Below are 54,620 nucleotides of genomic sequence, written 5' to 3'. Positions count from 1 at the left end.
TCCGGCGTTTCTGGGTGACCCGATTGACGCGCTGCTTGATCTCCACGTAGACGGGGGTCACCCCGGTGGCCTCCGCGGGAGGCCCGTACAGCCGCACCCGCAGTTTGCGGCGAAACTTCAGGCCCTCGATCTTCTCCCAGTAGAAGCGCAGATTCTGGGTGTCGTAGTACAGGCTGGTCACAGGGTATCCGCCCACCGGCGAGAATTCGTCGGACGCCATGTGCCCCGAGAGTGCTTCGTGAAGGCGTGGAACGTCCGACTCGTGGGCGAGGTACTTGATCTCGTATCTGTTGAACGCGTGCAGCGCGCTGGCGGTCTTCAGGTATCCGGACGCTTCCGGTTCGGGCGCGGACGATCCCATACTTTTCAGCCTTTCGTCGGTGGGCTCTCCCACCTCAGCCGCCGCACCTCGAGTAAACCTGCAGTAAAGCTGGCAGTTTTCTGTACGGCGGACCGTCAGATGCCGTTCATCCGCACCGACACCTGTGTTCACCTGCGGCAGTTAGCACTCCCCTGCTCTTGTGTGCCAGGCACTGTCGGGCGCATTCTTCAAGTACCCAACGAGGTGTGCAGAACCAGTCGTGTTCGCAGCGTGTCATCACACCGAGGAGGCAGAGATGAACAGGGACGGCTACATCGGCATCTCGCCCTTCCAGGCCGCGGGTACCTTGCGGGGATTCGTCATTTCCGGGCGCTGGCCCGACACCACCAAGGAATGGGCCCAATTGCTCGCGCTCGCCGTGCGGGTGGCGTGCGTTCCGGGGCTGCTCCACACCACGACCGTCTTCGGCGCGCACGAGGACCTGCCCGAGGAGCCCGAGCCCGAGACCGTCGGCCTCGTGGTGGCCGAGGGCACAGTTCTCGGGGAGTTCGCGCTCGCTCCCGGTCGCTTCGCGGATCATCAGCCGCCGGCGCTGATGATGCTGCACCCGCCGTCCGAGACGACCCCGTCGCTGCCGGAGTGCGTGGGCGCCGCGTCGGGCTGCGTCCTGCTCCCCGGTCTCCCCCACCTGGGGTTGGAACACCGGGCGGCGTGGGTGGAGGCGGAGGCGGACGGAACGGTGACGTCCATGGTCAGCCGGGTGGGCATCGACCCGATCAGCGATCCCGACACTGCCGTTTTGGCCATGCTACTGGCCTCGTGAGGGTACCCGAAGTTTCTGCGGTCGGTGTACCAAACTTATTGCCGCCTTTGCCTTTTCGGATAAGTCACGCTAGCGTTACGGGCATCGAAGGGGAGTAGCCCCCAATCGCCTGTGTCGACATACTGGCTCGTTGCTTCACCGCACCGGACCCGGCCTGGCGAACCGCCGCCGGATCACCCGGCGCCGGTGGGCGAGACCTTCGGCCGGACAGACGTACCCGCGTCTGCCAGGCCGGAGGAATCCACCCGTCATCCTCCGACCGACCACTGGAGGAGGATGCCCGTGCTGACCGCCGCACTGCTGAGCTTCGGCGTGATCTTCGTCGCCGAACTGGGAGACAAATCCCAGCTGATGGCGATGACGTTCGCCCTGCGCTACCGCTGGTGGGTCGTGATCGCCGGCATCACCGTCGCGACCACCGTGGTCCATCTGGTGTCCGTCGCCGTCGGCCACTACCTCGGTGTCGCGCTCCCGACCGCGGCGATCAGCATCGTCGGTGGTGTGGCCTTCCTGATCTTCGGTGCGTGGACGCTGCGCGGCGACGATCTCAGCGACGACGAGCAACTCAAGGCGGGCCGAGCCACCCGCTCGGCGTTCCTGGCCGTCACGTCCGCCTTCTTCCTCGCCGAACTCGGCGACAAGACGATGCTCGCCACCATCACGCTCGCCACCGACCACGACACCATCGGGGTGTGGATCGGCTCGACCGTCGGCATGGTCGCGGCCGACGCCCTGGCCATCGTCGTCGGCGCAGTGCTGGGTAAGCATCTGCCCGAGAGTGTCATCCGCATCGGCGCGGCCGTTCTGTTCTTCGCGTTCGGCATCTGGTTGCTGCTCGAGGGTCTGCTCCCCGGCAACGTGGCGGGCCCGATCGCCGGCGCCGCCGTCGTCGTTCTGGCGCTGGCCGGTGCGGCCGGTCGTGCAGTGTGGTCACGGCGCCGCCGCGGGGCCGCGGCAGAGCCCGAACAGATGCAGCACCAGGACTGAACCCGGTCGACAAAGACGCCCCCTCGGGCAATACTCGAAAGCCTTGGAGTACCTCGCAGTTCTCACGGACGAGAGGGCGTGTGTGAACCATCCCGTAGCGAGCGGCAAGCCTGCGATTCTCACCGTCGACGACGATCCCGGTGTGTCGCGCGCCGTCGCCCGCGATCTGCGGCGCCGATACGGCGAGAAGTACCGGATCATCCGCGCCGAATCCGGCGAATCCGCACTCGACGCGATGAAGCAGATGAAGCTGCGCGGGGATCCCGTCGCGGCGATCCTGGCGGACTACCGGATGCCGGCGATGAGCGGGATCGAGTTCCTCGAGAAGGCGATGGACCTTTATCCGGTCGCGCGGCGGGTGCTGCTCACGGCCTACGCCGACACGGACGCGGCCATCGAGGCGATCAACGTCATCGACCTCGACCACTACCTGCTCAAGCCGTGGGACCCGCCGGAGGAGAAGCTGTACCCGGTGGTCGACGCCCTGCTCGAGGCGTGGGCGTCGTCGGATCATCACCCCGCCGAGGAGACGAAGGTCGTGGGTCATCGCTGGGCGGCGCGGTCCTCGGAGGTGCGCGAGTTCCTGGCCCGCAACCAGCTGTCGTACCGCTGGTACATGTCGGACGAGCCGGAGGGCGGGCGGCTGCTCAACGCCGCCGGCGAGGACGGCCGGCGACTGCCCGTGGTGATCTGCTCCGACGGCGAATGCCTGGTGGAGCCGTCGGATACCGAACTGGGACGGCATCTCGGACTCCGGACCGACCCGTCCGAGAATTTCTACGACCTCGTCGTCGTCGGCGGCGGACCGGCCGGCCTGGGCGCAGCCGTGTACGGCGCCTCGGAGGGTCTGCGCACCGCCCTGATCGAACGGACCGCGACCGGTGGGCAGGCGGGTCAGAGTTCCCGCATCGAGAACTACCTCGGTTTCCCCGACGGCGTGTCCGGCGCGCAGCTCGCCGAGCGGGCCCGCAGGCAGGCCACCCGATTCGGGGCCGAACTGATCACCACCCGCGACGTCGTCGCTCTCGAGATCAACGGATCGGCACGGACCGTCCGTTTCGCGGACGGTGACACCATCGACGCGCACACGGTGATCCTGGCCACCGGTGTCTCCTACCGGCGTCATCCCGCGCCCGGAGTCGACGACCTCACCGGTCGCGGCGTCTACTACGGTTCCGCCGTCACCGAGGCCGCCCGCTGCACCGACCAAGACGTCTACATCGTCGGCGGCGCCAACTCCGCCGGACAGGCGGCGGTGTACCTGTCGCGGGGCGCCCGGTCGGTCACCATCGTCGTGCGGGCGCAGTCGCTCGAGGATTCGATGTCGTACTACCTCGTCCAGCAGATCGAACGGAACCCGCGCATCCGCGTCCGGCCGTGCACCGAGGTGATCGGCGTCGAGGGCGAGGGTCACCTCGAGAAGGTCCGGCTGCGCAACAACGCGACCGGCGACGAGGAGACCGTCGACGCCGGGTTCCTGTTCCTATTCATCGGCGCGGCCCCGCGGACCGAGTGGCTCGACGGCGTCGTCGCGCGGGACGAGAACGGGTTCGTCGTGTCCGGACCCGACCTCGTCGTCGACGGGAAACCACCGAGCGGATGGCCCCTCGACCGTCTCCCCCACCACCTCGAGACGAGCGTCCCGGGGATCTTCGCGGCGGGTGACGTGCGCTCCGAATCGGCGAAGCGGGTGGCGTCGGCGGTCGGGGAAGGCGCCATGGCCGTCATGCTCGTCCACCGCTACATCGGCCAACCGTGACCAGGGGCAGACCATGACGCAACTCCCGTGCAACCCCCCCGAGCTGAGGACGTTGTTCCTCTTCGAGAAGCTCACCGACCACCAGCTCGAGCAGCTGTGCGAGAAGGGGCACGTCGAGCTGATCGAACCCGGCCCGGTATTCGCGGAGGGTGAGATCGCGACGTGCTTCTACGTGCTGATCGAAGGCGAGCTCGTGCTGAGCAAGCTGTCGGGCGGCGAGGAGATCGAGTTCAGCCGGACGTCCCAGCGCGGCGTGTACTCCGGGGCCTGGCAGTCGTACCTCGGTGACCGCGCTCCCCAGACGTACACCGCGTCGATGCGCGTCACCGCCCCGTCGAGGTTCTTCGTCCTCGACGCCGACCGTTTCGGGCAGCTGATGCGCGAGTGGTTCCCGATGGCCGTGCACCTGCTGGAGGGGCTGTTCTTCGGCAACCAGAACGCGAAGCAGGTCGTCGATCAGCGGGAACGCCTCCTCGCGCTGGGGTCGCTGTCGGCGGGGCTCACGCACGAACTCAACAACCCGGCGGCCGCCGCGGTCCGGGCGACGGCGTCGCTGCGCGACCGGGTGTCGCACATGCGGCAGAAGCTGAGCGTGATCGCCTCGGGCGTGTACGACCGGCAGGCGCTGGCCACGTTGATCCGGTTGCAGGAGGAGACCGCCGAACTGGTCGCGAAGGCGCCGACGCTGACCCCGCTCGAAGCGTCCGACCGCGAGGACGAACTCGGCGACTGGTTCGACGACCACGGCGTCTCCGGGGGCTGGGACCTGGCGCCCACGTTCGTGCAGGCGGGTCTCGACGTGCCGTGGCTCGAGCGGATCGTCGCCAGCGTCGACGACGAATCGATGGTCGAGAGTGCGATCCGCTGGCTCAACTACACCATCGAGACCGAATTGCTGATGAACGAGATCGCCGACTCGACCGCCCGGGTCTCCACGCTCGTGAACGCCGCGAAGCAGTACTCGCAGATGGACCGCGCCCCGTACCAGCGCGTCGATCTGCGGGAACTGCTCGACAGCTCGCTGGTGATGCTCGGCCGCAAGATCGGCGACTCCGTCACGGTGGTGAAGGAGTACGACCCGACCTTGCCGCAGATCCCGGCGTACGCCGCGGAACTCAACCAGGTGTGGACGAACCTCATCGACAACGCCGTCGCCGCCATGGACGGCCGCGGCACCCTCACCGTCCGCACCCGGCGCGACGGCGACATGGCCCTCATCGAGATCGGCGACACCGGACCGGGTGTGCCCGAAGAGATCCGGTCGCGCATCTTCGAACCGTTCTTCACCACGAAACCGGTGGGCGAGGGAACCGGGCTCGGCCTCGACATCTCGTGGCGCATCGTCGTGAAGAAACACCGCGGCGACCTGCGTGTGGAGTCCGAGCCGGGCGACACCCGGTTCCAGGTCCGAATTCCGATCGAACCCGAAGTCGCAGCAGCAGAAGGAGCCTCAGATGGGTGAGCTGGAGGGAATCGACCCGAGCGTGCCGCCGAGTGGAGACGGATGCGCCGAGTGCGACAGCGCCGGCGGGTGGTGGGTCCACCTGCGCCGCTGCGCACAGTGCGGTCACATCGGTTGCTGCGACTCCTCCCCCGAACAGCACGCCACCAAGCACGCCGCCGACACCGGCCACCCCGTCGTGCGGAGCTTCGAGCCGGGCGAGAACTGGTTCTGGAACTACGCCACCGAGACGGCCTTCGAAGGCCCCGAACTCGCCCCGCCGCACCATCGTCCGATCGACCAGACCGTCCCCGGCCCCGGCTCCCGGGTTCCGCCGAACTGGCAGGCCTACATTCACTGACTCGAGCAGTCAGAGTCGCCCGAGGCGGTGTGCCGTCGCCGCGTCCTGCTCGTCGTACCGGGCCAGCGCCGCTTCGAACGTCGCCTTCAGATCCAGCGCGTAACGCTCGTGCGCCGCGAACGTCCCGACCGCCGAGTTCTCGACAGCGACGCCCGGGCCGCCGATCGCCGTCGCCCGGAACCGGGCTGCCAGTTCCGCCGCCGACCGCAGATGGGTTTCGCCGAGACCGAAGCTCTCGGGCGCGAGTTCACGATGCGCTCGCTCTCGCAGGTCCTGCATGTCGGCGGCCAAAACCTCGCACGCGGCGATGCACCGCACCAACGCGTCGCGATCCACTTCGAGCCGGTCCTCGCTCATCCGTCCCCCTACGGTCCTGCGCGTCCCCTGATCGCGCGAGAAGACAAACTACCCGGTCCCCCGCCCACCACGTTTCCCTCACCTCTGCCGTCACACCGAGCGGGCGTTATGGTGCAGGTCACCAGGGTCGGCCAACGGAGGCCGCCGGGAAAGTAAGGATGCGGACTGTGGAAATTCAGGGAACCGCCGCACTGGTCACCGGAGCAGCCTCGGGCCTCGGCGCCGCCACCGCCAAGCGTCTCGCCGACGCCGGAGCCACCGTGTTCGGACTCGACCTGCAGCAGTCCATCGAGCGCGCCGGCGACAACGTCCCCGACGGCGTGACCCTCCTCGCCACCGACGTCACCAGCGGTGACGAGGTCCAGGCCGCGATCGAGAAGATCGTCGAGTCGGGTCTGCCGCTGCGCATCGTCGTCAACTGCGCCGGCGTCGGCTGGGCCGGGCGCATCCTGTCGAAGAAGGGCCCCCACGACCTCGAACTGTTCCGCACCGTCATCACGGTCAACCTGCTCGGCACGTTCAACGTCATGCGCCTCGCCGCCGACGCCATCGCCAAGACCGACACCGTCGACGAGTCCGGGCAGCGCGGCGTCATCATCAACACCGCATCCGTCGCCGCGTTCGAGGGCCAGATCGGGCAGATCGCGTACTCCGCGTCCAAGGGTGGTGTGCACGGCATGACGGTCCCGGCCGCCCGCGACCTCGCGCAGTTCGGCATCCGCGTCAACACCATCGCCCCCGGCATCATCGACACCCCGATGCTCGCCGGCGTCACCGACGAATACCGCAAGGGCCTCGAAGCCGGCGTCCCGTTCCCCTCGCGCCTCGGTCAGCCCGCCGAATACGCCCAGCTCGCTCAGATGATCGTCGAACACGACTACCTCAACGGTGAGACCATTCGTATGGACGGCGCTCTGCGCATGGCGCCGCGGTAGGCGGCTCCGCCGCCCGTGCGCCTTTCTGGTTGCTCCAGCTACCACAAAGGCGCACGGGGCGCGAAGCGCCCTTCCCTGGGAGGTGGGCATGGGTTTCTACTCGGACCGGATCGTTCCGCGGCTCGTCGACATCAGTTGCGGGATGAAGTTCACGGAGCCGACGCGGCGACGCGTCTGCGCCGGTCTGCACGGGCGCGTGGTGGAAATCGGATTCGGGTCGGGTCTCAACGTCCCGTTCTACCCGGCCGCCGTCGACTCGGTGAGCGCCGTCGACCCCGCCGACCTCGGCTGGAAGCTGGCGCGCAAGCGGGTGGCGGCGTCGACGACACCGGTCGAGCGGTCCGGTCTGGACGGCCAGTCACTCCCCTTCCCGGACAACAGTTTCGACACCGCACTGTCCACATGGACGATGTGCACCATCCCGGACGTCGACGCCGCACTCCGGGAGGTCCGGCGTGTCCTGAAACCGGGCGGCACACTGCATTTCGTCGAGCACGGTCTCGCCCCGGACGCAAACGTCCAGCGGTGGCAGCGCCGGCTCGAACCGATCCAGAAGGCCGTCGCCGGTGGTTGCCACCTCACCCGCGACATTCCCACCCTGGTGACGAACGCCGGATTCGACGTCCAGGACCTCGACCGGTTCTACGAGACGTCCGCGCCGAAGATCGTCGGCGCCTATTCCCTCGGAGTCGCGGCTTCGCCGCCCGTTCGTGCCTGACGAGTCCAGGGACTCGTCAACCGCTCACAGGCGGCGGCGCCGCCTGTCGTCGATGTAGAACAGCACGAGGGCTCCGCACAGGAGGGCGGCGGGGATCCAGGCGGCGGCTCCGCCGAAGTAGCGAGTGGCGAACGCCCCGACGACGGCGCCACCGGCGAAGCTGCTGACGATGGCGGCGTACACGCGGGTGTGCTGGCGCGATTCGGGGACCTTCTCGATGAATCCGGCGTACGCCGATTCGGTGAAACGCATGAGGTTGCCGGTGGTGGCGACAGCGATGTACGACAGCGACCCGATGGTGCGGAACAGTCCGAACTGCATCGCCGCGACGAACGCGATCGGAACGGTGACCAGTGCGTTGGGCACGTTTGCGGGAACGAACGCGACCGCGACGAGGACGACGATCTGCGCGACCATGGCGATCCGGATCGGGTGGTCGAAGACGCTGTGGGCGAGTTCGCCCTTGAGCAGATGCGCGAACGCGACACCGACGATGAACGCGAGGATCGGCCACAGGTGGGCCCGTGCGGCGTGGAAGTGACGCTCCGACAGGTCGATGGCCATGAGGATGACGTTGCCGGTCTGGGCGTTCGCGAAGACGCCGCCGCGACTGATGTAGGTGTAGGCGTCGAGGAAGCCGCCCGCGGCGGTGAGGAGCAGAGCGAACCGCAGCGTCGTGGATGTCTTCGGCACCTCCACCTGACCACCCCTACCGAATCGGGCCCTGCCTTGCAGCCTAGAGGTCGGACGCGAGCGGGATCTCCTTCTCGGCCCGATCCGACATCCATTCGCGCAGTACTTTCGTCGCGATGACGTCGTCCTCGTTGTATTGCAGCAGTCGTTCGCGCTGGGTGAGGTCGGGTTCGCCGTCGTAGCCGACGGCTTCGCGGTACCAGCTCATCGACGCTTCACCGCTGGCGTCGGCGTCGCGCCACCGGAATCCGGCGACCGGGGCGATCTTCTTGAGTCCCTTGCCGCCCGGGCAGATGAACTGGTCGCTGATCGCCTGGTAGATGTCGACCCATTGTGGGCTGTCGATGAATTCCCGGATCTCGGCCTCGGTGGGGATGCCGGGTGCCCCGGCGAACCGGCGGGCGGAGTCCAGCAACCACTTGTCCTCCGCGGACCGCGAATAGCAGTACGCGGCGAAGGTTCTGCCGCTCAGCGCCGCCGCTTCCCGCTCGGCCATCAGCCACGTCCAGAATTCGGCGAACGACCGCGCCTCGTCCTGCGTCGGCACCGGGTCCCAGCTGACGAACGGCCGGTACGCCGACACCCCGTCCACGTTGAGCAGCGTGCCCCACAGGTAAGCGCCGTGTTCCTGGTAGCTCTCCATGTCGACGTCGACCTCGACGTCCGCGCGCGTCACCCGGATCTCGGGGAACCGTCGCACCAGCGGCGCTCCCGCGAGCCACGCCTTCGCGGTGACGACGGCGTCCTCGAACGCGCCGTGCGGCCAGTCCTCGAGCGGTTCGCGATCCCACGCCGCGAGGTCGTCGATGGTGTGGCAGCCCGCGTCGCGCAGCATGTCGGCGCGCGAACCGGTGGCCACCAGGCTCACGTCGTGTGTCTGGGTCAGCTGCTCCTCGCACCCGGGCCACCACGGGCAGGAACGACATTCGCCGATCCTCGACGGCACGGTCGCCGATTCCCCGCGGGCGACGGCGAGCCGGTCGGCGAAGCGTTCATCGTAGTCGTCGAGGATCGTGGTGAGGTCGTGCACGAAGATGACGTCGGAGCCGTAGCCGATCGCGCCCGCCACCAGCGCCGGACTCGCGAGCCCGTGCCGTTCGAGCATCCGGTACACCTGCGCGACGCGCATCTGGTCGCGGACCTGACCGCGCGGCTTCCGCGTCGCGTCCTCCCGCGGTTGCCACTCGAACATGTCCGACGTCACGGCGCCGCGGCCAGGATCGGTGACCTTGTGATTGACGACGATCACGGGGATGTACCCGCCGTGGTCCTCGTCACGGATGAGGATCTCGCAGCGCGCCCTCCGGCCGGCGTCCCGGTCGAGCGGGAGCACGGCTCCCCAGATGCGGTCCGCGCCTGCCTCGCACGCGGCCACCGTGTCCTCGGCTCGTCGGCGCAGGCTCTGCTCGGTGTCGATCTGCACCCACCGTTGCGGTGCATGCTCGGTGAGGATCCGCCGGACGTCTTCGCGCTTGGCGGCGGCGGCGTCCTGACGCTGGCGGACGCCCGGGTCCTCGGGCGCGGCCGCCAGTTGTTCGGGGAACGCCGCGTCGAGGTGCACCCGGTGGCGGCACCGCGTCAGTGCGCTGGCATCGATCACCGTCCCCGACGCCTTTCCGGGAGAGGCGTCGGGTTCTGATTGCTGACCGATATGGGAACACACGATGACGAAGATTATGTGCTCCCCTAGGCTGATCCCGAAGCACCGGATGCAGTTGGTAGCGTGGGCTGCGCTGAAACACCAGGAAAAGGGGTCTTTTCGATGGGGTTGTTGAAGAAACGTAAGTCCCGAGCCACCCGCAAGGCGGAAGCCAAGGCACTCAAGCACAAGGCTGGAGTGGAGGCGAAGCTGAGCGCGAAGAACGAACGGAAGCGCGACAAGCAGGCCGCCAGTGCCGGCCGCAAGCTCGAGGCTGCCGAACTGAAGTCGCTGAAGAAGGTCGAGAAGGCTCAGATCGCTGCGTTGAAGGCCGAGGAGAAGGCCGCCGCCCAGAAGGGTTTCACGGTCGCCGCCGTCCGTAAGTACCTCGGCGTCGCACGCCTGCTGACGCCGGTGCTGCTGCCGATCGCCTACCGCGCCGCCACGGTCGTGCGCGGGCAGATCGATGCCCGCCGTGCCGACCGCCTGGGCGTCGACATCGATCAGCTCGCGAACTTCACCGGGCACGGCGCCAAGCTCAGCGCCCGCATCGCCGGCGCCGAAAGCTCCACCACGGAGATCCTCGGGCAGAAGCCGGACGACGCGGAGACGCAGCAGTTCGCCGCCGCTATCCGCGACCGCCTCGGCGACCTCAACACCGCGGTCCGCGCGGCCGAGCAGATGCCGCAGGCCCGCCGCAAGGCCGCCCATCACGCCATCTCAGCCGAACTCGACGGAGTCGAAGCCGATCTCCTCGCCCGCCTCGGCGTGCGCTGAACCGCCCGACCCACCGCAATGTCCCCCGCCCGCCCCGCCGCGACCGCCACCCTTCGGGGCTCGGCGGTCGGTGCGCTCGTGGCCGCTCTCGCGGTCGCCGCGCACGGCATCGGCGGGGGCGGCCTTCCCGAATCCGCGGCGCTGACCCTGCTGTTCGTCACGTGCAGCGGGGTCGGCGCGGTCACCGCGCAACTGCCCGCACGCGTCCACGGCCCGCTCACGCTGGTGGGCGCCCTCGGTGTCGGCCAGGTGGCCGGACACTTCGCTCTCACACTCACCTCGCACGTGCACTCGGTGGTCCCTGCCGTGCCGATGCTGGCCGCGCACGCGGCCGCCACCGTGATCTGCGCGCTGCTGATCGCGAACGCCGAGCGTCTGTACGGCCCCCTCGTCCACGTCTGGCGGGTGGTACTCCGCGGCGAACCGCAGCCCGTCTCGGCGGCGCCTACGGCGCACGTCCCCGCGCGTCCCGCGAATCCCGTGGACGCCCTGCTGCGCGCGAGCATTTCGCGTCGCGGACCCCCGGTCCCGGTCTGACTCTCACCTCTTCTCGCTTCAGACCCTCAAAAGGACCTTCGATGAATTCCCTCTTTTCCCGTGCCCTTTTCACGGCCGGTGCGGCCGGCGGCGCCATGCTGCTCGCGGCCGGTGTCGCCGCCGCCCACGTCACCGTCGTCGCCCCCGGCGCCGAACAGGGCGGCTACTCCGTCCTGACCTTCCGAGTTCCCACCGAATCCGAGACGGCGTCCACCACCAAGCTGACCGTCACGCTCCCCGACCTGAAATCGGCTCGCACCACCCCACTGCCGGGGTGGACGTCCGTCGTCGAGAAGGACCCGACGTCCAAGCTCGCGAAGTCCGTGACGTGGACCGCCGACCCTGGTGTCGGTGTCGCGCCCGGCCAGTTCCAGCAGTTCGAGCTGTCCGCCGGACCGCTGCCGGAGCAGGACGAGGTGTCGTTCGCGGCCGCCCAGACGTACAGCGACGGCGAGGTCGTCAACTGGGATCAGGCGGTCGGCGCCGACGGTGCGGAGCCCGACAAGCCGGCACCCACGCTCACGCTGGCCGCGGCGAGCGGTGAAGACCACAGCCACGACGCGGGCGGCGCCACGACGTCCGAAGAGACCGAGACGACGGCGTCCGGCACCGACGACACCGCCCGCTGGCTGGGCGGCGTCGGCCTGATCCTGGGCGCACTCGGCGCGGCCCTCGGTCTCGGCGCCATGGTCCGGAGCCGTCGCTCATGAGAAGACGCATCACCTTCACGTCGGTGAAGGTGATCGCGGTCGGACTGCTGACCATGCTCGCGAGCATGCTCGGGGCAGGCACCGCGCTCGCCCATTCCGTCGTGATCAGCTCCACCCCCGAGAACAGTTCGGAGGTCGCGGCCGGCCCGGAACGGGTGAGCGTCACGTTCAACGAGGCGCTGCAGGAATCGTTCGCGTCCCTCACCGTGGTGGGACCCGACGGCAACCTGTGGACCAAGGGTGACCCGGCCGTCGAGGGACCCACGGTCAGTGCCGAACTCGGCGAGCTGGGACCGGCCGGTGTGTACACCGTCGCGTTTCGCGTCACGTCCGCCGACGGGCATCCGGTGAGCGGAACCCGCACGTTCACCCTCACCCAGGAGGGGTCGGGCACGCCCGGCGCCGCGGCCGACAGCTCGGGCGAATCCGGCAGCGGCGGAGTTCCGCTGTGGCCGTTCATCGTTGCCGGTGTGCTCGTGTTCGGCGGCGGGCTGTGGTTCGCGCTCCGCAAGCCTCGCGGCGAGAACTGAGCACGGTGGGTACGGCGCGACAGTCCTGGCTGCTGTTCGCCGTACCCACATCGCTCCTCGGGGTCGCGTGCGGTTGGGCGTTGGCGCAACCGGAAGACCCGTCCCCGTCGAGCGCCGTCCGGGCGCTGTGCCTGGTGCTCGGTTCGGCGGTGCTCGGACTCGCCGCGCTGGGCTGGTGGAGTCGCGCGGACAGCCGTCCCCTCCTGCGGGACCAACGGCTGTGGCGGTTGTCGACCGCGGTCGCCGGTGCGTGGATGCTCGCCGAGGCGGTGCTGCTGTCGATGACGGCGGCGGAGGCCGACGCCCTGGGGTTGTCCGAGCTGTCGGTCGGACGGTTCGGCGCGTACGTGACCGAGATCAGCGCGGGACGCGTCGACCTCGCCGTTCTCGTGTGCACGGCCGCGGCCACCGCGTGGTCGGCCGTCGCGTTCCGCCGCACCGACGCCCGGCTCCCCGTGCCCGTTCTGGTGCTCGCGGCCCTCGCCCTGGTGGCCCGGCCGATCACCGGCCACATGTCGCAGCAGGTTCTCGGCTCGGTCCTCGATGTCGTCCACGCACTGGCCGCCGCGGTGTGGTTCGGGCTCCTCGCCGCCCTCGGCCTGATGCTCCGGTCGCGCGGGGACTGGTCGTCGTGGCTGCCGCGGTATTCCGTCGTCGCGTGGCGGTGCGTGTGGCTGCTGACCGCGACCGGGATCGTCGACGCCGCGGTCCGGCTGGGTGGGGTGACGCCACTGTTCGACACCGGTTACGGCCGCATCGTGCTCGCGAAGGCGGTGGCGTTGGCGGCGCTCCTCGGGCTCGGCTGGTGGTGGCGGCGAACGTGGGTCGGGCAGGCCGCCGCACACCGGATCAGCGCCGAAGGGTCCCTGCGGCGCGCGATCGTGGAGGTGGTGGTGATGGCCGTTCCGTTCGGTCTCGCCGCCGCCCTCGCTACCACCGCCTGACCCGTGAGTACATATTAACGTCCGGCGGTTAATAAGTACTCACGGGCGCGTCAGCGCAAGAGGATCTTCCCGCGGCTGCCGCCCTTCTCGCCGGCGCGCTGAGCGTCGGCCGCGTCGGTCAGGGGGAAGGTGCGGGCCGGCGGGAGGGCCAGCGTCCCGTCCGCGGCGAGGGCGCCCAGCCGGCGCAGGGTCTCCGCGCTCCGGTCGCCGGCGTTGCCGGACGAGAAGGTGATTCCCAGCCCGAACGCGGCACCGTCCGACAGCGTCACGATCCGGTCGGTGCCCCCGCGCAGGTCCATCGCCGCCTCGAGTCCGCCGAAGCCGACGTCGAGGACGGCGTCGACACCGTTCGGCGCGAGTTCGCGGACCCGGTCCGCCAGCCCCTCACCGTATGTCGTGGGGGTCACGCCCAGCTCCCGCAACGCGTCGTGGTGTTTCTCGCTCGCGGTACCGATCACGGTGACACCCGAATCCAGCGCCAGTTGCGCCGCAATGGTTCCCACCGCACCCGACGCGCCGTTCACCAGTAACGTCTCCCCGGACTTCGGCTTCAGGAGCCGCAGTCCACGCGTGGCGGCTTCGCCGGCTACCGGAATGGTGGCGGCGTCCGTCCAGCTCAACCCTTTCGGCTTGGGCACGACGATCGAGGCGAGCGCGTATTCGGCGTAGCCGCCGGTGTCGGACCAGCCGAACACCTCGTCGCCGACCACCACACCGGTCGCCTCCGGACCGACCGCGTCGACCACGCCGGCCACTTCGCTGCCCGGGATCTTCGGGAACTGCACCGACATCACCTCGGCCATGGACCCCGACCGCAGCTTCCAGTCGATCGGGTTCACGCCGGCCGCCCGGATGACGAGGCGCACCTGGTTGCCGGTGGGCTCGGGCACCGGCACGTCGTGGGTCTCGAGCACTTCGGGACCACCGTAGGACGAGTAGGAGACTGCCTTCATGGTCTGTTTCGCGTGGGAATTCGTCATGAAGACAATCTCGTCCTCGGCGGTCCGTCGCGCCAGACATTCGGCTGGTTGATCACAGGGCGGCGGCGGCCTTCGTCAGATCGGCGACGAGGGCGTCGAACGCGTCGTCCCGATCCTCCGACGGTCCGCGGAGCACGGCGGACGGGTGGATCGTCGCGAAGACGTCCGGATCCACGTCGACGTCCACCTCGCCGTCGAGGTGCAGTAACTCTCCGCGGTGTTCGGTGAGCCGGAACGATGGGCCGAGCAATGCCTGCGCGGCGGTGGCCCCGAGGCACACGAGGACGTCGGGTTGCACCGCCGCCAGTTCGGCGATCAGCCACGGCCGGCACGCGACGATCTCGGTGCGGTTCGGCTTCTTGTGGATTCGGCGCTTGCCGCGTTCGGCGGGGACGAACTTGAAGTGTTTGACCGCGTTGGTGACGTACGTGAGGTTCCGGTCGATGCCCGCCGCGTCGAGCGCCTTGTTCAGAAGCTTTCCCGCCGGGCCGACGAACGGTTCACCGGCGCGGTCTTCCTGATCGCCCGGCTGTTCGCCGACGAGCATCATCCGCGCGGATCGCCTGCCCGCGCCGAAGACGGTGTGCTCGGCGTCGCGGTACAGATCGCAGCCGTGGCATCCGTCCGCCGCGTGGGACAACGCGTCGAGGTCGACGGTGTTCGGCACGAACGGTGCGGCCGAGGGCTTCGTGGCGCGTGACATGTGCGTCGAGTACCCGTCGGGCGGAGCTTCATTCGCACAACACTGTCAATTAGTTTAGCGCTAAGATATAATCACCGGAGAAGCCCACCGAGAAAGCGAGCCTCCATGTCCCTCACCGAAGTCACCGCCCACCACCCCTACAGCCCGGCCGTGGTCGCGGGCGGACTCGCGTTCGTCTCCGGCGCACTGTCCGTCGATGCCGAGGGCACCGCCGTCCCCGGCCGCACCGAGGCGCTCGACGCCGCCGTGGACCGCATGGTCGATCGCCTCGCCACCGTCGGCGGACAGCTGAAGGACGTCGTCAAGCTCACCTACTACGTCACCGACCTGTCGTTGCGCGAGGAGGCGAACCGCCAGTTCGAGCGCATCTTCGACGAACCGCGCCCCGCGCGCACGTTCCTCGAGGTCAGCAGCCTCCCCTACGGCGCCATCGCCGAGATCGACGCCGTCGCGGCGGTCGGGGGACGCTGACAGCGCACCTGTCCGGCAGCGCCGCGGGTCCCCGTTCCGAGAAATGGACGGGGACCCGCGGCGCGTCGCCGTCACTTATGCTCGTTCGATATCTTGGTACTAAACAGATGAGACCCTCGAGGATTCAGGAGGTGCGCCCGGTGACGCAACGCCCCGTTCCAGATCGCGATGCCGTCGACGACATCGTCGACCAGTGGGCCCACCAGTGGCCCGACCTGGATGTGAGTCCACTGAAAGTGCTGGGCCGCCTGCACCGTTCGTATCTGCGCTACCAATCGTCCCTCGCCGCCGTGTTCGAGGAACACGGCATCAACATGGCGTCGTTCGACGTCCTGGCCGCCCTCCGACGTTCGGGTCCGCCGTACCGGATGACGTCCGGACAGCTGGCGGAATCCGCGCTCGTCACCACGGGCGGTGTCACGCTGCGCGTCGACCGACTCGAGAAGGCGGGACTCGTGCAGCGCGAGCGCGACGCCGAGGACCGCCGCATCGTGCACGCGCAACTCACCGACGAGGGCCTGCGGGTGATCGAGAAGGTCGCGGAGGCCCACTTCGCCAACGAGTCGCAGATCCTCAGCGGGATGTCGAAGGACGATCAGGCGGCGTTGGCCGAATTGCTCCGCAAGCTCGAGCACTCGATCGTCGAGAACCAGGCCCCCACCGCCTGAGCGGATAGATCAGCTGGCCGCGCGGGAGGTCAGATCGGCGACCTCACCGAATCCGATGAACCGTTCGGATGCCGCCGTCATCTCCACGATGAAGCGTCGCTGCTCGTCCTGCGATGCACCGATCAGGCGCGCCGCACCCGTCCACTGCGCCTCGGACAGTTTGCGGGCGAGTTGGGCGGGTTCGGCGCACGGCGTCGCGATCCCGGCCTGGTTGAGCCGTTCGATGAATCGGATGTACCGGCCGAGGATCCGGTTGTGTGCCGCCTCGAGCTGTTCCCCGATCACGGGGTCGACGGCGGCGCGGTCCTCGATCATCGTGAACAGGCGTCCGCTGCTGTAGACGGTCTCGATGAACGCCGCGGTGGCCGCGCGCAGGACGGTGCGCGGGTCCGCGTCCGGCGGGACCGGGATGCGCTGAGCCTCGACGAACGTGTCGAAGACCGCGGCGGCGACGGCACGGAACGCGTCGTCCCGGGACGCGAACCGGGCGGAGAATTCGGCCTGCGACACCCCGGCGGCAGCGGCGATGACCGCCTCGGAGGTGCGCTCGTATCCCAGTTCGGCGAAGCACCGCCCCGCCGCTTCGACCAACGCGAGCCGACCTCGATCGTCACCGTTCGTAAGCACCGCTCGCGCCTCCTCGTACCCCGGCCGGCGCCCGACGTGTCGGCCGTCACACATTCTTGGTTGACATTTCATTCACGTCAACCCGCGCGACCTTACGCCTGCTGAAGTGCCTTCGCCTGGGCCTCGGCCTGCGCCCGGTAGAGCCGGCGGAGCCGGATGACGCCGAGGTCGTGCTGGTACAGGTTCTCCGCCTGGTCCGCGTCGAATGCCATCGCCTCGAGCATGGTGCGGTCCTGCTCGAGCACCACCCAGTGCCGCTCCTCGAGCTTGGTGCGGTACAGGAACCGCCAGACGTCGCGTTCCCAGCCCTCGACCTGGCGGTACCGCCAGAAGAACACCGCGGTGGTCTCGGCGTCGATCGGCGTTCCCATGCCGACGATGCCGAACGAGCCACCCGGGCCCGCGGTCGGCGGGTACGGGATCTCGAGGTCCACCCAGTCGATGCCGGTCCGGCAGAATTCGACCCAATCGAAGTTCACACCCCGCTGGTCGGTCTTCTCGAAGAAGAACCCGCGATCGGTTTCGCGGATCCGGAACTTCGCGGACGTCTCGCCGCCGAACATCGAATGCGATTCGCGGTGCAGGAACGCTCCGTGCATCGGGTCGAGCAGGTTCTCCAGCGTGAACCGCCACGGCGCCTTCCACTCCGCGTAGCAGAGGAAGTGCGAGATGCCGTCGTCGGTGAGACGCTCGGGCAGTTCGAGTGGCGCGGGTTCGGCGTCGGGGTCGGTGCCGAACCAGGCGAGCACGGCGCCGGCCACTTCCTGCACGGGGAGGCTGGTGACGAGCCGCTTGCCCTCGAGGTTGCAGCCGGGCATTCCGGGGACGGAGACGACGGTGCCGCCGCCGTCCACCTGCACGCCGTGGTACTGGCAGGCGACGCGATCGCCGAGGTGCTGGCCCTGCGACAGCGGGGCGCCGCGGTGCGGGCAGCGGTCGGCGAGCATGCGGAGGGTGCCGTCGGACTCACGGAACAGCAGCCAGTCCTCGCCGAGGCGGCGCACCTTCTTCATGTCGCCGCGCGCGACGAAGTCGGACGGGCACACCGCGTGCCACTGGTCGCGCATCCCGGTCGCGAAGATCTCGTCGCCGGTCAGTGCCGCCTTGTGCAGTCGGTTCACCATGTCAGGCCCCCATCCGTCGGATCTCGTCCGTGAAAGTGTCGGTGGTCCAGGCGTCGCCGCCGGGACTGTGGATGCCGAGGGCGTTCAAACCCTTCACCAGGCCTTCGAGGTGGTGCACACCGGTGCCGAAGACCTCTTCGATCGCACCGGCCAGCTTCCGTTCGTACGGGGTGGGTGCCGTGCCGGACTGGCGTGGTTGCAGATACAGGCTCATGGTTCTTCCCTTCTAGAGATCCAGCACGAGCTCGTCGGAGCGGGCGCGGGAAACGCAGATCATGATGGTGGTGCCGGACTCCTGCTCGGAGCTGGAGAGCAGGGAGTCGCGGTGGTCGGGGGTGCCGGCGAGGACGCGGGTTTCGCACGTCCCGCAGATGCCTTCGCGGCAGGAGTTGGGGACGTCGACGCCGGATTCCTCGAGGGTGTCGAGGATGGTCCGGTCCCGGGCGACGGTGGCCGAGATGCCGGATCGTTCGCAGATCACGCGGACGGGGCGATCACCGGCGAGGGTGTCGGCGGGGATCTCCTTCGCCTTGAACCGCTCGAGCCGGATCGTGCCGTCCGGCCAGGAGCGGGCGAACCCCTCGACCGCGCCGAGCAGTCCCTCGGGGCCGCAGGCGTAGACGAGCGTCTCCTCGCGGGCGGTACCGAGGATGTCGGCCAAATCGAGGATGCCCTCGGTTTCCTCGGTGACGACGTGCACGCGGTCGCCGTATCCGGACAGTTCGTCGAGGAACGCCATCGACGCGCGGGCGCGGCCGCCGTAGTGCAGTTCCCATTCGGCGCCCATGCGTTCGGCTTCACCGATCATCGCGAGGATCGGCGTGATGCCGATGCCGCCGGCGATGAACACGTAGCGCGGCGACGGCAGGAGTTCGAAGTTGTTGCGAGGCGCGCTCACCGACAGGCTGTCGCCGGGCCGCAGCGTCTCGTGGACGTGCCGGGAGCCGCCTCGGCCGGTCACCTCGTGGAGGATCGCGACGCGGTACCCGGTCTTGTCGTCCGGGTCTCCGCAGAGGGAGTACTGGCGGACGGTCCCGCGGTTCAGGTGCAGATCCAGGTGGGCGCCGGGCGTCCACTGGTCGACCGCGCCGCCGTCCTGTCGTTCGAGGCGAAGCGAGACCACGCCCGCGGACTCGACCCGCATCTGACGCACCATCATGGGGACGGTGTCTGCGTCTGTTGTCATCGCTCACTCCCAGGCTCAACCGAAGGCGTAGTTCCTTAGTGCTCAATAATTTAGCACTAAGATGTATCGTACGCCACAGTTGAGGGGAAATCTGTCGAACACAGGCCGAGCTACTCCGCTTCGCGGTACCGCACGGTCTCGGCCGCGAGCCGCTCCTCGTACGCCTGTGCGAGGTCGTGCAGACTCTGCACGCAGTCACCGGTGAACACCGGCGCATGCATCGGCGCCAGCAGCAGAGGCTCCAGATCGGCGAGTCCCCGGATCGTGGGCCCGAGCGCCGGTGACAGGCACGTCGCGTTCCCCATGTCCTCGGCCGCGATGGCCGGGCCGACGATCTCCTCCTCCGTGGCAGGCGGATGATGCCCGAATGCGGTGAACAGGTCACCGCAGAACAGCGTCTGCGTCGTCTCCTCGAAAACCAGCCCGGCATCCCACCCGTGCGGAACATGCGGAGTGTCGAGGTGACGGACCCGCCTGGTGCCCGTCTCCATCACGTCGCCGTACTGCAGGGGACGCGGCATGCGATCGGCGAGGTCGTTGACCTGCACGAAGCAACCCATCGCCCCGTGCGCGACCTCGGCGTTCGGCGCGGCCGCCAGCCACGAGTTCATCGCACCGCACTCGTCGGCCTCCACGTGCCCGAACGTGATCCACCGCAGTCTGTCGAGAGGAATCAGCCGACCGACCGCCGCGGACACGGACGGGAACAGCGCACGCTGACCGGTGTGGAACAGCAGCGGTTCCTCACCGTCGACGAGGAACTGGTTCATGATCAGGTTGGGCTCGTCCAGATACGTGGACAGCCGGTAGATGTCGGGAGCGATCTCGGTAATCGTGGTGTCCATCCCTGGCTCCGATCACGTCACGGTGTCGTGAGGACAAGCCTTCTCGGGACAGCGGCGGCGCGCAAGATCCTGCGGGTACGCGATGGCGCTACCGGCGTTGCCCGACGCCGATCCGGACGAGGTCGTGCCCGACGGTCACGGTGCCGGCGAATGTGGACTTCACGCCTCGTTCCCACTGGTCGTCGGTGACCTGCCGGGGGTCGCCCGGTCCGATGTGGGAGAGCACCACCTGGCGGACATCCGCATCGGTGGCGACGCGCCCGACGTCCTGCGCGGTGGTGTGCGCCTGGATCATGTGCTCGACCAGTGCGGAACCCGAAGTCTGAGCGTAGAAGTCGACGTCGATCACCTCGTGGACGAGGATGTCGGATCCCCGGGCGAGTCGAACCACGTTCGGCGACTTCGCGGTGTCGCCGGAGAACGTGACCGCACCGTCCTCCGTGTCGAACCGGTACGCCAGCGAGGGGTAGACCGGGCCGTGCGGAACCAGTGTCGCGGTGACCCGGACCCGGTCGTCTTCGAACACCGGGAACGGCTCCATCTCCGGCGCCGTGTTGTCGGCGGACGCACCCGCCGACTCCGGTGGCAGTACATCGTGCAGCGACAGCCGCTGCCCGTAATCGGAGTGGGCGCCCTTTTCGACGTTGCGAATGTTGATGTCGTAGGCGAATGCGTCGAGTACGCCCGCGAACAGATCGGTGAGTCCGGGTGCCGGCGCCGCCGGACTCTGGATCGGAATACTCTGGCCGCCACGCGGTGCCGACAGTCTGCCCGCCGACCCCGGGCCGTACACCGGCACCACGTTGCGGAATGTGTACGACGGAGTCCCGCCCGGCAGCCAGAAGACGTTGAACAGATCGGCGATGTGATCGCTGTGCATGTGCGTGACGAAGACGCCACCGAGCGAATCCGCGGCGATACCGGCCTGGATCAGCTTTCGGCTCGACCACGGACCCGCGTCGATCAGATACGGTCTGTCGCCGACGACGAGCACACTGGACGTGCCGCTCCGCCCCGGCACGGCGATGGGTCCGGCCGCCGTGCCGAGCAGGATCAGCGTGGTTGCGTAGCCGTCGACGTCACCGGACAACTCGTAGGCGTCCGGTGGCGTCACACCACTCGGCTGCGCGTCCGAGGTGTGGGACGCGCAGCTCGTCGCGGCGACGGCAGTGGCGGCGGAACCCAGCAGGGCCAGCGCCCGCCGCCTCGACAGCGGATGTCGGCCGACAGGTTCCATTCACGCGTCCGTTCGGGCCGCGGCCAACTCCAGCGGCACGTGCCAGGCGTCGTATTCGTAGACCCAGTCGCCGTTGCCTGCGACCTTCAGCCACTCGTTGGACCGGGAGCCGCGCTGGATGCGGGAGGTCCGCTGCAGTCGCGTCTCCTGGTAGGTCTGCAGCGCGACCGCGGGGTCGTCGAACAGGCTCAGGCAGCGGGACAGGACGACGGCGTCTTCGATGGCCATGCCAGCGCCCTGCGCCATGAACGGCATCATCGGATGTGCCGCGTCGCCGAGGAGCACGGCGCGCCCGTCGGTCCACGATGCCAGCGGGTCACGAACGTAGAGAGCCGATTTCAGGACGTCGTCGCAGGCGTCGAGCAGGGCTCGCGCCTCGGGGTGGAAGTCGCGGTACAGCTCACGCAGTTCGGTGACGGAACCGGGTGTGGTCCACGATTCCTCGGTCCACTCCTCCTGGCCGCAGGTGGCGAAGACGAAGATGTCCTTGCCCTGGTTGAGGGGGAACGTCACGATCTGCGTCGACGGATTCGGCCCCCACCACTTGGTGAAGCAGTCGAGGTTCGGCAGGTCGCCGACGCGTTCGGTGGGGACGACGGCGCGGAACGCCACGACCCCGGTGAACGTCGGCTGTTCCCGCCCGAGGAGAGCGGTCCGGACCGCGGAGTGAATGCCGTCGGCGCCGACGATCACGTCGGCGGAAACCGTACTGCCGTCGGTGAACTCGATGCGGCTGTCGGCAACGCCGCTGACCCGGCGACCCATTTCGACGACACCCGACGGCAGCCGGTTCTCGAGCGCGGTCATGAGGTCGCCCCGGTGCATGGTCAACTGCGGTGCGCCGTACTGCTGTTCCGCGCTGTCCCCCATCGGCAGCCGGGACGTTTCGGCTCCCGTGTCCCACGTGCGGCTGATCCGGAACTGCGGCCGGGCGGCCGATTCGCGGATCGCCGGACCGATGCCGAGTCCGTCGAGAGCCCGGACCGCGTTGGGGGTGAGGTTGATGTCGGCGCCGACGCGGGCGAACTGCCTCGTCTGCTCGTAGACCGTGACGTCGAGACCGAACTTGCGGAGGGCGATCGCCGTGGCGAGTCCGCCGATGCCGCCACCGCAGACGGCGACCGTGGTCACTGTGCAGCCTTTCCGGGGACCGTGACGGGCGGCGTGAACGGTGCCGGCATGTCGCCGTAGGCGGCGAGATCGACCTCGACGATCACCGGCGCCTGCCGCGACACGGCGTCGGCGAGCACCTCGTGGGCCTCGGCGGCGCCACCGATCCGCAGGTACGGCACACCGATGGACTGCGCCAGCAACGGGAAGTCGGGGGTGACGAGGTCGACGGCGTAGGTGTCTTCGCCGCCGCCCTTCTGCATGTTGCGCAGCACACCGTAGCCGCCGTCGTTGAACACGAGCAGCACCAGCCACGGCTTCTCCTGCGCCATGGTCAGGATCTCGCCGAAGTGGACGGCCAGGCCGCCGTCGCCGACGAGGGCCAGGGTGGGACGCGTCTCGTCGGCCAGTGCGGAACCGATGGCCATGCCCAGGCCCTGCCCGATGCCGCCGCCGCGGGGGAAGACGTTGGACTTGGGGTCGAACATCGGCAGCAGCCGGTTGCCCCAGGAACTCGACGCGATGGTGACGTCGCGGGCGATCACGGAATCCTGCGGGAACGCGGCACGCACGGCGTCGCACAGCACGGCGTGATCGCCGAGTCCGGCGCGCTGCTTGCTGCGGACGAGTTCGCGGGTGGCGCGGGCACGTTCGGTCCAGGCGGCGTCGACGGGCGCCAGGCCCGACAGCTGCCGGAGGAACGTCGCGATGTCGGTGGTGACCCCGGCCTGCGCCGGGTAGACGCGTCCGACCGCGGCCGCATCGATGTCCACCTGCACGTGTGCGGCGGGGACGGGCATGGAGTAGTCGCCGGTCTCGTTGGACCGGAAATGGGTGCCCAGCGACAGCAGCAGGTCGGCGTCCCGGAGGAGCTCGCGCCCCGCGGGGGTGTTGCCGTAGTTGCCGATGCACAGCGGGTGGTCCTCGGGCACGGCGCCGCGCCCGGAGTTGCTGGTGAGCAACGGGACTCCCCATTGCTGCACCAGTTCGGTCAGCTCGGCACCGGCCGTGGCGACACCGCCGCCCGCCCAGATCACCGGGCGTTTCGCCGACTGCAGCAGGGCGAAGGCGACGGCCAGCTCGTCGACGTCCGGCGTGCGCGGCGACTCCGCCACCGGCTCGACGACGTCGATGACGTGCTCCGCGTACTGGAGGTCGATCGGCCATTCGATGCTCGACGGTCCGCCGGGCGCGGCGAGCGCGGCGGCGACGCCTTCCCGCAACATCTTTCCGGCGCTGTCGGTGTCGAGGATGGTGGCGGCATGCTTCGACGTCGCCGTCAGCATCCCCAGCTGATCCTTGGTCTCGTGGATGAATCCGCGACCCGAGCCGAGGTACCGGCTCTCGACGTTGCCCGTCACGTGCAGCACCGACGTTCCGGCACTGAGCGATTCGATCAGCGACCCGGCCGCGTTGCCGGCACCGGTGCCGGTGCTCGTGAGAGCGCAACCGAGACCGCCGGTGGCCCGGGCGTACCCGTCCGCCGCGCTGACCGCGGTGGCCTCGTGCCGGACCGGCACGAACCGCAGGTGCGTGCTGACCGCCTGCACCAGGGGCTGGTTGTGGACGCTCACGATGCCGAAGACGGTGTCGACACCGGCCTCGCGCAGCACCTGGACGAGCAGGTCGCCCCCATTACCCACAGACATGGTGTTCCTCTCAGACATAGCGCGCGACGCCTCCGCAGACGTCGAGGCTGGTGCCCGTCACGTAGGACGAGCGGGGGGACAGCAGGGTCACGATCATGGTGGCCACCTCGTCGGCGCGGCCGAACCGGCCGAGGCCGATGCCGCGGTCCTGGGCGATCTCCGCCTCCCATTCGGCGAATGTGGCGTCGGTGCCGGATTCCTCGTAACGGCGCCGCCACTGGCCGGTGTCGACCAGTCCGAGCGACACCGAGTTGACGCGGATGCCGTCGGCGGCGAGTTCGAGCGACAGCGACTTGCTGAGGTTCAGCAGCCCGGCCCGGGCGGCGCTGGTGGTGACCAACCGCGGCTCGGGCTGACGTGCGAGCACCGCCGAGATGTTGACGATGGACGCGGCGCCGGACTTGCGCAACAGTGGCAGGGCTGCCTCGACGGTGTTGAGGACGCTGGAGAACTTGAGGTCGAGTTCGTCGCGCCAGTCGTCGAGGGTCGCCTCGCCGCGCGGGACCATGCGGGACTTGCCTGCGTTGTTGACCAGACCGTCGAGGCCGCCGAATCGGGCGACACCGGCGTCGACCAACGCGGCGACCGCGGCCGGGTCCCGGACGTCGCAGGACGCGGTGAGGACGCGGTCGCTGCCGGGCAGCGGTGCGATGACGGAGTCGAGCCGGTCGCGGTCGCGCGCGCAGGTGACGACGTTGGCGCCCTCCTCGAGCAGCATCGCGACGGTGGCGAGCCCGACTCCCGAGCTTCCGCCGGTCACCAGGTGGGTGCGGTCTTTCAGTTGCAGGTCCACGACGTGGTCCCCTTCTCTAGTGCAGGACGAATCCGCCGTTGACGACGAGTTGCTGGCCGGTGATGTACGACGCCTCGGGCCCCATCAGGAACGCGACGGCGCCGACGAGATCCGACGGCTGCTGTGGCCGCTCGAGCGCGCGGTTGAGGCGGTACAGCTCGTGCCGATGCTCCGGAACCTTCTGCGCCGATTCGCTTTCGGTCAGACCGGGCGAGACGGTGTTGACGGTGATGCCGTGCGGGCCGAGGTCGCGGGACATGGCGCGGGTCAGCGCGGCCACCCCACCCTTGGAGGCGATGTAGTGCGCGAGACGCGGCGAACCGTACAGGGCGGCGTCGGAGCCGATGGTGACGACTCGTCCGCCTCCGTTCCCGATGATGGAGGGAATGATCGCCCTGCTCACGAGGAACGTGCCGCGCAGGTTGACGCCCAGCACCCGGTCCCACTCGTCGATGTCGAGTTCGTGAATCGGTTTGCCGCCCACGCCGTCCGCGAGGGCCGCGTTGTTGACGAGGCCGTACAACGGGCCGCCGGCGGTGACGGTGGCCGCCATCGCGTCGACGGACTCCGCGTCGCGGAGATCGACCCGGACGAACTGCGCCTTGACGCCGTCGGCGCGCAGGCTTGCCGCCGCGTCCTCGCCCCAGTCCTCGCGGATGTCGGCAAGCCACAGGGTGGCGCCGTCCTCGCCGAGCCGGCGGGCCAGGGCGAGGCCGAGACCCCGCCCCGCCCCGGTGACGAGAATGCTGCGGCCGTCGAGACTCATGGTCAGTCCCGCGTCACGCCGTGCATGGCCGACGTCTCGGGGTACGTCGGGATCTGCGGCTTCTGCGCGCCGATGATGACGCAGAACAGAGCGTCCTTGTCGCCGTTGTTCTTCAGGCTGCGCGGAACTCCGGCCGGGACGACGATCATGTCGCGGTAACCGAGGGTGCGCTTCTCGACCTGGCCGTCGCGGTGAACACCGACCTCCACCTCGCCCTCGAGGACGAAGAAGGCTTCCTCGGCGTCGTGGTGGGTGTGCTCCGGGCCCTCGGCGCCGGGGGGAAGCAGCATGTTGGAGAACGTGAATCCGCGCGAGACGATGGTGCGGTTGTCGTTCTCGTGGTTACCCGTCGCGCCGGAGCCGACGTAGCGGATCTGCGCGCGCTTGAACTGGTCGCCGGCCTTGGCCTGGAAGCCCAGGGTGTCCCAGTCCTCGTGGCGGGAGCCACGGGTGAGGATCAGCGAGTCGGTGAATTCCTTCAGATCGGCGGTGCCGTATTCGAGTGTCATGTCGTGCTCCTTCTCTAGAGGTGGTTGCGTAGGCGTTCGGTGATGTGGATGAAGGATTCGACCCAGGCGTTGAAGGCCTCCGGCCGCTCCTGGTTCGCGAGGTGTCCGGCACCCCGGATGGTGACGAACACGGCACCCGGAATTACGCCTGCGAGAACCTGACTCGCCGGAACCCCGGTCACTCTGTCCTCGTCTCCGCCGAGGACGAGTGTGGGGATGTCGATCTTCGGCAGATCGGCCGTGTGATCGGTGGCCGCCATCGACTCGGCGGCGTACCCGTAGCCGGGCAGCCGGATCGACGACGCCATGATCGCCGTGGCCTTCGCGGTCAGTTCGTCACCGGCGGTCCCGGACAGCAGCCGCGGGGCCCGTTCGGCAGCAAAGGCTTCCGCGCCTTCCTGCTCGAGCGTCGCGGCCCGGGCGCGCATCCGGCCGGCGGCGTCGCCGTCCGCTCCCGAGCCGACGGTGGAACTGCCGAGCAGCAGACTCCGCACGAGCCCGGGGTGGCGCAGCGCCAGCCGGGTGGCGATCACGCCGCCCCACGACATTCCCAGGACGTGCGCTCCCGCGTCACCGCAACGGTCGCGGATCACGTCGGCAGCGGCGTCGGCGTAGTCGTCGAGGTCGAACGGACGACCCGGGTCTTCGCTGCGGCCGTAGCCGGGAGCGTCCCAGGCCAGCAGTCGCAGCGACGAAGACAGTTCGTCGAACTGTGGAACGAAACTGTCTGCGCTGCCACCGATCCCGTGCAGCATAAGCAGCGCGGGGCCGGAACCGGATTCGACGACGTGCGTCACGACGCCCGCCCGAGGTCGAACCGCTCGAACGCTCCGGGGTCGGGGATGCCGGCCATGTGGTCGCGGACCTGCTTGGACGGCGGGCCCGCGGTGCCCCACAGGTCGGAGAGTTCGGGAACCCGGCGCCAGACCTTGCACAGCCACCGGTCCTCGTCGACCTGTGCGATGCCGGACGTGTACTCGCACACCAGCCCTGCCGGGTCGGCGAAGTAGGAGAACGTGTTGTCGCCGGGGCCGTGCTTGCCCGGACCCCACAGCGGCACGGTGCCGTGGTGACGCAGCCGGCCGATGCCGCGCATGAAGTGGTCGACGGTGGGCATCTCGTAGGCGACGTGATTCACCGACGTCCACTCGGCCTGGTTGAACGCGATGCTGTGATGGTCCGTGTTGCAGCGCAGGAACGCCATCTGGTGCTCGGACCAGTCGGAGACCCGCATGCCCAGGACGTCGCAGTAGAACGTCACCGCTGCGTCGATGTCGACGGTGTTGAGGACGACGTGCGTGACACCCACCGGGACGGCCTCCTCGCGGCCGAGCTTCGGGACCGCCAGCGCGTCGGCGAGCAGTTCGACGACGCGGCCCTCGGGGTCGACCAGGCTGACGCCGTAGCCGCCGCCGAGATCGTCGACCGGTCCCGGGCCGCTGACGATCGGGACGCCGCGGACTTCGAGTCGGCGGGCGGCTTCGTCGACCTCGGCCGGCGTGGCGACGGCGAACGTGATGCGGCCGAGGCCGTTCCGCTCGGCCTGGGTGAGTTGCAGCGCGTGGTGGTGCTCACCGGTTCCCCGCAGCCAGGCACCGTCCGTGCCCTGCTCGACCACGCGCAGTCCCCACACCTCCGAGTAGAAGTCGGTGGATTCGATGCTGGCCTGTGTGCGCAGTTCGACGGAGCGCAGGCACCGCAGCCGGGCTATGGGTTGGTTCATCGCATGCCTCCAGTTGCTTAGGTCTCAATATCTTAGCGCTAAAGTAATAGGTCGTACAGAGCTGACGGGAATTTCTTTCCGGACGACCTATTACGTCAGCTTCCCCGTGGGCCGATGTGACAGCGGTTCAGTCAGACGGAACCCGTGTGACATTCGGCGAGCAAGCTTCAGTCAGCCCACGAGCGGGTCGCTCAATTAGCCCACGGATTGGGTTCCTCGTCGAGGCCCCAGTAGATGCTCTTCTGCCGCGAGTAAGCGGCGATACCGCTGCGCCCCTTCTCCACCCCGAGCCCGCTCTCCTTGACGCCACCGAACGGCGTCGAGATGCTGAACTGCTTGTAGGTGTTGATCCACACGGTGCCGGCCTGTAGTCGGCGGGCGAGTTTCCAGGCACGACGGTAGTCGCCCGTCCAGATTCCCGACGCCAGACCGAACACCGAATCATTCGCCTGTGCAACCAGATCCGCGTCCCCGTCGAACGGCAGGACCACGAGGACGGGTCCGAAGATCTCCTCCTGGCAGGTGCGTGAATTGTTGGGGAGCCCGTCGATGATCGTCGGCAGGTAGTACGCGCCGTCGCGGAGCCGTTCGTCGTCGGGGATCGCCCCGCCGCACAGCACTCGTCCGCCCTCTTCGCGAGCGAGGTCGACGTATGCGGCGACGCTGTCGCGGTGCTTGCGGTGGACCATCGGTCCGACCTGGGTGTCCGGGTCGCGGCCGGGCCCGAGTCGCAGACGCTGCGTCTTGGCCACCAGCTTCTCGAGGAATTCGTCGTAGATGCGGCGGTCGACGAACAACCGGGATCCGGCGATGCAGCTCTGCCCGGTGGACGAGAAGATCCCGTACATCACGCCGTTCACGGCGGCGTCGAGGTCGGCGTCGTCCAGCACGATCGTCGGCGACTTGCCGCCGAGTTCGAGCGACACGGGCATCAGCTTGTCGGCTGCCGCGTGGGCGATGGACCGTCCGGTGTTGGTGCCGCCGGTGAACGTCACCTTTCCGACGCCGGGGTGGGTGACGATGGCGTCGCCGACCACCGAGCCCTTGCCCGGCAGCACCGACAGCAGGCCCTTCGGCAATCCCGAATCGTCGATGAGCCGCGCCAGTTCCAGCGACACCAGCGGCGTCCACTCGGCGGGCTTGAGGACGACGGCGTTGCCTGCCGCCAGGGCGGGGGCGATCTTCTGCGCGTCGCTGGCCACCGGCGAGTTCCACGGTGCGATGGCGCCGACCACGCCGATGGGCTCGAGAACGCTCATCGTGAGGAAGTTGCCGCGCGGGGTGGTGAGGTCGTCGTCCGCGGTTTCGAGGACGGCGGCGAAGTAGCGGAACGTGCCGGCCGCGCTGCCGACGAGTGCGGTGGTCTCGGCCGCCGTCTTGCCGGTGTTGTAGCTCTGCAGCAGCGCGAGCCGCGACGTGTTCGCCTCGATGGCGTCGGCGATGCGGTGCAGGTACTTCGCCCGCTGGTGCGGAAGCAGCGCGCGCCACGCCGGGTCGTCGGCGGCGGCGCGGCCCTTCCGGACCGCCTCGTCCGCGTCGCCGGCGGTGGCCTGGTGGATCACCTGCAGGGTTTCGCCGTTCGACGGGTCCGTGACCGCGAACGCGGGGCCGTTCGCCTGCCGCCACTGCCCGGCGACGAGGATCCGGTCGGCGACCGGGACGAACGGCAGTGTCTGTGGCGCGGTGTCGAGGATGGTCACTGGGAGATCTCCTCGAGGGTCTTTTCGCGGGTTTCGACGGCGAAGAAGCCGACCACGAGGGCACCGATCATGGCGACCGCGGCGAACATTCCGAAGACGACGGTGAGTGTGCCGCCCCCGTCGAGGATGGCGCCGACGGCGAGGGGGCCGACGATGATGCCCAGGCGTCCGCTCGCTCCGCCGATCGCGCAGCCGATGGCTCGCATCCGGGTCGGGTACAGCTCCGCGGTGTAGACGTAGAGCGCCATGTTGACGGCGAAGACGAACAGCGCGGATCCGGCCGACCAGAACAGGACCTTCGTCGCGGTGTCGGCGCCGGAGGCGGCGAGCAGGAACAGCAGCGACGAGCACAGGACCATCGACGCGGTGATGCAGATGCGGCGTCCGAGGTTGTCGATGAGGAACGCGACGAGGATGCAGCCGATCAGGCCGGCGACGCTGGTGACGATGCTGTAGTGCAGGGCGGTGTCGACGCTGACGTCGAATGCCGATCGGTACAGCGTCGGCAGCCACGACGCGATGCCGTAGTTGACGAAGTAGGCGCACCCCCAGATCGCCGCGAGCATGAGGGTTCTACGCAGGTAGATGCCCCGGAAGGCCTCCGCGAACGTGCCGCGGCGGTTGTCGACGGTGACGGCGGGCAGCGGCTGCGGAGCCGGCAGCGTCTTGCCGTACTTCTCGGTGATCTCGTTCTCGATGCGGGTCATGGCATTGTGCGCGTCTTCGTAGCGGCCGCGGGACGCGAGCCAGCGCGGCGACTCGGGCAGCTTCCACAGCAGCGGCAGGAGCACGACGGGCAGCGCGCCGAGCGCGAACAGGATCTTGTAGCCGTAGTTCGGGACCACCCACGCCGACACGATCGCCGACATCACGAGCCCGATCGGGAAGATCACCTCGTAGAGCAGCACGAATCGTCCGCGCTTGTGGGCTTTGGTGATCTCGCCGATGTAGCTCGCTGCCACCGGGACCTCGGCGCCGAGGCCGATACCCTGCACGAATCGGAAGACGAGGAAGAGCATCAGGCTGTCGGTGAACGCCATGCCGAGGCTCATCACGGCGTAGAGCGCGAGCGAGAAAATGATGACGTTGAGCCGGCCGACGCGGTCGGCGAACCAGCCGCCGGCGAGGGCGCCGACGAGCATGCCGATGCCGCCGATGGCGATCACCCAGGCGATGTCACCGGGGGTCAGGCCCCACTTGGGGATGAGAACGGGGAGAGAGTACGCGATCATCAGCTGGTCGAAGCCGTCGAAGAACGTGACGGCGCCGACGATGACGCGGGCCTTGATGTGCCACCTGCTCATCGGCAGGCGTTCGAGTCGGGCGCTGATCATCTCAGCTGTGGCAGCCATGGCGGGCGATACCGTCGTCATGAGCATCCTCAGGGTCGGGTCGAGGCATTTACTTAAGCCCTCAAAGGCTTACCACTAAGATGTAATCTCACGCACATGAGAAACGTCAACCCTTGACTTTGGAAGAAACATGTTATTCACACAGGTGCGTACTTATTAACCTTCCGCGGTTAACAAGTGCTCACGGGTGAGAGAGCCGTCGACTACGCGGTGGACTGCATCCATTCTGCACAGATGCGTGCGGTCGTGTGTCACGAGCAGCGTCGCGACCTCGCGTTCTCGCACGACACCGAGGATCAGATCCATGATCGCGGCGCCCCGTTCCTGGTCGAGCGCGCTGGTCGGCTCGTCGACGACCAGCAGCGACGGATCGTTCATCAGCGCCCGGGCCAGGTTGACCCGCTGCCGCTGCCCACCCGACAACTGCGCGGGCCTCTTCCCGGCGTGATCTGCGAGGCCGACGGCGTCGAGCAGGTCGCGAGCCTTCGCGCGCCCGGCCCGCCGCGGCACGAACATCCGCTGCCCGAGATGCGCCATCACCTCCAATTGTTCGAGGGCCGTCAACGACGACACCAGATTGGGCTGCTGGAACACGATGCCGATCCGGTCGCGCCGCAGCGTGGACGCCTCCCGCCGCTCAGCGCGGTGAGTTCGGTGGTGCCCAGCCGGACGGAGCCCGAGTCGGGCCGGATCAGCGTCGACGCCACCGCGAGGAGCGTCGACTTTCCGGAACCGGACGGACCGGTGATCGCGGCGATCTCACCCCGGCCGAGGGTCAGCGACACCGAGTCGAGGGCGGTGACGCGTCCCGCGCCGTCGGGGTAGGTGAGGGTGACGGCGGCGAGGGTGAGGGCGGGGGTGGTCATCGTGTGCTCCCGAGGGCGGTGAGGGGGTCGGTGGTGAACAGGAAGCGGAGCGCGAACGCGGCGCCGAGGAGGCCCAGCCCGACGAGGGCGGTGGCGGGCAGGACAGTGGTGGCGATGTCGAGCACGAACGGCACGGCGTCGCCGATCATCGACCCGGCCACCGCCGCCGTCCCGGCACCGACACCCACACCGGCGAGCAGGACGACGAGCGCCTGCCCGAGCGCGTCCCGCACGAGCGACCCGGTGGACGCGCCGAGGGCCTTCAACGTCGCGACATCGGGGGTGCGCTGCAGGGTCCAGACCGTGAAGAACGCGCCGATCACCAGTGCGGAGATCGCGAACAGCATCACCGTCATCAACGTCAGCGACCCGTTCTCGGAGGTATAGGAGCCGATGGCGGAGAAGGAGTCGGCCACACTTCGTGAGGTCGTCCCCGCGACGGCGTTCGTGGCGTCGTCCCCGCCGGACACCGCGAGCACCGTCGCCGCACCCCCGCGTGGGTTCGCGTGCTGCCAGTCGGCGAGCGTCATCCACACGGCCGGGCTGTGGCCGTACCAGTCGTCGCCGCGGACCGCGGTCACGGCGAACGTGACGTCGCCGACGGTGAGACGGTCGCCGGCGCCGACGCCGAGGGATCGCGCCGCGCCGGCCCCGAGGATCACGGTTCCCGGCGCGGACGGTGCACGGTCGCCCACACCGCCGTCCGCGCCGACCAGTGCCACCCCCTTCGCCGCACCTCCTACTGCCGACGCCGAGCCTCGTCCGACGCCGATCGGCTGCACCGACTCGGCGCTCCGCCGCCACACGGCCACCTGCTCGGACGTCAGCACGGACTCGTCGAACGACGGACCGTCGTCGGAGGCGGCGAAGACCACCGACTCGGCGTCGATGCGTTCCACGACGGACACGTTCTGGTGACGCAGTCCGGCCGTGAGACCGCTGAGAAAGGTGACGAGCAGCGCGATCAGCACCACGACGACGGATATCAGCGCGAATCGACCACGCGCGGCACGCAGGTCTCTCGATGCGACGAACACAGGTGGTCCTCTCCAGATCACGACCGACGCCGCAGTCGATGCGGGCCGGGGCGGCGCTCACGGCCTCCGAACTCACCGTGCCCCGGGCACGAGACGGTTCCATCGCACGTGGGGTGGAATTCTCGGTGGTCGAAGGTCGGGTGCGCGTTCCGACTTTCGATGGATGCCGGGTGCGGTCGCGTCGATAAGCTGGGCGGGGTGCACCGTTCCCCTCTCACGCCCGTGTTCGCGGGTCTCCAACTGGGACTGCATGCGCTGATCGCGGCGCTCACTGCAGTCGTGATCCTGCGCGCCGTCCTTCCGGACGCACCACAGGCACCGGCGATCGTGGTGCTGTCGGTGGCGTTTCTCGCGGTGTACGCGGCGGGAGCGACGCGTCGTCTGCGCGGGGCGTGGTGGCTCGCCGCGCTGACGGCTCTGTGGGTGGCGCTGATGGTCCTCGCCCCCGACGCCGCCTATCTCGCGTTCGGGCTGTTCTTTCTGTACCTGCATCTGCTGCCGCGACGCTGGGGAGTCCTGGCGGTCGCAGCCGCGACCGTCGTGGCCGTCGTGGGTACCGGAATGCACCGCGGCTGGAGTGTCGCGGGTGTCGTCGGCCCGGTGATCGGCGCGTGCGTCGCGGTGGCGATCGGCCTCGGCTACCGGGCGTTGTACCGGGAGGCTGTCGAACGCGATCGCCTCATCGACGAATTGACCCGAACCCGAGCCGAACTCGCCGAGCAGGAACGTGCCGCCGGCTCCCTGGCCGAACGTGAGCGGCTCGCACGCGAGATCCACGACACCGTCGCGCAGGATCTGTCGAGCATTCAGATGCTGCTCCACGCCGTCGAACGTGCCGCCCCCGACCACCCCGCCCGGGACCGCATCCGGTTGGCGCGGGAGACGGCCGCCGACAGCCTCGCCGAAACCCGTCAGCTCATCGGCGATCTCACACCCGCCGTCCTCGACGGGCAGTCACTCGCGGAGGCGCTCGCGCGGATCTGCACGCAGGCGAGGAGCGACACCTTCGACACCATTGCCGTGGTCGAGGGGGAGCCGGTGCGGTTGCCGATGCCCGTCGAGGCGGCGTTGGTGCGGATCGCGCAGGGTGCGGTGTCGAACGTGGTCCGGCACGCACACGCATCCCGGATGGCGATCACGCTCACCTACTACGAGGACGCGGTCCGGTTGGACGTGGTCGACGACGGCGTCGGCTTCGATGTCGAACTCCTCGACCGTGAACCGTCGAAAGCGTTCGGGCTGAATTCGATTCGGCGACGCGTCGAGCTGCTCGACGGGTCGATGTCGGTGGAGTCGGAACCCGGACTGACTGCGGTCGCGGTGTCGTTCCCGCTCGAGGTCGGCGCATGATCCGACTGCTGCTCGCCGACGACCATGCGATCGTTCGCGCGGGCCTGCGCGCCCTCCTCGAGCACGAGGACGACATCGAGGTGGTCGGTGAGGCTGCCACCGCCGACGCCGCCGTGGCGTTGTGCGCGACGACTCCGGTCGACCTCGTACTCATGGACCTCCGGTTCGGCGCCGGCACCTCGGGTGTGGACGCCACCCGGAACCTGCGGTCCCTGCCGAACCCACCGCACGTGCTGGTCGTCACCAACTACGACACGGACGCCGACATCCTCGACGCGGTCGCGGCCGGCGCCGCCGGATATCTCCTGAAGGACACTCCCCCGCCCGAACTCCTCGCCGCCGTCCGCGCGGCGTCGGCCGGCGACAGCGTCCTCTCCCCGGCCGTGGCGTCGAAACTGATGACCCGCGTACGCCGACCTGCCACCAGCCTCAGCCCACGGGAGATCCAGGTGCTGACGTTGGTGGCTGCCGGGCGGTCCAATCGGGAGATCGGCAAGGAACTCTTTCTCTCCGAGACCACCGTGAAGTCCCATCTCGTCCACATCTTCGGCAAACTCGGCGTCAAGTCCCGGACCTCCGCAATCGCCCGGGCCCGCGAGCTGGGCACCCTCCCCAGGTGAGTGGCAATGTGTGCGGACGCACACTTTGCCACTCACATGCGTTTACGCTGGGGAAATGGACCCACCTGCCGTCCGTTACGTGCAGCGGGACGGGCATGCGCTGGCGTACCAGGTGGTGGGCGCGGGTGAACGCGACGTGGTGTGGCTGTTCGAGATCAACATGCACCTCGACCTCATGTGGACGGACCCGCAGATCCACTACCTGATGGAACGGGGCAGCACGTTCGCCCGCACGGTGTACTTCCAGCAGCGGGGGCTGGGGCTGTCCGACCCGGTCGAGCACCTGCCCACACTCGAGCAGCAGGCCGACGACATCGTCGCGATCATGGACGAGGTCGGGATGCGGCAGGCCGTGCTGGTCGGGGTGGCCAGCGGGAGCGGTGCCGTCGCACTCGTCGCCGCCCGCTCACCGGAACGGGTCACCGGCGTCGTCCTGATCCAGCCGTTCGCGGAACGCCTCCTGGGCGGTGACCACGACCCCTCCGGCTGGACCGGCGCCGAACGCGACAAATTCGTCGACGAGTGGCGAGGGGCCGCCCGGAACTGGGGGTCGGGCAGCACGGTTCCCCTGTGGGATCCCCAGGAGGACTCGGCGTTCAACCGTCGGCTGATGGCGATGCTCGAGCGCAGTTCCGCGACACCTGCGGTCGCACAGGCCCATCTCGAGTGGATCTTCCGGCTCGACTACTCCGACACGTTGCCGTCCATCCAATGCCCGGCGCGGGCGCTGCTGGTCCCCGGCAGTCCGGTGCCGGTGGCCGCCTCGCAGTACGTCGCGGACCGCATCCCGGCCGGCAGTTTCCACCTGTTGCCGCCGTCGCCGCCCGGCGCGTCGCTCGGGGAGGCGTGGAAGCCGATCATCGACCATGTCGAGCAGTTGGCCACCGGTGGGCACCCGGCATCCGACGCCGGCCGGTACCTGGCCTCCGTACTGTTCACGGACGTCGTCGGGTCCACCGAGGTGCTTGCGCGGATCGGCGACGCCGCCTACCGCGACCTCCGGGCCGCGCACGAGTGGCAGGTCCGCGACGACGTCGAGAAGGCGGGCGGGCGGCTCCTCAATGTCGCCGGCGACGGCACCTTCAGCATCTTCGACGGTCCCGCGTCCGCGGTCCGGTGCGCGCGGGCGGTCGTCGACGGCGCCACCGAACTCGGGCTCGAGGTGCGGGCCGGCGTCCACGCGGGGCAGGTCGAGCGCAACGGTCCCGACGTCAGCGGGATGACCGTCCACATCGGCGCGCGCATCGGAGCGACGGCCCGCGCCGGCGAAGTGCTGGTGTCCCGTACCGTGCGCGATCTCGTGGTGGGTTCGGGACTGCGGTTCGCCGACGCCGGGGAACACGACCTCAAGGGCGTTCCCGACCGCTGGCCCCTCTACTCCCTCACCGACGCGGACCACGCGCCCCGGACCGTTCCGCGACTCGCGCCGAAGCTGGGCATGATCGACCAGGCCATCCTGCGCACCGCGAAGCGGGCACCGCAGGCACTGCGCGCGCTCGTCGGCGCCGCCAACGCGAGGCAGCGCCGACTGTCCCGCTGACCCCAGGTGAGTGGCAAAGCGTGCGTCAGCACACTTTGCCACTCACGTCACCTCACACCGCCACGGTGGACCGGCGGGCGGTCGCCTGCTGGACGTCGGGCGTCGAGTATTTCCGGACGATCGCGACGAGGCAGAGGAGCCCGATCGCTCCGGCGACGGCGAGGGAGGCGCGACGCCAGCCGTCCGGTGTGGCCGCATCGCCGAGCGGGATCGTCGCCCGCACCCGGACGCTTCCCTTCGATTCCGCGAGGGCCTTCTCGGCAACCGGCACCAGGGCGTCCTCGACGACGAACGCGTCGGCTGCGCAGTCGTCGAGGATGTATCCGATCTCCCCGCCGGTCAGCATGAAGTTGACCGGCACGAGGACCACACCGAGCCGGGCGGTCGCGAAGTTCAGCACCGGGTACTGCCAGCAGTTGTGGGACAACAGCGCGAGCTCCCCCGCGAAGACCCGCGACGCCCAGCACCCGCAACACCCGACGTGGACCACCACCGGCGACGCCGGCTACCTCGACGAGGACGGGAACCTGTTCCTCACCGACCGGAAGTCGTTCATGATCATCTCCGGCGGCGTCAACATCTATCCGCAAGAGATCGAGAACATCCTCACCGGACACCCCGCCGTCCTCGACGTCGCGGTGATCGGGATCCCCGACGAGGAGATGGGTGAATCGGTGCTGGCCGTGGTCCAGACCGTTCCGGGTGTGACCGGGGACGACGCGCTGGCCGGCGAACTCCTCGACCACGTGCGGGGCCGGCTCGCCCGGTTCAAGGTCCCGCGGAACGTCGTCTTCAGCGACGACCTCCCCCGCACCCCCACCGGGAAACTCGTCAAGGGCACGCTACGAGAGCGCTACTCAGTCCAGGTTCCCGCCCGAGCCCTTCCCGCCTGAACCGTCAGCCGCCGGCGGCCGGTTCGTCCCGGCGCCGGCGGTCGAGGAGGACCGCGATCGTGAGGACGATCAGTCCGGCGACGCCGAGGAGGGCGCCGACGGCTGCCGGGGCGGTGTAGCCGTATCCGGCCGCGATCACGACACCACCGATCCACGCACCACCCGCGTTGGCGAGGTTGAACGCGCCGTGGATCAGCGTCGACGCGAGCGTCTTCGCGTCACCCGCCGCGTCCATCAGCCGCGACTGGACGGCAGGGAAGATCGCCGTCACCGCCATCCCGATGAAGAACAGCACGATCAGCGCCGTCACCGGGTTGTGGGCGGCGACGATGAACAGCGCGAGGACGCAGATCAGGGCGATCATGCACCCGAACAGCCCGGGCACCACCGCGTTGTCGGCGATGCGGCCACCCACGACGTTGCCGAGGATCATTCCCGAACCGAACAGCATCAACGCCACCGGAACCATCGCGTGCGGCAACCCGGACACGTCGGTGAGCGTCGAACTGATGTACGTGTACACCGCGAACGAGCCGCCGAACCCGACCGTCGCGAAGATCAGCGTCATCCACACCTGCACCCGGCTCAGCGCCCCGAGTTCGGCCACCGGGTTGCTCACGTGCACCCCCGCCAGCGGCGGGACGAGGCGCGCCAACGCCACCAGCGTCACGATTCCGATGATCACCACGAGCACGAACGCGGACCGCCAGCCCAGCATCTGACCGAAGAACGCCGTCGCAGGCACCCCGACCACGTTCGCCACCGACAGACCCATCATCACGGTCGCAACCGCCTTGGCACGCTTGCCCGGTTCCGCCAGGTGCGCGGCAACCAGCGCTGCGACCCCGAAGTAGGCACCGTGGGGCAGTCCGGCGAGGAACCGGGCCGCCAGCAGCGACTCGTACCCGGGGGCGAGCGCGGTCGCGAGATTGCCGACGACGAACGTGGCCATCAACGCGATGAGCAGCGTGCGCCGCTCGACGCGGGCGGCCAGCGCCGCGATCGTGGGCGCCCCGACGACGACGCCGAGCGCGTACGCGGAGACAAAGTGCCCGGCAACCGGCTCCGACACCCCGGTCCCCGCAGCCATCGCGGGCAACAGACCCATGGACGCGAATTCCGTTGTGCCGATACCGAACCCGCCGAGGGCAAGCGCCAGCATCGCGCCCCGCCGACTCGGCGACGGAATCCGCGGACGCAGAGACGGACGAGCGGTGACCGCAGGTTCGGTGAGGTGAACTGCAGGCGGCGTCATGGCAGCGAGACTCCCGTCGGGCTGATCGTAGGATCGGCGAGCACGTCCAATGGACTCGCCTGAGGATGAACCGGGCCGAGATGGTGGCACACCGGCTCGTACCAGTATGGGCGAGGCCGCAAGCGAATTGATAATCCGCGCAGGCGTGATTCCACTCACCGGCGCAGCGTGTGGGTGCGTCGCCGTGACCTGGCGCGACGCACCGGAGCAGAGCGACCTACGTCACGTGATGTGTTCGAGGATCACCGTGTGCACGTGGTGGGCCTTGTCCATGCCGCGGAAGTCGGCCTCGTACGTGGTGTCGGCGACGTCGAGGGCGATGCTGCTGGAGGAGAAGAACTGGCCGGCCCACGACTTGTTGCTGAGGAACGAGACCGAGCGGATGTTCTTGTACGGGATGGACGTGATCGCGGTGCGCTTGCCGACGAAGCTCTTGTCCTGGATCACGACGCGGAGGTTCGTGATCCCGAGGAAGCCGGTGCCCGCGCCGATGCAGTCGTACACGGCGATGATCGACTCTCCGGGGAGGATGCCCTGCTGGACCTGCTTCAACTGTTCCGACTTGTCGAAGATCGGGTCGGTCATGGTTCCTCCTTCGACGGCGGTCCAGGCCTGTCCATCTTCGCAGAAACTTCGTCGAACGTGACGTGGATGCCCTCGTGCGGTACCGCGCGCTGCGCCTTCGCCTGGTCGGTGAACGTCCGTCTGTCACCCTCCACGAGGTCGGCCTTGTCCGTGAACGGCCCGAGCAACGCCCGCGGGTGCAGCCTGTCGACGCGGACGACGTTGATCTCCACACACACCACGATCGCCGCGGCGGCCAGGAACAGGAACGCCAGCAACCCCAGCACGACGGCGAACACCCCGTTCGTCACGGACGCCGTGCTCACCACCTTGCTCACGTAATAGGCACCGAACGATTGGAGCACCTGCCACACCACGGCTGCCGCGACTGCGCCGGGCGCGACGTCGGCGACGGACAGCGGCCGGGCAGTGGCGAGCCGGAAGGCGAGGATGAAGATCGCGGAGTTGATCGTGATCGCGGCGAGCATGAGAAGCACGGTGAACGATCCGGACAGGTGCGTCGCGGCGCCGACCGCCGCCACCGCGGCGGTGCCGAGGACGGCGAGACCGATCGTGCCGAGCAACAGCAGACCCCGCAACCGGCCTCGGATCGGGTCGGGCCGCATGTGGCGGGGCACCGACCACGCCGTGTTCATCGCGTTCTGGCTGGCCAGCGCGACCCCGAGTCCGCCGTAGAGGGCACCGACGAGTCCGATCACCAGACCCGTCACCCCGCCGCCGATCCGGTGCGGGTCGGCCAGGTCGGCGCCGATGACCGGGAACTGGCTCAGTGCCGAGTCGATGATGTCCTGCTGCAGTTCGGGGTGTCCCGACAGCACGAACCCGAGCACCGTCGACAGCAGAAGCAGGAGGGGAAACAGCGAGATGAACCCGTAGTAGGCGATCAACGCCGCGAGGTACACGCCCTGGTCGTCGAGAAATTTGTACGTGACGGCGATCGGGAAGCCCATCGCCGGGTACCTCTGCTGGAGAGCGTCGAGCCGTCTGGCGAACTTCATCTCACGCTCCGTTTCCGCGCCAACCCGTCACCCCGATTCTGCCCGGGTCGCGGCCACGGCGATCAGACGGTCGGTTTCACCATCGCGAGGGCGAGGTCGGCGTAGCGCTCGGCGAGTTCCTCGGGCTTCAGCGGACCGTCGGCGCGCCACCACGTGCACACCGACTGGCCCATGTTGATGATGCCGCGGACGGCGTCCCGCGGGAATTCGGTCGCGAAGTCGCCCTCCTCGACACCGCGCTCGACGACGTCGCGGAAGAGGTGTTCCTGTTCGTCGCGGAGGGCCACGACGAGCCGGCGGCCGGCGTCGTCGAGGCTGCGTATCTCGGTGGCGCCGACCATCGCGTCCAGCTGGCGGGTGGTGTGGAACATGACCCACGCCCGCATCAGCGCCTGCAACTGGTCGGCGGGGGCGCCACCCGAGCGCAGCAGCGCACCGCGCGTCATGGCGATGGCGTCGTGTAGCGCGCGCACCATGATGTCCTGCAGGATCTCCTGCTTCGACGCGAAGTGGTGGTAGATCGAGGCGACGGTGATGTCGGCGCCGCGGGCGATGTCCCGCATCGACGTGCCGTGATAGCCGCGTTCGTTCATGTTGGCCACCGCGGAGTCGAGGATCACCTGCCGCCCGGTACCCGTGCTCACGGCGGCCACCCTTGCAGCGCACATTCCTCGGTCTCCGTCCCCGCTCCGATCGTCACACGACCACTCCAGGGTAGTGGGTCCCGTCACAGAACCCGCTCTAGCGATCGTTCGGTAACAATGTCATGCTGGTGCGGTGGATCACATCGGACTCGCCGTCGCGGACGGTATCGCGACGATCACCCTGAACCGGCCCGACCAGCTCAACGCGTTCACCACCACCATGGAGAACGAACTGATCGCCGCCTACGACCAGCTCGACGCGGACGACTCCGTCCGGGCGATCGTGCTCACCGGAGCCGGACGAGCGTTCTGCGCGGGCGCAGACCTGTCGGCCGGTGCCGCCACGTTCGATCACTGGCAGGACGAGGACGAGGACGCCGACGCCCGCCGCGACGGTGGCGGCCGCGTGGTGCTCCGGATGTTCGAATCCCGCAAGCCGATCATCGCCGCGATCAACGGACCGGCCGTGGGAGTGGGCATCACGATGACCCTCGCCGCCGACTTCCGCCTCGCCGCCGACGACGCCCGCATCGGATTCGTCTTCAACCGCCGCGGCATCGTCCCCGAATCCTGCTCGACCTGGTTCCTGCCGCGCCTCGTCCCCCTGCAGACGGCCCTCGACTGGGTGTACTCCGGCCGGGTGTTCCCCGCCACGGAGGCCTTCGACGCCGGCCTCGTGTACAACCTGTATCCGCGTGAATCCCTGCTCGACGCGGCGTACGCTCTGGCCCGGAGCCTGACCGAGCACTCCGCCCCGGTGTCGGTGGCGCTGTCGCGCCAGATGATGTGGCGGGCACTCGGCGCCGAGCACCCGATGATCGCGCACCGCGTCGAGACACGCGGGATCAACATCCGCGGCATCGGGCCGGACGCGCGCGAAGGCATCTCCGCGTTCCTCGAGAAGCGGCCCGCCGTGTTCCCCGACAGCGTCCGCGACGACCTGCCGGACGTGTTCGGCGAAGACCTTCCGACCCCGGCGTTCCGCGGATGACCGCCGCACTGCCTGCCCGCCCCGGCGTCGTCGACCGCTGGCACCACGTCGTCGAACATCGCGACCTCGCCGCCCTCGACGCCCTGATCGCCGACGACGCCGTGTTCTCCTCCCCCGCGGTGTTCACTCCGCAGGAAGGGAAGGCGAAGGTCCTGGCGTATCTCGGCGCCGCCCTGACCGTGTTCGACGGCACCGGTTTCCATTACGTCGAGGAGTGGTACGGCGACCGTTCGGCGGTCCTGGAATTCGCCACCGAACTCGACGGCATCCACGTCAACGGCATCGACCTCTTCCACTGGAACGACCGCGACCAGATCACGTCGTTCAAGGTGATGGTCCGTCCCGTGAAAGGCCTGCAGGCGCTCATCCCGCTGATGGCCGCCCAGCTCTCCCAGTCGTAAACCACTGCATCGTCGTACACCACTGCATCAAGGAGAAATTCATGAGCCTGCCCCCCATCCTGCAAGACCGGCTTCGCCTGCCCGTGGTCGCGTCGCCGATGTTCATCGTCTCGGGTCCCGACCTGGTGATCGCCCAGTCGACGTCGGGCATCGTCGGATCGTTCCCCTCCCTGAACGCCCGCCCGCAGCCGGTGTTGCGCGAATGGCTCACCCGCATCACCGAAGCCCTCGCCAAGCACGACGCCAACAACCCCGAGACACCGTCCGCGCCGTACGCGGTCAACCTGATCGTCCACAAGAGCAACGACCGTCTCGACGAGGATCTCGCCACCATCGTCGAGTTCGAGGTCCCGATCGTCATCACGTCCCTCGGCGCCCGCGCCGACGTCAACGAGGCCATCCACAGCTACGGCGGCATCGTCCTCCACGACGTCATCAACAACAAGTTCGCGAAGAAGGCGGTGGAGAAGGGCGCCGACGGCCTCATCGCCGTCGCGGCCGGCGCCGGCGGACACGCGGGCACCCTGTCGCCGTTCGCGTTGATCCAGGAGATCCGCGAGTGGTTCGACGGGCCGGTCCTGCTGTCGGGCTCCATCGCTCACGGCCGCTCGGTCCTCGCCGCGCAGGCCGCCGGCGCCGACCTCGCCTACATCGGATCCGCGTTCATCGCCACCGAAGAGGCCAACGCGGACCAGGGCTACAAGCAGATGATCGTCGACTCCACCGCGTCCGACATCGTCTACTCCAACCTGTTCACCGGCGTGCACGGCAATTACCTGCGGGGCAGCATCGAGGCCGCCGGACTCGACCCGAACAACCTCGCCGTGTCGGACCCGTCCGCCATGAACTTCAGTGTCGGCGAGGACGCGGACACCGCCGCGAAGACGGAAGCCAAGCCCTGGCGCGACATCTGGGGCGCCGGACAGGGCATCGGCGCCGTCGACGCCGTCGTCCCGGCCGCGGAGATCGTCGAACGCCTCACCCGCGAGTACGCCGAAGCGAGGGCCCGCCTGCTCTAGGCGCTTCGCGCCCGTGCGCCTTTTTGGTAACTGGGACAACCAAAAAGGCGCACGGGCGGCGGAGCCGCCTATCCTGCCGCGATGTCGCGACCGATGATTTCCTTCATGATCTCGGTGGTTCCGCCGTAGATCGTCTGGATCCGGCTGTCGACGTACGCGCGGCCGATGGGGTACTCCATCATGTAGCCGTAGCCGCCGTGCAACTGGACGCAGCGGTCGACGACACGCTTCTGCAGTTCACTGGCCCACCACTTGCCCTTCGACGCGTCGACGGCGGTGAGTTCGCCTGCGTTCAAGGCGAGTACGCACCGGTCGATGTGCGATTCGGTCACCTCGATCTCGGTGAGCATCTCCGCCAGCGCGAACCGGGTGTTCTGCAGATCGCCGATCGGCTTCCCGAACGCCTTACGCTCGAACACGTAGTCCCTCGTCCACTGGTAGGCGGCCTTCGCGGCGGTGATGGCGCTGACCGCAATCGAAATGCGTTCGAGGGGCAGGTTTTCCATGAGGTGAACGAAGCCGCGGCCCTCGGTGCCGAGCAGGTTGGTGGCGGGCACCCGCACGTCCTCGAACACGAGCTCGGCCGTGTCCTGACCGGCCAGGCCGACCTTGTGCAGCTTGCGACCCCGGCTGAAACCGGGCATGCCCCGCTCCACGACGAGGAGTGAGAAGCCCTTGGAACCGGCGCTCGGGTCGGTACGGGCGACGACGATGACCAGGTCCGAGTGAATGCCGTTGGTGATGAACGTCTTCTGACCGTTGATCACCCACTCGTCACCGTCCCGCACCGCGGTGGTCTTCACGCCCTGCAGGTCGCTGCCCGTACCGGGCTCGGTCATCGCGATGGCGCCGATCAGCTCGCCCGCGGCCATGCCCGGCAGCCACCGCTGCTTCTGCTCGTCCGTGCCGAGGTTCACGATGTACGGGATGGCGATGTCGTCCTGGAGGGACAGTCCCGAACCGAACGACGTCGTCGCGGTGCGGGCGATCTCCTCGGCGACGACGTACCGGAAGCGGTAGTCGGTGACGCCCGAGCCACCGAACTCCTCGGGCACACCGAGTCCGACGATCCCGGACTTGCCGGCCGCCAGCCACGCCGAGCGATCGATGAGCCGGTCCGACTCCCACCGTTCGTAATTCGGCTCGATCTCGCGGGCGAGGAATTCGCGCACGGTCTCCCGGTACGCTTCGTGATCCTTCTCGAAAAGTGTGCGCTGCATGGTCTCTCCTTGTCGCCGGGACGAGCTCGTCCGGCTCGGTGGACCCGGCGCGATGTCAGCGGGCGGGTAGATACCCGACGGTGTGTAGGGCGATGTCGACGTAGCGGCCGGCGACCTGCTCGGGGGTCAGTGCTCCACCGAGCTGGAACCAGCGTGGAATGGACTGGCACATCCCGAGGAGGGCGCGCACGGTCTCGGGGACGTCCCCGCTGTGGAACACCTCGCGGGCGACGCCGTCGGCGACGAGGTCGATCATCATCAGCTCGAGCCGCTTGCGGGTCGCGGCGTAGCGGCTGCGGCTGTCGGCCGAGACGTGCCGCAACTCGGTGTCGAGGGACACGTGCCGCACTCGGTACGTCATGTACAGGACGATCGCCTCGACGACGTTGGAGAATTGCACCACCACGTCGTCGCCGGCCTCGCGGGCGGCTGCCTCGGCGCGGTCGTTCAGTTCGCGCATCTGCATTTCGAACAGGGCCACGAGAACGGCTTCCTTGCTCTCGTGGTGGTAGTACAGGGCCGGAACGGTCACCCCGACACGACGGGCGATCTGCCGCACCGTCGTGCCGTGGTAACCGTTCTCGTTGAACAGATCCAGTGCCTGCTCGAGGATGGGCGTCAGCGGCAGCGCCTCGAACGTCCGCCAGTCGGCGTACACCGGCTCCGTCGCGGTCGGCCCGTCCTCGTGCAGAGTCACAGGTCGCCGATCAGCGCGGTGCCATGCGGATGGCGCCGTCGAGACGGATGGTCTCACCGTTGAGCATCGGGTTGCTGACGATGTGCGCGGCGAGCGCGCCGTACTCGGACGGGTCGCCGAGACGCGAGGGGTGCGGAACCTGACCGCCGAGCGACTGCTGCGCGGCCTCGGGCAGCGATCCGAGCAGCGGCGTCTTGAACAGGCCGGGAGCGATCGTGTTGACGCGGATCAGCAGCGACGCGAGGTCGCGGGCGATCGGCAGGGTCATGCCGACGACGCCGCCCTTGGACGCGGAGTACGCGGCCTGACCGATCTGGCCCTCGTATGCGGCGACGGAGGCGGTGTTGATGATGACGCCGCGCTCGCCGTCGATCGGCTCGTTCTTCGAGATGCGCTCGGCGGCAAGGCGGATCACGTTGAACGTGCCGATGAGGTTGACGGTGACGATCTTGGTGAAGTCGGCCAGCGGGAACGCGCCGTTCTTGCTCACGGTCTTGATGGCGTTGCCGATGCCGGCGCAGTTCACGGCGACACGCAGCGGCCCGAGCGACTCCGCGACATCGAGTGCGGCGGACACGTCGGCCTCGCTGGTGACGTCGCCGGCGGCGAAGCGCACGCGGTCGCCGAGTTCCTTGGCGACGGTCTCACCGTTGGACGAGGGCAGGTCGATGATGACGACGCTGGCGCCGTCGGCGAGCAGGGCCTTGGTGGTGGCCAGGCCGAGGCCCGAGGCGCCGCCGGTGACGAGTGCGACGCTGTCGTTGACGATCATGTCTATACCTTTCGGAAGCAGGGTTTTCGGGAGGTAGGTCAGATGCGTTCGATGATGGTGGCGTTGGCCATGCCCGCGCCCTCGCACATGGTCTGCAGGCCGTAGCGTCCGCCGGTGGCCTCGAGGTTGTTGACCAGCGTGCTCAGCAGCCGGGTGCCCGACGAGCCGAGTGCGTGCCCGAGCGCGATGGCGCCGCCCCACGGGTTGAGCTTGGCCGGGTCGGCCCCGAATTCGTGCGCCCACGCCAGCGGCACCGGCGCGAACGCCTCGTTGACCTCGTAGGCGTCGATGTCGTCGATGCTCAGTCCCGACTTCGCGAGGATCTTCTTGGTCGCCGGGATCGGCGCGGTGAGCATGAAGACCGGGTCGTCACCGGCAACGGCGAACGAATGGAACCGGGCCCGCGGGGTCAGCCCCAGCTTCGACGCCATCTCCTCGCTCATGATCAGCGCCGCGGACGCGCCGTCGGTCAGCGGCGACGAGTTGCCCGGGGTGATGTGCCACTGCGCCTCGGGGAACCGGGCTGCGTACTTCTCGGAGTAGAACGACGACTTCAGCCCGGACAGTCCCTCGGCGGTGGTGGAGGCGCGCACGGTCTCGTCGGCGGTGTGGGTCACCGTCTCACCGGCGGCGTTGGTGACCGAGATCGGGACGATCTCCTTGTCGAACAAGCCCTTCGACAAGGCGTCGGCGGCACGCTGATGCGACTGCGCGGAGAACGCGTCGAGGGTGTCCCGGTCGAACTTCCACTTGGCGGCGATCAGTTCGGCGGAGATGCCCTGGTTGACCAGGCCCTCGGGGTAGCGGGCGGCGATGCCCGGACCGGACGCGTCCTGACCGATGGTCGTCGTGCCCATCGGAACGCGGGACATCGACTCCACACCGCACGCGATCACGATGTCGTAGGCGCCGGCGATCACGCCCTGCGCGGCGAAGTGCGCCGCCTGCTGGCTCGAGCCGCACTGGCGGTCGACGGTGGTGGCCGGAACCGAATCCGGGAAGCCGGCCGACAGCACCGCCGTTCGGGAGATGTTGAGGGCCTGCTCGCCGGCCTGTCCGACGCAGCCGCCGATGACGTCGTCGACCTGTGCGGGGTCGATGCCGTTGCGTTCGACGATGCTCCGGAGCACGTGCGCCAGCAGTTCGACCGGGTGCGTGCCGGACAGCGCACCGCCCGGCTTGCCCTTACCGGAGGCGAGGCGGACGACGTCCACGATGACAGCGTTGGTCATGATGTTCCCTTTCGATAGTGTGCGGCTGCGCCGCCCGTGAGTACTTATTAACCGCGGGGCGTTAACAAGTACTCACGGGTCAGCGGCCCTGCCAGACCGGCTGGCGCTTCTCGGCGAACGCCGTCGGGCCTTCCTTGGCGTCGGCGCTGGTGAAGATGGTCGCGATGGCGGCGTTGTTCGCCTCCCACGCCCCGTCGCCCCAGTCGGGTTCGGTTGCGGTGCGGTGGATCATGGCCTTCGATTCGCGCACCGACAGCGGTGCGTTGGCGGCGATCTGCTCGGCGAGTTCGAGCGCGACGTCGAGGGCGGTGCCTGCCGGGGCGACACGGTTGACCAGGCCCAGTTCCTTGCCCTGCGCCGCGGTGATCGGCTCGCCGGTGAGTGCGATTTCCAGCGCGACCTTCTTCGGGATCTGCTGCTGCAGGCGGATCACGCCGCCGGCGGCGGCGAACAGTCCGCGCTTGACCTCGGGTAGCCCGAGGGCCGCTTCTTCATCGACGACCGCGAGGTCACTGGCGAGGACCAGTTCGGTGCCGCCGCCCAGGGCGAATCCGTTGACCGCGGCGATGGTCGGCTTGCTGATCCAGTGCTGTGCGTACCCGGCGAATCCCCACTCGGGATGCCCGTCCGCGGCGGTGTTCTCGCCGGACGCCAGTGCCTTGAGGTCGGCGCCCGCGCAGAACGCGCGGCCGGACCCGGTCACGACGACCACTCGCACCTCGGGGTCGTTCTCGGCCTGCTCGAGCAGACTGCCCACTGCGGTCGACAACGCGCCGTTCACCGCATTGAGCGCCTTGGGGCGGTTCAGCGTGATGATGCCGATGCCTCCGCGCCGCTCCCACAGTGCGGCTGCCTCCGTCGTCTCCGTCTGTTCTGGCACGTCTCATCCTCCGCCTTGGCATGATTACTGATCGCTCGTTAAAGTTAGTACCACGGCGTCACAGGCACGGTCAATGATCGAATTTATCTAGCGCCCGTTCAGTTGCGTCTGGTATGGATATTCAGGGACCGACGGAGGAGATCACCACGTGTATGCCCAGCAATTGACCACCGCTTCCGGCCCCGCCGGAGTCCAGCTCACCGAGATCGACGAACCCGACGGCACCGGCCTCGTGGTCGTGGATCTGCACGCCGCCGGAGTGTCGTTCCCCGACCTGCTGCAGACCACCGGCAGCTACCAGATCGTCCGCGAACTGCCGTTCGTACTCGGCGTCGAGGGCGCGGGCGTGGTCCGTAGCGCACCCGAGGACAGCGGCATCCGGACCGGGCAGCGGGTGGCCGTCCTCGCGTCGGACGGAGCGTGGCAGCAGACCGTCGCGGTGGAGCCGGACTCGGTGTTCCCGCTGCCCGATTCGGTGTCGTTGACTGCCGGGGCGGGCTTCCTGATGAACTACCTCACCGTGCACTTCGCCCTCGACGAGCGCGCCCGCTACCGCACCGGCGAGACCGTGCTGGTGCACGGCGCCGCCGGCGGTGTCGGGGTCGCCGCACTGCAGGTCGCGGCCGCGCTGGGTCTCGAGACGATCGCCGTGGTCAGCACCGAGGAGAAGGCCGGCATCGCGAAGGCCAACCGCGCCGATCATGTCGTCCTCGTGGACGGTTGGAAGGACCGGGTCCGCGACCTCACCGGAGGCCGCGGAGTCGACATCATCCTCGACCCGGTGGGCGGCGACCGTTTCACCGACAGCCTGCGCAGCCTCGCGCCCAACGGGCGGCTGGTGGTCCTCGGCTTCACCGGCGGCGAGATCCCCACCGTCAAGGTCAATCGCCTTCTCCTGCGTAATATCTCCGTTCTCGGGGCCGGCTGGGGCGAGTACGTGCGCACCAACCCCGGTTACACGAGCAGGCAGTGGGCGGCCCTGGGCCCGCTCCTCGAATCCGGTGCGCTGCAGATCGCCGAGCCGACCACCTACTCGTTCGAACATGCCGGCGACGCACTGCGGACGCTCGAAACCCGTTCCGCCACCGGCAAGATCGCCCTCTCCGTCCGCCCTTCCTGACAAGGATCCCCATGAGCTCCGACATTCCCGGCGTGGACACGACCGTCGACGACGGCGTCCTCCGCGTCATCCTCAACCGCCCCGCCCGCATGAACGCCGTCACCACCGAAACCCTCGACGCCGTCACCGACGCATTCGACAAGCACACCGGCGACGGGGAGGTCCGAGCCGCCGTCCTCACCGGCGCCGGTCGCGCGTTCTGCACGGGCGCGGACCTGGGTGGCGAGAACGTCTCCGGCCCGCCGTCGTCCGCGACGATCGACGCCGCGAACCGCACGGCGGCCACGATTCGCGCGTTCCCCCGGCCCGTGATCGGCGCGGTCAACGGTCCCGCCGCCGGCGTCGGGGTCTCCCTCGCCCTGGCCTGCGACCTCACGATCGCCACCGAGTCGAGCTATTTCCTGCTCGCGTTCACGAAGGTCGGCCTGATGCCGGACGGTGGTGCCACCGCACTGGTCGCCGCGTCGGTCGGTCGCGCTCGCGCACTGAAGATGGCGCTTCTGGCAGAACGACTGCACGCACGTGAGGCTCTCGCGGCCGGGCTGATTGCCGACGTGGTCCCCGACGACGAGTTCGCCGCGACAGTCGACGCCCTCGCGCGACGTCTCGCCGACGGACCGACGGAGGCCTTCCACTTCACCAAGGACGCTGTCAACGACGCCACCCTCTTCGAACTCGACAACGCGTTCGCCCGCGAGCGCACGGGCCAACTCGACCTCCTCGCCGCCCCCGATTTCCGGGAAGGTGTCGCGGCGTTCCTGGACAAGCGTCCCGCCGTGTTCGGCCGCGGCTGAGGACCTACGAGGCGTTCTGCGCGAACAGTTCGGCACGGTGACTAGCTAACCCGCCGGTGGACGGAGGTGGCGGACGAGGAAGTCGGTCTCGTCCGCGACCACCCGCTCGAAGAGGTCGCCGAAGTAGGGGTCGAAGTGACCGCCCGGGTACACGTGCACCTCGGCGCCCGGGGTCTTGGCCGCGGCCTTCTGCGCGCTGCGGGTGAAGGTGACGACGTCGTGGTCGGCGATGGCGAAGTAGACGGGGCAGGTGATCTTCGCGACCGTCGTCGTCGGCCGGTACAGCGCTGCCTGCAACGCCACCCGCCCCGGGGTTTCGTTGCGCCACGTCGAACCGGGCGGATCCATCCGGTGATATCCCGCCTCCGCGTCGGGTGTGGTCATGGCCGCGAACGAGCCCGGCGGCCCGACGACGGGAAACATGTACGGCGGCCGGTGCCGCACCTGGGCGTACCGGTCCCGCAGGTAGGCGACCGCCATGCGGCCGAGCCCGGCCATGCCTAGTCGCGGAAGGTTCGTCAGACCGTCGACGTACGGCACCTGCGACACGACCGCGGCCACGCGCCGGTCCCGCGCGGCCGCCGTCAGGACGAGTCCGCCGGACAGTGACGTTCCCCAGAGCGCGACGCGGCTGGGGTCGATGTCCGGGCGGCTGCGCACGAACGCGACGGCACTGTCCCAGTCGTCGAGTTGACTGTCGATGTCGAGCAGTTGGCGGGGTTCGCCCTTGCTGGCACCGAAGTAGCGGTAGTCGAACACCAGCGCCGTGACTCCCGCGGCCGCGAACCGTTCCGCGAACGCGTCGAGTCTCTGCTCGCGCACCCCGCTCCAGCCGTGCGCGAGCACCACACAGGGTGCTGCCGTAGGGGTTTCGGAATGGCGCCGGTACAGCCAGGCGGCGCAGCGCTGTCCCCGCGAGGGGAACCACACGTCCTCACGGCGGACGTCAGGGCACGACCGACCAGCTTCGACGGATGTCGGCCGAGGATTCATGGGAGGCGCCTCCGAGAGGTGTGGACATGGTCCAGTCTCAGGCCCTGCGGACAGCGGCGCCAGCCACCCTAGGGTGAAGAATCGGCACCCCAGGGTGGAAAATCAGCTCTCGAGGGCGACTTTCATGCGCTCGAGGGTTTGCCTCATCCCGTCCTGCATCAGTTGGTCGCGGTTGCTGCCCAGCACCTTCGACTTCTGCACCAGCCGCACCCACCATACGGGCGTCGCGTAGATCTCCCGGGTCTCGGTGACGAGTGTGCCCGCGCCGGAGGGTTCGAGGTGATACGTCCAGCGCGCCTTCGGCTCGTCCGCCTCGAACGAGAACCTCTGACCCGGAACGACATCCACGACGGTGCAGTGCGTCTTCCACCGCACCGCCCCGTGCCGGTTGGCGCCGACGAACCGCGCCCCCACGGTCACCGGAGTGCCGGACGTCCAGCGCGCCCCGGTGTTCTCGGGGCTGAACCGGCCCATGCCCTCCACGTCGGTCACCACGTCCCACACCTCGCCGGGCGGGACGTCGATCAGGATGCGCGCGCTGTCCACGTCTAGCGGCCCGGAATCCACTGCAGCGCCTTCACGAAAGGCGGCATGATCTTGGCCCACACCTTCGGCGACAGTCCACGCGGGCCGCCGAGGTTGAGGATGCGGGTGGTGGCGATGGTCTGCGGTTCGGTGTACTTGAGGAGCCCGTCGTCGCCGTGGCGGCGGCCGACACCGGACACTCCCATGCCACCCATCGGCGCACCGGTGCTGCCCCACGCGGGGGCGTAACCCTCGTCGACGTTGACGGTTCCGGCGTGGATCCGGGCGGCGATGGCCTCGCCCTCCGCCTTGGTACCCGCCCACACGCTGGCGTTCAGGCCGTACTCGGTGTCGTTGGCGCGTTCGATCGCCTCGTCCACGTCGGCGACGGGGTAGATCGAGACCAGCGGCCCGAACGTCTCGTCGCGGTAGCACTCGGCGTCCTCGGGGACGCCGGTCAGGACGGTCGGCTCGTAGAACAGGGGGCCGAGGTCGGGGCGCGCCTTACCGCCGGCGACCACGGTGGCGCCCTTGACGACGGCATCGTCGACGTGGCTGGACACGGCCTTGACCTGAGCCTCGGACACGAGGCTGCCCATCTCGATGCCGAAGTCGTAGCCGGCGCCGAGCTTCATGTTGCGGACGCGTTCCCCGAACATCCGGGTGAACTCGGGTGCGATGGATTCCTCGACGTAGATCCGCTCGATCGAGATGCACAGCTGCCCGGAGTTGGAGTAGCAGGCGCGGACGGCGGCGTCGGTGACCTCACGGAGGTTCGCGCCGGCGGTGACGATCATCGGGTTCTTGCCGCCGAGTTCGGCGGAGAAGCCGATGAGACGGCGACCGGCCTGCTCGGCGAGAAGCTGACCCGTGGCCGAGGATCCGGTGAACATCAGGTACTCGGTGTTCTCGACGAGGGCGGTGCCGACCACCGAGCCCGGTCCGGGGACGACGGCGAACAGGTCGCGCGGCAGCCCCGCCTGATACAGCAGGTCGACGCAGGCCAGGGCGCAGTACGGGGTCTGGCTGTCGGGCTTGAGGACGACGGCGTTGCCGGCGAGGAGCGCGGCGACGGCGTCGGACACCGCGAGCGTCATGGGGTAGTTCCACGGCGAGATGACGCCGACGACGCCCTTCGGCTGGTACCGCACGACCGTCTTGGTGAGGCCGGGCAGCATGCCGGAGATGCGGCGGGGACGCAGCAGCTTGGGGGCGACGCGCGCGTAGTGGCGGGCGGTCATCGAGATGTCGAGGACCTCCTCCTGCGCGGCGGCGCGGGACTTGCCCGTCTCGGCCTGAGCCATGTCCATCAGGGCGTCGCGGTTCTCGAGCACCAGGTCGCGGTAGCGGTGGAAGATCGCGGCGCGTTCAGTGACGGGACGCGTGGCCCATTCCTTCTGCGCCACCCGGGCACGTGCGATCGCGTCCTGGGCATCCTGAGCGGTACCGACCGGGACAGTGGCCAGTTCCTTACCCGTGAACGCCTCGACGACGGACCGCGTCGGGCGATCCGCCGCATCCGGAATGGCGATGAGGTCGGCTAGCCGCGCGAACGTGGCGGCGGACGGAACAGGCATTTCGTACCCCTACTGGTTAGTAGTTTTTGCGGTTACACATAACTTACCTGCTTGGTGCGCCAAGTCACAGGGGCGGATGGCTAGTGCCGGTCTTCGAGCCCGACAGCCTCCCGCAACTTCTCCTCCGCCTTCCTCAGCTCGGGGTTGTCCCGGGCGGAGGAATCGAGCAGGGCGGCGAGCGCCTCGGCGATGACGTTCAGTTTCTCCTGCAGAGCCTCGGTGGCGCGGCGGCTGGCATTCTCGAGCAGGACCACGAGAAGCAACGTGAAGACGGCACCGGCGGTGTGGATGGCGATCTGCCACTCGTGAAGGTCCTTCCAGAGTGGGATGCTGACGACCCACAGCGCGACGGCTCCCGCGCAGATCCCGAAGAACGGCGCCTGGCTTACCCGGAGTTCGATCTGCTCGACGAACCTGTCGAACGCCGAACGCTGATCGGTTGGCTGCTGACGTGCAGCCTTCGCGCTGCGTACCATCTTCGGAGTCTAGGCGCAGCTGCCACTCCAGATATGCCCGTTTCAGCTGATATGCCCGTTTCAAGGCATCGCGACGTTCAGCGCGAGACCGGGACCGGGTAGTACACCCGGTCCCGTGCGGCCGCACGTCGTAGTTGCACAGAACGAGGCCGCCGTCGACGTCATGGGCGACGATGTGCTCGCCCACATTGCCCGCGACCTCGTGGCGACCATGCGTCGCGATACCCGGACTGGACGGTGCGCTAGGACGTCAAGGCCAAGCTGAGGGCCAGCATCAAGCGCCTGCTCCGCAAGTACGGATACCCACCAGACCAACAGCCGGCCGCCATCGTCCAGGTGATGCAACAGATTGAGGCCATGGCGCCGCGGTATGCCGAGGAACAAGCAGCCGACCGTCAGGAAGCACAACCCCAACTCCGGCAGAGTAGAGGAACGTGCGACGAACCGGTCGTCGACCGCATCGCGGTACGGATGACCAGGCTGAACGAGGTGATCGCGACCGACCCGAACCTCGGCAAGGACTACTGCATCGGTCATTCGTACTTCACTCCGGGATCCGTCGACGCGTCGGGCGAGAACTTCGCGGAGCGCTGGTACCTCCGGGTGATCCAGTCGGAGATCGCGCCGCTGCTGGCCGAGTACTGGTTCGACAATCCGCAGGTGGCTAAGGATCGCGGTGAATCTCGATCACGCGCAATTGGATATGCCGGCGGCGACTGTCACCAGAGCGATGGAGTATCTGGTTCCCGCGAACCCTCTGTACGACATGCTGTGCACGCACCTCCACCTCTTGGCCCGGACGGCCGCAGCGGCTCCGCTGCTTCTCGACCATCTCGAGTGCGCGACGGTTCGGCTCGCTCGCGTACTCGTCGCGAGCGCCGCCGACGACGAAGCACGACATCGGGAGTCACTCGAGTGCAGCCTGCTGGCGCGACTTCGCCTCTACATCGAGTCGAACCTCACAGATCCCTCGCTGTCGCCAGCCGGCGCCTCGACTGTCGTCTCTGAACGCATTTCACGAGTCGATTCCGCGACGCGTCGGCATGACTTCACGCGATTGGCGGTGGCTCCCGGAATCGACCGACCGATTGACCGTCTGCCGGCGGTGCGTCGGGGTGAAAAGACAGGCGCGGCATGGGTGTTCGTGCCCGGGAATGCC

At 68.7% G+C, this 54,620-nt stretch carries 59 protein-coding genes and 4 pseudogenes (1 of these 63 running past the window's edge); 26 read left to right on the top strand and 37 right to left on the bottom strand.

Annotated features, from left to right (window positions below; translation table 11 throughout):
* Positions 1 to 361, bottom strand: partial view of a polyphosphate polymerase domain-containing protein gene (locus QM806_RS10290; RefSeq protein ID WP_120659933.1) — the start only. It extends 494 nt beyond the left edge of the window; only the first 361 of its 855 coding nucleotides appear in the window; the start codon lies at positions 359 to 361; its stop codon lies beyond the left edge, outside the window.
* A gap of 256 nt (positions 362 to 617) precedes the next feature.
* Between QM806_RS10290 and QM806_RS10285 the strand changes: the two genes are divergently transcribed.
* From QM806_RS10285 to QM806_RS10265, 5 genes are all read left to right on the top strand, one after another.
* Complete coding sequence (locus QM806_RS10285) at positions 618 to 1,145, top strand: hypothetical protein (RefSeq protein WP_007298283.1); 528 nt, start codon at positions 618 to 620, stop codon at positions 1,143 to 1,145.
* A 276-nt stretch (positions 1,146 to 1,421) separates the two neighbouring features.
* Positions 1,422 to 2,132: a TMEM165/GDT1 family protein gene (locus tag QM806_RS10280; protein WP_005562577.1), complete on the top strand. Its 711-nt coding sequence runs from the start codon at positions 1,422 to 1,424 to the stop codon at positions 2,130 to 2,132.
* 82 nt (positions 2,133 to 2,214) lie between these two features.
* Positions 2,215 to 3,891, top strand: a complete 1,677-nt coding sequence (locus QM806_RS10275) for an NAD(P)/FAD-dependent oxidoreductase (protein ID WP_043787779.1) — start codon at positions 2,215 to 2,217, stop codon at positions 3,889 to 3,891.
* Between the two features lie 13 nt (positions 3,892 to 3,904).
* Positions 3,905 to 5,353, top strand: a complete 1,449-nt coding sequence (locus tag QM806_RS10270) for an ATP-binding protein (protein WP_005260494.1) — start codon at positions 3,905 to 3,907, stop codon at positions 5,351 to 5,353.
* Positions 5,346 to 5,693: a UBP-type zinc finger domain-containing protein gene (locus QM806_RS10265; protein WP_005562580.1), complete on the top strand. Its 348-nt coding sequence runs from the start codon at positions 5,346 to 5,348 to the stop codon at positions 5,691 to 5,693. The genes QM806_RS10270 and QM806_RS10265 overlap by 8 nt, the downstream gene beginning before the upstream one ends.
* Positions 5,694 to 5,702: 9 nt before the next feature.
* Here QM806_RS10265 and QM806_RS10260 read toward each other — a convergent pair whose 3' ends face one another.
* Positions 5,703 to 6,050 (bottom strand): hypothetical protein, encoded by a 348-nt coding sequence (locus QM806_RS10260; protein WP_210461315.1) that lies wholly within the window; start codon positions 6,048 to 6,050, stop codon positions 5,703 to 5,705.
* Positions 6,051 to 6,217: 167 nt separating this feature from the next.
* Here QM806_RS10260 and QM806_RS10255 point away from each other — a divergent pair, with 167 nt between their 5' ends.
* Entirely contained in the window at positions 6,218 to 6,985 is a 768-nt protein-coding gene (locus tag QM806_RS10255; RefSeq protein WP_005562584.1) for an SDR family NAD(P)-dependent oxidoreductase, read from the top strand.
* Positions 6,986 to 7,073: 88 nt separating this feature from the next.
* Positions 7,074 to 7,703 (top strand): class I SAM-dependent methyltransferase, encoded by a 630-nt coding sequence (locus tag QM806_RS10250; RefSeq protein ID WP_005562585.1) that lies wholly within the window; start codon positions 7,074 to 7,076, stop codon positions 7,701 to 7,703.
* Positions 7,704 to 7,727: 24 nt separating this feature from the next.
* Here the strand turns inward: QM806_RS10250 and QM806_RS10245 are convergent, their stop codons facing one another.
* Positions 7,728 to 8,402 (bottom strand): YoaK family protein, encoded by a 675-nt coding sequence (locus QM806_RS10245; protein WP_005562587.1) that lies wholly within the window; start codon positions 8,400 to 8,402, stop codon positions 7,728 to 7,730.
* A 37-nt stretch (positions 8,403 to 8,439) separates the two neighbouring features.
* Positions 8,440 to 9,996: a TM0106 family RecB-like putative nuclease gene (locus QM806_RS10240; protein WP_005560935.1), complete on the bottom strand. Its 1,557-nt coding sequence runs from the start codon at positions 9,994 to 9,996 to the stop codon at positions 8,440 to 8,442.
* Between the two features lie 162 nt (positions 9,997 to 10,158).
* Here QM806_RS10240 and QM806_RS10235 point away from each other — a divergent pair, with 162 nt between their 5' ends.
* From QM806_RS10235 to QM806_RS10215, 5 genes are read left to right on the top strand one after another with little or no spacing between them, the layout of a single operon-like run.
* A complete protein-coding gene (locus tag QM806_RS10235; protein WP_005254746.1) occupies positions 10,159 to 10,812 on the top strand; it encodes a DUF6474 family protein in 654 nt (217 codons plus the stop codon).
* An 18-nt stretch (positions 10,813 to 10,830) separates the two neighbouring features.
* Positions 10,831 to 11,349 carry a hypothetical protein gene (locus QM806_RS10230; protein WP_007298274.1) on the top strand — a complete coding sequence of 173 codons (519 nt, stop codon included), beginning with the start codon at positions 10,831 to 10,833 and terminating at the stop codon, positions 11,347 to 11,349.
* Positions 11,350 to 11,390: 41 nt separating this feature from the next.
* A complete protein-coding gene (locus QM806_RS10225; protein WP_005560933.1) occupies positions 11,391 to 12,059 on the top strand; it encodes a YcnI family copper-binding membrane protein in 669 nt (222 codons plus the stop codon).
* A complete protein-coding gene (locus tag QM806_RS10220; protein WP_283291293.1) occupies positions 12,056 to 12,589 on the top strand; it encodes a copper resistance CopC family protein in 534 nt (177 codons plus the stop codon). Before QM806_RS10225 ends, QM806_RS10220 begins: the two co-directional genes overlap by 4 nt.
* 5 nt (positions 12,590 to 12,594) lie before the next feature.
* The gene (locus QM806_RS10215; RefSeq protein ID WP_054248468.1) at positions 12,595 to 13,533 is read left to right on the top strand and encodes a CopD family protein; all 939 of its coding nucleotides are present in this window, start codon (positions 12,595 to 12,597) and stop codon (positions 13,531 to 13,533) included.
* A 50-nt stretch (positions 13,534 to 13,583) separates the two neighbouring features.
* Here QM806_RS10215 and QM806_RS10210 read toward each other — a convergent pair whose 3' ends face one another.
* On the bottom strand, positions 13,584 to 14,513 hold the full coding sequence (locus tag QM806_RS10210) for an NADP-dependent oxidoreductase (RefSeq protein WP_005562716.1): 930 nt from the start codon (positions 14,511 to 14,513) through the stop codon (positions 13,584 to 13,586).
* A 52-nt stretch (positions 14,514 to 14,565) separates the two neighbouring features.
* Positions 14,566 to 15,216: a UdgX family uracil-DNA binding protein gene (locus tag QM806_RS10205; RefSeq protein WP_005562714.1), complete on the bottom strand. Its 651-nt coding sequence runs from the start codon at positions 15,214 to 15,216 to the stop codon at positions 14,566 to 14,568.
* A gap of 105 nt (positions 15,217 to 15,321) precedes the next feature.
* Between QM806_RS10205 and QM806_RS10200 the strand changes: the two genes are divergently transcribed.
* Positions 15,322 to 15,687 (top strand): RidA family protein, encoded by a 366-nt coding sequence (locus tag QM806_RS10200; protein ID WP_005248914.1) that lies wholly within the window; start codon positions 15,322 to 15,324, stop codon positions 15,685 to 15,687.
* Positions 15,688 to 15,794: 107 nt separating this feature from the next.
* Positions 15,795 to 16,355: a MarR family winged helix-turn-helix transcriptional regulator gene (locus tag QM806_RS10195; RefSeq protein WP_005248915.1), complete on the top strand. Its 561-nt coding sequence runs from the start codon at positions 15,795 to 15,797 to the stop codon at positions 16,353 to 16,355.
* A 9-nt stretch (positions 16,356 to 16,364) separates the two neighbouring features.
* Here the strand turns inward: QM806_RS10195 and QM806_RS10190 are convergent, their stop codons facing one another.
* The 17 genes and pseudogenes from QM806_RS10190 to QM806_RS10110 form a co-directional block, all read right to left on the bottom strand.
* Positions 16,365 to 17,054 carry a TetR/AcrR family transcriptional regulator gene (locus QM806_RS10190; RefSeq protein WP_037203371.1) on the bottom strand — a complete coding sequence of 230 codons (690 nt, stop codon included), beginning with the start codon at positions 17,052 to 17,054 and terminating at the stop codon, positions 16,365 to 16,367.
* A 20-nt stretch (positions 17,055 to 17,074) separates the two neighbouring features.
* Positions 17,075 to 18,106 carry a Rieske 2Fe-2S domain-containing protein gene (locus QM806_RS10185; RefSeq protein ID WP_283291289.1) on the bottom strand — a complete coding sequence of 344 codons (1,032 nt, stop codon included), beginning with the start codon at positions 18,104 to 18,106 and terminating at the stop codon, positions 17,075 to 17,077.
* Between the two features lies 1 nt (position 18,107).
* The gene (locus QM806_RS10180) at positions 18,108 to 18,320 is read right to left on the bottom strand and encodes a recombinase-like helix-turn-helix domain-containing protein (protein WP_005248918.1); all 213 of its coding nucleotides are present in this window, start codon (positions 18,318 to 18,320) and stop codon (positions 18,108 to 18,110) included.
* Positions 18,321 to 18,332: 12 nt separating this feature from the next.
* Positions 18,333 to 19,292: a PDR/VanB family oxidoreductase gene (locus tag QM806_RS10175; protein WP_206033461.1), complete on the bottom strand. Its 960-nt coding sequence runs from the start codon at positions 19,290 to 19,292 to the stop codon at positions 18,333 to 18,335.
* A 110-nt stretch (positions 19,293 to 19,402) separates the two neighbouring features.
* Positions 19,403 to 20,137 carry an MBL fold metallo-hydrolase gene (locus tag QM806_RS10170; protein ID WP_005254757.1) on the bottom strand — a complete coding sequence of 245 codons (735 nt, stop codon included), beginning with the start codon at positions 20,135 to 20,137 and terminating at the stop codon, positions 19,403 to 19,405.
* 88 nt (positions 20,138 to 20,225) lie between these two features.
* Entirely contained in the window at positions 20,226 to 21,374 is a 1,149-nt protein-coding gene (locus tag QM806_RS10165; protein ID WP_210461314.1) for an MBL fold metallo-hydrolase, read from the bottom strand.
* Positions 21,375 to 22,505, bottom strand: coding sequence for an FAD-dependent monooxygenase (locus tag QM806_RS10160; RefSeq protein WP_283291284.1), 1,131 nt, complete (start codon positions 22,503 to 22,505; stop codon positions 21,375 to 21,377).
* Positions 22,502 to 24,151 (bottom strand): thiamine pyrophosphate-binding protein, encoded by a 1,650-nt coding sequence (locus QM806_RS10155; RefSeq protein WP_081315248.1) that lies wholly within the window; start codon positions 24,149 to 24,151, stop codon positions 22,502 to 22,504. The genes QM806_RS10160 and QM806_RS10155 overlap by 4 nt, the downstream gene beginning before the upstream one ends.
* Positions 24,144 to 24,926, bottom strand: coding sequence for an SDR family oxidoreductase (locus QM806_RS10150; protein ID WP_005573556.1), 783 nt, complete (start codon positions 24,924 to 24,926; stop codon positions 24,144 to 24,146). Before QM806_RS10150 ends, QM806_RS10155 begins: the two co-directional genes overlap by 8 nt.
* Before the next feature lie 16 nt (positions 24,927 to 24,942).
* Positions 24,943 to 25,692 (bottom strand): 3-oxoacyl-ACP reductase family protein, encoded by a 750-nt coding sequence (locus tag QM806_RS10145; RefSeq protein ID WP_005573557.1) that lies wholly within the window; start codon positions 25,690 to 25,692, stop codon positions 24,943 to 24,945.
* Positions 25,693 to 25,694: 2 nt separating this feature from the next.
* Positions 25,695 to 26,201 (bottom strand): cupin domain-containing protein, encoded by a 507-nt coding sequence (locus tag QM806_RS10140; RefSeq protein WP_005248926.1) that lies wholly within the window; start codon positions 26,199 to 26,201, stop codon positions 25,695 to 25,697.
* Between the two features lie 14 nt (positions 26,202 to 26,215).
* Positions 26,216 to 26,998, bottom strand: coding sequence for an alpha/beta fold hydrolase (locus QM806_RS10135; protein WP_005573560.1), 783 nt, complete (start codon positions 26,996 to 26,998; stop codon positions 26,216 to 26,218).
* Positions 26,995 to 27,924 (bottom strand): VOC family protein, encoded by a 930-nt coding sequence (locus tag QM806_RS10130; protein WP_065488589.1) that lies wholly within the window; start codon positions 27,922 to 27,924, stop codon positions 26,995 to 26,997. Before QM806_RS10130 ends, QM806_RS10135 begins: the two co-directional genes overlap by 4 nt.
* Before the next feature lie 191 nt (positions 27,925 to 28,115).
* Entirely contained in the window at positions 28,116 to 29,624 is a 1,509-nt protein-coding gene (locus QM806_RS10125; RefSeq protein WP_065488587.1) for an aldehyde dehydrogenase, read from the bottom strand.
* Positions 29,621 to 31,003 (bottom strand): MFS transporter, encoded by a 1,383-nt coding sequence (locus tag QM806_RS10120; RefSeq protein WP_037203374.1) that lies wholly within the window; start codon positions 31,001 to 31,003, stop codon positions 29,621 to 29,623. Before QM806_RS10120 ends, QM806_RS10125 begins: the two co-directional genes overlap by 4 nt.
* A gap of 129 nt (positions 31,004 to 31,132) precedes the next feature.
* Positions 31,133 to 31,842: pseudogene (locus QM806_RS10115) on the bottom strand (ABC transporter ATP-binding protein).
* Positions 31,839 to 32,879, bottom strand: a complete 1,041-nt coding sequence (locus tag QM806_RS10110) for an ABC transporter permease (protein WP_005254768.1) — start codon at positions 32,877 to 32,879, stop codon at positions 31,839 to 31,841. The pseudogene QM806_RS10115 and the gene QM806_RS10110 overlap by 4 nt, the downstream one beginning before the upstream one ends.
* Before the next feature lie 198 nt (positions 32,880 to 33,077).
* Here QM806_RS10110 and QM806_RS10105 point away from each other — a divergent pair, with 198 nt between their 5' ends.
* Genes QM806_RS10105 through QM806_RS10095 form a run of 3 tightly spaced genes read left to right on the top strand, consistent with a single transcriptional unit; the run spans position 33,078 to position 36,389 of the window.
* Positions 33,078 to 34,229: a sensor histidine kinase gene (locus QM806_RS10105; RefSeq protein ID WP_182623435.1), complete on the top strand. Its 1,152-nt coding sequence runs from the start codon at positions 33,078 to 33,080 to the stop codon at positions 34,227 to 34,229.
* Complete coding sequence (locus tag QM806_RS10100; RefSeq protein WP_005254770.1) at positions 34,226 to 34,849, top strand: response regulator; 624 nt, start codon at positions 34,226 to 34,228, stop codon at positions 34,847 to 34,849. Before QM806_RS10105 ends, QM806_RS10100 begins: the two co-directional genes overlap by 4 nt.
* Positions 34,850 to 34,904: 55 nt before the next feature.
* A complete protein-coding gene (locus QM806_RS10095) occupies positions 34,905 to 36,389 on the top strand; it encodes an adenylate/guanylate cyclase domain-containing protein (RefSeq protein ID WP_054248431.1) in 1,485 nt (494 codons plus the stop codon).
* A 52-nt stretch (positions 36,390 to 36,441) separates the two neighbouring features.
* On the opposite strand, the gene QM806_RS10090 is transcribed toward QM806_RS10095, so the two are convergent.
* Complete coding sequence (locus tag QM806_RS10090; protein WP_375154197.1) at positions 36,442 to 36,816, bottom strand: AMP-binding protein; 375 nt, start codon at positions 36,814 to 36,816, stop codon at positions 36,442 to 36,444.
* 7 nt (positions 36,817 to 36,823) lie between these two features.
* Between QM806_RS10090 and QM806_RS10085 the strand changes: the two are divergent.
* Positions 36,824 to 37,282: pseudogene (locus QM806_RS10085) on the top strand (AMP-binding enzyme); the annotation flags it as partial.
* A 4-nt stretch (positions 37,283 to 37,286) separates the two neighbouring features.
* On the opposite strand, the gene QM806_RS10080 reads toward QM806_RS10085, so the two are convergent.
* The 4 genes from QM806_RS10080 to QM806_RS10065 form a co-directional block, all read right to left on the bottom strand.
* Positions 37,287 to 38,537, bottom strand: a complete 1,251-nt coding sequence (locus tag QM806_RS10080) for an MFS transporter (RefSeq protein WP_081276607.1) — start codon at positions 38,535 to 38,537, stop codon at positions 37,287 to 37,289.
* Positions 38,538 to 38,759: 222 nt separating this feature from the next.
* On the bottom strand, positions 38,760 to 39,122 hold the full coding sequence (locus QM806_RS10075; protein ID WP_005254778.1) for a PH domain-containing protein: 363 nt from the start codon (positions 39,120 to 39,122) through the stop codon (positions 38,760 to 38,762).
* Complete coding sequence (locus tag QM806_RS10070) at positions 39,119 to 40,120, bottom strand: YihY/virulence factor BrkB family protein (protein WP_005573568.1); 1,002 nt, start codon at positions 40,118 to 40,120, stop codon at positions 39,119 to 39,121. The genes QM806_RS10075 and QM806_RS10070 overlap by 4 nt, the downstream gene beginning before the upstream one ends.
* A 62-nt stretch (positions 40,121 to 40,182) precedes the next feature.
* Positions 40,183 to 40,788 carry a TetR/AcrR family transcriptional regulator gene (locus tag QM806_RS10065; RefSeq protein ID WP_043793504.1) on the bottom strand — a complete coding sequence of 202 codons (606 nt, stop codon included), beginning with the start codon at positions 40,786 to 40,788 and terminating at the stop codon, positions 40,183 to 40,185.
* A gap of 109 nt (positions 40,789 to 40,897) precedes the next feature.
* On the opposite strand from QM806_RS10065, the gene QM806_RS10060 reads away from it, so the two are divergent.
* Genes QM806_RS10060 through QM806_RS10050 form a run of 3 tightly spaced genes read left to right on the top strand, consistent with a single transcriptional unit; the run spans position 40,898 to position 43,175 of the window.
* Entirely contained in the window at positions 40,898 to 41,755 is an 858-nt protein-coding gene (locus QM806_RS10060; protein WP_283291275.1) for a crotonase/enoyl-CoA hydratase family protein, read from the top strand.
* Positions 41,752 to 42,156, top strand: a complete 405-nt coding sequence (locus QM806_RS10055) for a nuclear transport factor 2 family protein (RefSeq protein ID WP_005248947.1) — start codon at positions 41,752 to 41,754, stop codon at positions 42,154 to 42,156. Before QM806_RS10060 ends, QM806_RS10055 begins: the two co-directional genes overlap by 4 nt.
* Before the next feature lie 41 nt (positions 42,157 to 42,197).
* Positions 42,198 to 43,175: an NAD(P)H-dependent flavin oxidoreductase gene (locus QM806_RS10050; RefSeq protein ID WP_283291273.1), complete on the top strand. Its 978-nt coding sequence runs from the start codon at positions 42,198 to 42,200 to the stop codon at positions 43,173 to 43,175.
* Positions 43,176 to 43,243: 68 nt separating this feature from the next.
* On the opposite strand, the gene QM806_RS10045 is transcribed toward QM806_RS10050, so the two are convergent.
* The 5 genes from QM806_RS10045 to QM806_RS10025 all read right to left on the bottom strand — a co-directional run bounded on the left by QM806_RS10045 (position 43,244) and on the right by QM806_RS10025 (position 47,976).
* A complete protein-coding gene (locus QM806_RS10045) occupies positions 43,244 to 44,395 on the bottom strand; it encodes an acyl-CoA dehydrogenase family protein (protein ID WP_283291271.1) in 1,152 nt (383 codons plus the stop codon).
* 55 nt (positions 44,396 to 44,450) lie between these two features.
* Positions 44,451 to 45,092: a TetR/AcrR family transcriptional regulator gene (locus QM806_RS10040; RefSeq protein WP_283291269.1), complete on the bottom strand. Its 642-nt coding sequence runs from the start codon at positions 45,090 to 45,092 to the stop codon at positions 44,451 to 44,453.
* Between the two features lie 10 nt (positions 45,093 to 45,102).
* Positions 45,103 to 45,864, bottom strand: a complete 762-nt coding sequence (locus tag QM806_RS10035; protein WP_005264856.1) for a 3-hydroxyacyl-CoA dehydrogenase — start codon at positions 45,862 to 45,864, stop codon at positions 45,103 to 45,105.
* 38 nt (positions 45,865 to 45,902) lie between these two features.
* Positions 45,903 to 47,096, bottom strand: a complete 1,194-nt coding sequence (locus QM806_RS10030) for a thiolase family protein (RefSeq protein WP_061042174.1) — start codon at positions 47,094 to 47,096, stop codon at positions 45,903 to 45,905.
* A 79-nt stretch (positions 47,097 to 47,175) separates the two neighbouring features.
* Positions 47,176 to 47,976, bottom strand: a complete 801-nt coding sequence (locus QM806_RS10025; RefSeq protein WP_133985880.1) for a crotonase/enoyl-CoA hydratase family protein — start codon at positions 47,974 to 47,976, stop codon at positions 47,176 to 47,178.
* A 148-nt stretch (positions 47,977 to 48,124) separates the two neighbouring features.
* On the opposite strand from QM806_RS10025, the gene QM806_RS10020 reads away from it, so the two are divergent.
* Together QM806_RS10020 and QM806_RS10015 are read left to right on the top strand one after the other, a co-directional pair.
* Positions 48,125 to 49,096: an NADPH:quinone oxidoreductase family protein gene (locus tag QM806_RS10020; protein WP_265146861.1), complete on the top strand. Its 972-nt coding sequence runs from the start codon at positions 48,125 to 48,127 to the stop codon at positions 49,094 to 49,096.
* An 11-nt stretch (positions 49,097 to 49,107) separates the two neighbouring features.
* Entirely contained in the window at positions 49,108 to 49,890 is a 783-nt protein-coding gene (locus QM806_RS10015; RefSeq protein WP_283291261.1) for an enoyl-CoA hydratase, read from the top strand.
* 45 nt (positions 49,891 to 49,935) lie between these two features.
* On the opposite strand, the gene QM806_RS10010 is transcribed toward QM806_RS10015, so the two are convergent.
* The 4 genes from QM806_RS10010 to QM806_RS09995 form a co-directional block, all read right to left on the bottom strand.
* Complete coding sequence (locus QM806_RS10010; RefSeq protein ID WP_283291260.1) at positions 49,936 to 50,883, bottom strand: alpha/beta hydrolase; 948 nt, start codon at positions 50,881 to 50,883, stop codon at positions 49,936 to 49,938.
* A 102-nt stretch (positions 50,884 to 50,985) separates the two neighbouring features.
* Positions 50,986 to 51,429: an SRPBCC family protein gene (locus QM806_RS10005; RefSeq protein WP_054248588.1), complete on the bottom strand. Its 444-nt coding sequence runs from the start codon at positions 51,427 to 51,429 to the stop codon at positions 50,986 to 50,988.
* Positions 51,430 to 51,431: 2 nt separating this feature from the next.
* Positions 51,432 to 52,985: a succinic semialdehyde dehydrogenase gene (locus QM806_RS10000; protein WP_169695748.1), complete on the bottom strand. Its 1,554-nt coding sequence runs from the start codon at positions 52,983 to 52,985 to the stop codon at positions 51,432 to 51,434.
* A gap of 80 nt (positions 52,986 to 53,065) precedes the next feature.
* The gene (locus tag QM806_RS09995) at positions 53,066 to 53,461 is read right to left on the bottom strand and encodes a low affinity iron permease family protein (protein WP_005574490.1); all 396 of its coding nucleotides are present in this window, start codon (positions 53,459 to 53,461) and stop codon (positions 53,066 to 53,068) included.
* A gap of 130 nt (positions 53,462 to 53,591) precedes the next feature.
* Here QM806_RS09995 and QM806_RS09990 point away from each other — a divergent pair.
* From QM806_RS09990 to QM806_RS09985, 3 genes and pseudogenes are all read left to right on the top strand, one after another.
* Positions 53,592 to 53,851 (top strand): annotated as a pseudogene (locus tag QM806_RS09990) (type I restriction enzyme endonuclease domain-containing protein); the annotation flags it as partial.
* 81 nt (positions 53,852 to 53,932) lie between these two features.
* Positions 53,933 to 54,109, top strand: a pseudogene (locus QM806_RS41660) (AAA family ATPase); the annotation flags it as partial.
* Positions 54,110 to 54,137: 28 nt separating this feature from the next.
* A partial coding sequence (locus QM806_RS09985) for a hypothetical protein (protein WP_283291483.1) occupies positions 54,138 to 54,620 on the top strand: 483 nt, incomplete at its 3' end.

This window comes from Rhodococcus sp. IEGM 1351 (assembly GCF_030056875.1).
Taxonomy (GTDB): domain Bacteria; phylum Actinomycetota; class Actinomycetes; order Mycobacteriales; family Mycobacteriaceae; genus Rhodococcus_F; species Rhodococcus_F opacus.
The sequence above is the reverse complement of the archived record's forward strand: the minus strand, read 5'-3'. Positions and strand labels throughout refer to the sequence as shown.

What these genes read in the sequence shown, in the direction of transcription:
- QM806_RS10130 (WP_065488589.1), bottom strand. Translation starts at nt 27,924, where the DNA reads ATGAACCAACCCATAGCCCGGCTGCGGTGCCTGCGCTCCGTCGAACTG.
- QM806_RS10075 (WP_005254778.1), bottom strand. Translation starts at nt 39,122, where the DNA reads ATGACCGACCCGATCTTCGACAAGTCGGAACAGTTGAAGCAGGTCCAG.
- QM806_RS10000 (WP_169695748.1), bottom strand. Translation starts at nt 52,985, where the DNA reads ATGCCTGTTCCGTCCGCCGCCACGTTCGCGCGGCTAGCCGACCTCATC.
- QM806_RS10070 (WP_005573568.1), bottom strand. Translation starts at nt 40,120, where the DNA reads ATGAAGTTCGCCAGACGGCTCGACGCTCTCCAGCAGAGGTACCCGGCG.
- QM806_RS10035 (WP_005264856.1), bottom strand. Translation starts at nt 45,864, where the DNA reads ATGATCGTCAACGACAGCGTCGCACTCGTCACCGGCGGCGCCTCGGGC.
- QM806_RS10225 (WP_005560933.1), top strand. Translation starts at nt 11,391, where the DNA reads ATGAATTCCCTCTTTTCCCGTGCCCTTTTCACGGCCGGTGCGGCCGGC.
- QM806_RS10095 (WP_054248431.1), top strand. Translation starts at nt 34,905, where the DNA reads ATGGACCCACCTGCCGTCCGTTACGTGCAGCGGGACGGGCATGCGCTG.
- QM806_RS10180 (WP_005248918.1), bottom strand. Translation starts at nt 18,320, where the DNA reads ATGAGCCTGTATCTGCAACCACGCCAGTCCGGCACGGCACCCACCCCG.
- QM806_RS10100 (WP_005254770.1), top strand. Translation starts at nt 34,226, where the DNA reads ATGATCCGACTGCTGCTCGCCGACGACCATGCGATCGTTCGCGCGGGC.
- QM806_RS10175 (WP_206033461.1), bottom strand. Translation starts at nt 19,292, where the DNA reads ATGACAACAGACGCAGACACCGTCCCCATGATGGTGCGTCAGATGCGG.
- QM806_RS10170 (WP_005254757.1), bottom strand. Translation starts at nt 20,137, where the DNA reads ATGGACACCACGATTACCGAGATCGCTCCCGACATCTACCGGCTGTCC.
- QM806_RS10210 (WP_005562716.1), bottom strand. Translation starts at nt 14,513, where the DNA reads ATGACGAATTCCCACGCGAAACAGACCATGAAGGCAGTCTCCTACTCG.
- QM806_RS09995 (WP_005574490.1), bottom strand. Translation starts at nt 53,461, where the DNA reads ATGGTACGCAGCGCGAAGGCTGCACGTCAGCAGCCAACCGATCAGCGT.
- QM806_RS10205 (WP_005562714.1), bottom strand. Translation starts at nt 15,216, where the DNA reads ATGTCACGCGCCACGAAGCCCTCGGCCGCACCGTTCGTGCCGAACACC.
- QM806_RS10055 (WP_005248947.1), top strand. Translation starts at nt 41,752, where the DNA reads ATGACCGCCGCACTGCCTGCCCGCCCCGGCGTCGTCGACCGCTGGCAC.
- QM806_RS10080 (WP_081276607.1), bottom strand. Translation starts at nt 38,537, where the DNA reads ATGACGCCGCCTGCAGTTCACCTCACCGAACCTGCGGTCACCGCTCGT.
- QM806_RS10230 (WP_007298274.1), top strand. Translation starts at nt 10,831, where the DNA reads ATGTCCCCCGCCCGCCCCGCCGCGACCGCCACCCTTCGGGGCTCGGCG.
- QM806_RS10145 (WP_005573557.1), bottom strand. Translation starts at nt 25,692, where the DNA reads ATGAGTCTCGACGGCCGCAGCATTCTCGTCACCGGGGCGGGGCGGGGT.
- QM806_RS10065 (WP_043793504.1), bottom strand. Translation starts at nt 40,788, where the DNA reads ATGTGCGCTGCAAGGGTGGCCGCCGTGAGCACGGGTACCGGGCGGCAG.
- QM806_RS10155 (WP_081315248.1), bottom strand. Translation starts at nt 24,151, where the DNA reads ATGTCTGAGAGGAACACCATGTCTGTGGGTAATGGGGGCGACCTGCTC.
- QM806_RS10050 (WP_283291273.1), top strand. Translation starts at nt 42,198, where the DNA reads ATGAGCCTGCCCCCCATCCTGCAAGACCGGCTTCGCCTGCCCGTGGTC.
- QM806_RS10015 (WP_283291261.1), top strand. Translation starts at nt 49,108, where the DNA reads ATGAGCTCCGACATTCCCGGCGTGGACACGACCGTCGACGACGGCGTC.
- QM806_RS10250 (WP_005562585.1), top strand. Translation starts at nt 7,074, where the DNA reads ATGGGTTTCTACTCGGACCGGATCGTTCCGCGGCTCGTCGACATCAGT.
- QM806_RS10140 (WP_005248926.1), bottom strand. Translation starts at nt 26,201, where the DNA reads ATGACACTCGAATACGGCACCGCCGATCTGAAGGAATTCACCGACTCG.
- QM806_RS10190 (WP_037203371.1), bottom strand. Translation starts at nt 17,054, where the DNA reads ATGAAATGTCAACCAAGAATGTGTGACGGCCGACACGTCGGGCGCCGG.
- QM806_RS10200 (WP_005248914.1), top strand. Translation starts at nt 15,322, where the DNA reads ATGTCCCTCACCGAAGTCACCGCCCACCACCCCTACAGCCCGGCCGTG.
- QM806_RS10285 (WP_007298283.1), top strand. Translation starts at nt 618, where the DNA reads ATGAACAGGGACGGCTACATCGGCATCTCGCCCTTCCAGGCCGCGGGT.
- QM806_RS10185 (WP_283291289.1), bottom strand. Translation starts at nt 18,106, where the DNA reads ATGGTGAACCGACTGCACAAGGCGGCACTGACCGGCGACGAGATCTTC.
- QM806_RS10195 (WP_005248915.1), top strand. Translation starts at nt 15,795, where the DNA reads ATGAGACCCTCGAGGATTCAGGAGGTGCGCCCGGTGACGCAACGCCCC.
- QM806_RS10270 (WP_005260494.1), top strand. Translation starts at nt 3,905, where the DNA reads ATGACGCAACTCCCGTGCAACCCCCCCGAGCTGAGGACGTTGTTCCTC.
- QM806_RS10045 (WP_283291271.1), bottom strand. Translation starts at nt 44,395, where the DNA reads ATGCAGCGCACACTTTTCGAGAAGGATCACGAAGCGTACCGGGAGACC.
- QM806_RS10010 (WP_283291260.1), bottom strand. Translation starts at nt 50,883, where the DNA reads ATGAATCCTCGGCCGACATCCGTCGAAGCTGGTCGGTCGTGCCCTGAC.
- QM806_RS10235 (WP_005254746.1), top strand. Translation starts at nt 10,159, where the DNA reads ATGGGGTTGTTGAAGAAACGTAAGTCCCGAGCCACCCGCAAGGCGGAA.
- QM806_RS10280 (WP_005562577.1), top strand. Translation starts at nt 1,422, where the DNA reads ATGCCCGTGCTGACCGCCGCACTGCTGAGCTTCGGCGTGATCTTCGTC.
- QM806_RS10260 (WP_210461315.1), bottom strand. Translation starts at nt 6,050, where the DNA reads ATGAGCGAGGACCGGCTCGAAGTGGATCGCGACGCGTTGGTGCGGTGC.
- QM806_RS10220 (WP_283291293.1), top strand. Translation starts at nt 12,056, where the DNA reads ATGAGAAGACGCATCACCTTCACGTCGGTGAAGGTGATCGCGGTCGGA.
- QM806_RS10265 (WP_005562580.1), top strand. Translation starts at nt 5,346, where the DNA reads ATGGGTGAGCTGGAGGGAATCGACCCGAGCGTGCCGCCGAGTGGAGAC.
- QM806_RS10030 (WP_061042174.1), bottom strand. Translation starts at nt 47,096, where the DNA reads ATGACCAACGCTGTCATCGTGGACGTCGTCCGCCTCGCCTCCGGTAAG.
- QM806_RS10165 (WP_210461314.1), bottom strand. Translation starts at nt 21,374, where the DNA reads ATGGAACCTGTCGGCCGACATCCGCTGTCGAGGCGGCGGGCGCTGGCC.
- QM806_RS10120 (WP_037203374.1), bottom strand. Translation starts at nt 31,003, where the DNA reads ATGCTCATGACGACGGTATCGCCCGCCATGGCTGCCACAGCTGAGATG.